Below are 57,013 nucleotides of genomic sequence, written 5' to 3'. Positions count from 1 at the left end.
ACGCCGCTCGAGCCCGGCGAGTACGAGCTGCTGCTCGACCCGAAGGAGGGCGTCGCGTGCGAGCCGCTCCCCGGCAACGACGCGATCGCCGTGCTCGACCTCGCGCTCACCGACGCGCTCGTCGACGAGGGCCGCGCGCGCGACCTCGTGCGCGTCGTGCAGCAGGCGCGCAAGGAGGCCGGCCTCCACGTGGCCGACCGCATCGCGCTCGCGGTGCGCGTGCCCGAGGCGTGGCGCGCGTCGATCGACGCCTTCGCGGGCTACGTGAAGGAGCAGACGCTCGCGGTCTCGCTCGCGCACGGCGACGGCGCCGAAGGCGACTTCGCGCACGCCGCCGGGAGCGGCGACGAGGCGCTCCGCGTGGCGCTCCGCCGCGTGTAGATTCCCTCGGAGTTCCGGTAGCTTCCGGGGTCCACGGAGGACCCCCGGTGAAGCTTCGCGTGCTCGGCTCGAGCGCCGGCGGCGGCCTCCCGCAGTGGAACTGCGGCGGCCCCTACTCGATGCGCGCGCGGCGCGGCGACGCGGACTGCCCGCCGCGCACGCAGCCCTCGCTCGCCGTCTCGGCCGACGGGCGCCGCTGGTCGCTCGTCAACGCGAGCCCCGACGTGCGCGACCAGCTCGCGCGCTTCCCCGGGCTGTGGCCGCGCGAGGGCACGCGCGACATCCCGCTCGACACCGTCGTCGTCACGAACGCCGACCTCGACCACACGCTCGGCCTGCTCGTGATGCGCGAGTCGCTCCCGTACCGCATCGCGACGACGCCGTGGGTGCGCGACGCCGTGCTCGCGAACAACGCGGCCTTCCGCCTGCTCGAGCCCGCGTGGGGCACGGCGAAGCTCGACCAGGAGTTCGCGCTCGACGGCGCGGGCGCACTCGTCGCGCGCTTCTTCCCCGTGCCGGGCAAGGTGCCGACCTATCTCGCCGCGCTCGCGACGAACCATCCCGAGGCGACGGTCGGCCTGCGCATCACCGACGCGCGAACGGGGAGGCGGGTCGTGTACGCCGCCGGCATCAAGGCGCTCGACGACGCCACGCTCGCCGAGCTCGCGGCCGCCGACGTGCGCTTCGTCGACGGCACGTTCTGGAGCGCGAACGAGCTGCTGGCGCTGCGCCCGGGCGCACCCGACGCGCACGCGATGGGCCACCTCCCGATCGGCGGGCCGGACGGCAGCCTCGCGCGCCTCGCGGCGCTCCCCGGGCGCACGATCTACACGCACGTCAACAACACGAACCCCATCCTCGACGCGCGCTCGCCGGAGGCGCGCGCCGTGCGCGACGCCGGCGTCGAGATCGCCGCGGACGGCATGGAGCTCGAGACGTGACGCGCGCGCTGCTGTCGCCCGACGAGCTCGAGGCGCGCCTGCGCGCGATCGGCGACGCGCGCTACCACGACAAACATCCGTTCAACGTGCGCATGCACGAAGGCACGCTGACGCGCCGCGAGCTCGGGACGTGGGCGAGCAACCGCTACTACTACCAGACGCGCATCCCTCTCAAGGACTCCCTGATCGTCGCGAAGGCGGACGCGCCGGGCTTCCGGCGCGAGTGGGTGCAGCGCATCCACGACCACGACGGCGCGCGCGAGGGCGACGGCGGCCTCGCGATGTGGCTGCGCCTCGCGGAGGCCTGTGGCTGCGACCCGCGCGAGGTCGAGGCGCAGGAGCACGTGCTGCCCGGCGTGCGGCGCGCGTGCGACGCCTACGTGGAGCTCGTGCAGTCGAGCGACCTCCTGACGGCCGTCGCGGCGTCGCTCACCGAGCTCTTCGCGGGCGGCATCATGCACACGCGCATCGCGGCGTTCGAGAAGCACTACCCGTGGGTCGACGCCGACGGCCTCGCCTACTTCCGCTCGCGCACGCACCAGGCGCCGCGCGACGCCGCGTTCGGCCTCGCCTGGGTGCGCGAGCACGCCCGCACGCCCGAGGCACAAGCGCGTTGCATCGCGGCGCTCGAGCGCAAGTGCGACATCCTGTGGAGCCTGCTCGACGCCATCGAGCGCCACGGCCGCACGCCGGTGCTCGCGCCGCACGCGCTCGTGCGCTTCGACGAGGCCGAGCGCGCCTGGCTCGTCGTGCTCCCGGAGCGCGCGCTCAAGCTCACGGGCAGCGGACATCGCGTGCTCGCGCTCTGCGACGGCGCGCGCACGGGCGGCGAGGTCGCGGCCGAAGTCGCGAGGCTCGAGGGCGCGGGCGAGGCGAGCGCCGCGGAGGTCGACGACTTCCTCGCCGCGATGGAGCGCGCGGGCGCCATCGCGTTCGGGCCCGCGCCGCCCGACTCGGACGAGGGGTCCGAGACGGCCGCGACGAAGGCGCGAGGCGCGGCGCCCGGCGGGCCGGCCGCGTGAGCGCGCCGCGCCCGTTCAACCTCGTCGCCGAGCTCACGTACCGCTGTCCGCTCCGCTGCCCGTACTGCTCGAACCCGCTCGACTACGAGGGAGTGCGCGACGCGCTCTCGGCCGAAGACTGGGGCCGCGTGTTCGACGAGGCCTCCGCGCTCGGCGTCGTCCACGTCGGCCTCACGGGCGGGGAGCCGAGCGCGCGCCCGGACCTCGAGGCGATCGTCGCGCGCGCCGCGGGCGCGGGGCTCTTCGCGCACCTCGTGACGTCGGGGCGGCCGCTCACGCCGGCGCGGCTCGGCCTGCTGCGGGACGCCGGGCTGCGCAGCGTCCAGCTCTCGATCCAGGACGTCGATCGCGCCGCGGCGGACCGCGTCGCGGGCACCGCCGCGTTCGATGCGAAGCTCGCGATCGCGCGCGCGACGCGCGCACTCGGGCTGCCACTCGTCCTGAACGTCGTGCTCCACCGCGGCAACGTCGCGCGCGTGGGCGCGGTGATCGAGCTCGCGCGCGAGCTCGACGCCGAGCGCCTCGAGCTCGCCAACGTCCAGATGCACGGCTGGGCGCGCCACAACCGGGACGCCCTGCTGCCCTCGCGCGAGCAGATCGAGGCGGCCGCGCGGGAGGTCGCCACGGCGCGGGACGGGCGCGCGCGGCCCGAGATCGTCTTCGTGCTGCCCGACCACTGGGCCGACCGCCCGAAGCCCTGCATGGGCGGGTGGGGCCGCAAGACGATCGTCGTCGCGCCCGACGGGGCCGTCCTCCCCTGTCACGAGGCGCGCGCGATCGCCGGGCTCGAGTTCTGGCGCGCCGCCGGGGACGGCGCGCGCCCGCTCGCCGCGTGCTGGGCCGACGCGCCCGGGATGAACGCGTTCCGCGGCGAGGCGTGGATGGAGGAGCCCTGCCGCAGCTGCGAGCGCCGCGCGACCGACTTCGGCGGCTGCCGCTGCCAGGCGTTCGCGCTCGTCGGCCGCGCGTCCGCGACCGACCCGGCGTGCGCGCTCGCCCCCGACCGCGCCGCGATTCTCGCCGCGCGCGAGGCCGCGGCCCGTGGCGGCGCCGCTCGAGGCGGACGGTGCCAAGACGGCGAAGGGACGGGCGCGAACGCAGCGGCCGGACCGCCGCAGGACGAGGCCGCCTGGAGCTACCGGGGCGAGCGGCCGCGCGCGCCGCGGGCGCGCTCTTCGAGCTAGGCGCCGGCGCCCACTTCGAGCTGCGCGCGGTGCGCGCGGTGCGCGGGTGCGCGCGGGGGTCGCGGGCTCGCTGCCCGCGCGGGCCGGCGGCGCGCTCCGCGCCTCTGGCTACGGGAGCTTCGCGAGCGCGCTCTGCGCGACGCGCGCGACCTCGGGCTGGTCGCTCTTCGCCATGCGCTCGAGCGCCGGACGCACGCGCGCGTCCTGCGGGTAGTGCGCGAGGGAGCGGATCGCCGAGCGGACGATCGCCGTCTCCGGCAGGTCGAGCGCCTCGATCAGCGGCCCGACGGCTTCCGTGTTGTCGACGAGGCCGAGCTGCTCGACGGCCCACGCCTTCATCTCGACGGGAATCGTGTCCTTGGCGAGCGTGTCGATGAAGGGCGAGAAGTCCTCGCCGCGCGCGACGGACGCGTTCGGGCCGCCGATGCGCGAGCCCGCCGGCGCGGCGAGCGCCGGAGCGAGCCGCCGCTCGGCGACCGGTGCGGGCCGCGGAGATGGCGCGGCCGCCCCGTGCTCCGAGCCGCTCTCGCCCTCGCTTCCGGCGTCGCGGAAGGCCACCCAGGCGCGATCGCGCGGGTAGGCGAGCCGCCACGCCGCGCCCGTCTGCGTGTCGAGCCGCACGAACGTGAGCGGGATCGAGGCGGCCTGGGCGAAGTCGACGTCGAAGCGCCCGGGCGCACCGGAGGCTGCGGCCGGCTCGCCGAGCGCGAGCCAGCTGCGCGCGCCGACGAGCGGCGCGCGCTCGAGCGCGCCCGTGGCCGTGTCGAAGCGGAAGACCGTCGGCCCCTCGTTCGTCTGCAGCGAGTAGATCTCGAAGCGCGCTCCCCCGCCCTGCGCCGCAGGCGGAGGCGGACAGCCGAGCGCGCCGAGGCCGAAGGCAGCAGAGACGATCGCGGCCCAACGCTTCGAGACTCGCACGAGCAGCCCTCCTCGGATCGGCGGCGCACCATACCCGCGATCGACGCGCCCGGGAAGAAGCCGTGCGAGTCGATCGGAGGTCAGCCGCATCTCCGCGTTCCGACCTGCAGCGCCCGCGCGCGGTTCCCCGAAAAGCAAGAACGCCCCGGATCCGAAGATCCGGGGCGCCTTGTTCGGTTGCCCCTTCCGGTGAGCCGCAGGCTCACCGGGGCGACCACAGCGTCCGACTAGCGGGCGCTGCGGCGGCCGGCGTAGCCGAGGCCGAGGAGGCCGCCGACCACGAGGAGAGCCGTCGTCGGCTCCGGAACCGCGCCCGTCACCGCGCCACTCCCGTAGTTCATCGGGATGTCGCTGCCGTCGCCGGCGAACGTGCCGTCGAGGCCGACCGAGAACTCGCCGAGGCGAATGTCGCGGTCCGTGCCGTCGTTGGCCGCGTTCGACACGTGGAACTTCACCGTGCCGAGCGTGATGACGCAGCCCGCGGTGCAGCCCGTCAGGTTCGTGAACTGGCCCTGGAAGTCCCAGTTCACCGTACCGGCGATCGTGTCGACCTGGACGCCCGGCGTGATCGGACCGATCGAGTTCGCCTGCATGGGCGGCCCGATCTGGGTCGTCAGCTCCGTGCCCTGCACGAAGTCGAGCTCGGCCGTGTCGTACTGCATCGTGAAGACGATCAGCCAGGCGCCGGGAGCGTCACCCGTGAGGACGAGCGCACCCGTGATCGTCGAGGAAGCCGCCGGCGACGTCACCGTCGGCGTGCCCGAGTTCAGCCACACGAAGTCGACGGACGAGACCGCCTGTGCGCTGCCCGCGGCGAGCGTGATTCCGGCGGCCGCCGCAACGAGTGCGAAAGTCCGCTTCATCTTGTTCATGTTCAACTCCTCAGTTCCTTCCCAGAAACTCGAAACAGGAATGGTTTACGAAAGAGCGACGCCTCTCGAGCCTCCCGCAGGAGACTAGAAGGGCAGCGCCGGGGCCGGGCACTCGGCGCCCGTGGTGTTGCCGCAGCCGCGGCCCTCGGGACCGGGAACTCCGGCGAACTGCGAGAGCAGGCACGCGAAGTCGGGAGCACCGACCACGCCATCGTCGTTGCAGTCGACGGCGGGCACGTAGCCGACGGCACCCTCGGACTTCGTGAAGGTCGACAGCAGGACGGCGAAGTCGGGGGCGCCGACCGTACCGTCGTTCGTGAAGTCGGCATCGCAGGCGTTGCCGTAGCCGTCGTGGTCCGTGTCCGTCTGCGACGCGTTGGCCTTCGCGCTGCAGTTGTCGATGTTGTCCTGGACGCCATCACCGTCCGTGTCCGCGTCCGGGCCTGCCCCGGACGTCCCGACGACGAACATGAAGGCGAACGTCGCGACGAATGCGAGCGGCATCGTCATCCAGCCGGCTTTCATATCCTTCTCCTCATTCCTTCCAACATTGCATCAGGCAGGGACCGAGACCCGTCGGAGAACCTGCGTCTGAGTGCGATCTACTCCCAACCAAATCAGCGAGCAAGCAAACAGCGAAGCAGCAAGTAGCTCGTTCGATCACTCCGCGACCGCGTGTCGCCGGGTCCGCATGCCTTTCGCCAACCTGGCCATACACCACCGAGGCCCCAGAGAAACCTCACCGGACGCAATGCGCCGGACACGGGTCCGATGTGCAATCACTATGCCTAGCCCCAACGTGCTCGTAACTGCCCGTTTCTGAACGGTTTCCCTCCGGGGTCCAAAGGGCCCGCGTGGAAAACATTTTCTCACATTGGGCAATCCAGAAGCGGGGTTCCGGCTCACGAGCGGGCCGCCTTGGCGCGCAGCTCGGCGAGCGCCGGCGCCACCGCGGCCTCGAACCGGTCGAGGCGCTCGCGAGCCCGGTCGAGCGCCGACGCCGAGGCCCCGACGACGTCGGTCGAGATCCGCACGGCGATCGGGTCGCTCGCGCGGTGCCAGGGCGAGGCGTCGAGGGCGAGGAGCCCGCGCGCCGTCTCGTCCGCGAGCCCGGCCGTCCCCTCGTACCAGTGCCGGATCAGCACGCGCCGGGTGCCCGAGCGCATCACCAGCCAGCGCGCGTCGAGCGCGCCTTCGCGCTCGAGCGCGCCCTCCTGCTCGACGATCCAGCCACTCCCGGGCGGCACGGTCTTCGGCGAGATCGGGCTGCGGTAGTGCTGCCCGATGTCGCCGACCGCGACGAACAGCTCGACCGGCGTCGCGTCGGTCGCGCCCTCCTCCACGAACCCGCGCTCGACGAGCGCGCGATGGCCGATCGTGCCGAGGAAGGAGCGGTCGGGCGCCTCCTCCGCGCCGGCGCTGCGCGACCAGCCGTCGAGCGAGGTCGCGAACTCGGTCTCCGAGATCTCGCCGGCCGCGCGCGACACCGGCCACGGCGCGATGGCGAGGGACATCGCGGCGGCGGCCGCGAGCGCTCCGCTCACCGCGGCGACGCGCGCGCGCGGCGCGCGGGCGGGCAGCGACGCCTGCGGCACCGGCTCCGCGTCGCCGTCGCCGAGCAGCCGCTCGAGCCCGCCATCGACGGCGTAGAGGATCGCGAGCCCGCCGAGCAGGATCGCGACGCCCTGCAGGTTGTGGATCGCGACCACCTCGGAGTGCGGGTTCAGGATCAGGGCGAGCACGCGGAAGCCGTTCAGCGCGAACGCCACGAGCGGCGCGAGCACGAGGATGGCGAGCGCGTGCAGTCCGCGGCGCCCGAAGAGCTCGACGAGGAGCAGCGCCACCATCGTCAGCGTCTGCACCGAGCGAAGCCCGCTGCAGCCCTCGATCACCGCGAAGTGGTCGCCCGCGAGCAGGATCTGGTCGCCCGACACGTAGGCCGACCGGCCGAGCGCGAACAGCAGCCATCCCGCGTAGTCGGCCGTCCAGAGCTGGAAGCGGTAGACGACCTCGGCGAGCAGCGGCGCGGGGATCGGGATGGCGAAGACGAGCAGCAGCGCCGGCAGCGCGACGAGCCGCGCCCCCTTCGTGCCGCAGTGCACGGCGGCCGCACCCACTCCTACGCACGCGAGCGACACCGCGAGCAGGTGCGGCGTCGCCGTCCGCATCGCCCACGCGAAGGCGACGAGGCCGGCGCCGAGCAGCGCGATGCCCGCCGGCCAGGCGGCCGGCTCGGCCATCGCCGCGACGAGCCGCTCGCGCCGGCGATAGACGAGCCAGGCGGCGAGCAGCACCACGACGAGCGGCGACGTCTCCGTCGGGATGAAGAACCACTCCTCGAGCTCGCGCGACAGGCCGGCCTGCGAGCTCGAGACGAGGAGCGCGCGGTACGCGAACGCGGCGAGAGCGAGGTAGGCGAGCTGCGCGAGCTGCAAGAGGGGCGGAGCCTCCCGCGGTGTTCCGTTTCCGTGACCGGCGCGATCGCGGCGATCGGAGGGGGCCGTCCGCACCGCGCGCGGCGCGCGATGATATGGCCCCGCCGAGCGCGCGCGACCCCGCGCGCGACCCGCGCAGCTAGACCGCGGGCTCGCCCGGCGGCGACGACGCTGCGGAGGGAGTGGCCGCCCGCCCGCGCGGGGTGACGAGCCGCTCGAGTGCGGCCGCGGCCGGCAGCATGAGCAGGGGCATCAGCGGAATGCGGAAGCGCGTCAGGCCGAACGCGAGCGCGGAGACCGCGCTCAGGTAGCCGACGAACGCCAGCACGAGCCACATGCGGCGGTCGTGCAGCCCTGCGGCAAGCCCGACGACCGCGAGCAGCGCGACCGCGAGATAGGAGACCACGGCGGCCGCCGACGCCGCCATCCGCACCGCGGGCGACACCGGCCCGTACGCGCCGAGCTCGAAGTGGCGCAGCAGGAACGAGGTCGGGTTCCACATGTCGACGAGCTTCTGCCACGCGTTCGCGAGCGCGCGGTCGGGGCGCCCGCGGATCTGCGCCCACGCGACCTCGCTCGCGTAGCGCGTCAGCGCGAGATCGGTCGGCATCGGGTCGTCGGGATGCGCCTGGCGGTACTTGGCCACCAGGACGGGCCCGTTCAGGTTGGCGACCGGGTGCATGACGATGCGCTGGAACGGCCAGCCGTAGCGCGGCGCCTGCGGCTGCGACGCCATCAGCATCGCGCCGGGCGCGTTGCCCCTCCACAGGTTGTACGGGGCGTTGGTGTCGATCAGCACGAAGCCGTCGTGGACGAGCCAGTTGCGGATCGTCCACGGCGCGATCAGTGCGAGCGCGACGCCGATCATCGCGCCGCCGCGCGCGAGCGCGGGTCGCCAGCGGACCGCGCCGAGCCGCGGCCAGCCCGTCGCGCCCTCGTCGAGCAGCGCCATGAAGAGCACGAGCACCGGCGCGAACCACAGCAGCGTCGAGCGCGTCAGCGCGCCGACCGCGAGCACGACGCCGGCCGCCGCCGCCCGCCGCATCGACACGAGCCCGCCGCCGCCCGCGAAGAGCACTGCGAAGAGCGCGAGCAGGACGAAGGTGAAGAACGTCTCCGTCCAGAAGTAGTGCGAGAACGCGATCAGGTTCGGGTAGACCGCCGCCGTCCATCCCGCGACGCGCGCAGCGCGCGCGCCGACCCACGCGCGGCCGAGCGCGAGCAGCAGCACGCACGTCGCCGCGGACAGCGCGCACTGCACGACCTGCACGGCCTGCGTGCTCCGGCCCGTCGCCGCGAGAACCGCCGCGAGGAACGTCGGATACGCGGGCGGCTGGAAGGCGCCCGGATACTGCGGGCGCTCCGAGAGGGGCGCCGGATCGTGCCGCACCCACGACTGGTACGAGCCCAGGTAGCCCTCGCCGTCGAGCAGCGCGTTCGCGCGCTGGACGTAGTTGATCTCGTCCTTCACGAGCTCGCCGGCGTCGCCCGACGCCCAGAGCGCGAGCAGGCGGATCGCGAACGCGGCGCCGAACAGCACCCATGCGCTCCGCCGGAACGACGCGCTCGCCGGCGCGCGCGGGCTCGGGGCTGCTTGCTGCGACACGGTGGATCCTCGACGATGTCGCGCTCGCGCGAACGCCGCGCGCACCGGAGCGGCGACGGCCCGGCACGGAACGGGCGGGCAGGGAGGGCGGCGCAGTGTATCCCAGGCGACGACGCGCGCGGTCGGGCGGGCGCGCGCACCGCGCCGCGCCGCGCGCGCGCCGCGGCACCGCGCGACGCGCTTCCGCCGTCGTGGCCGCGCTCGCCGCCGTCGCCGCGCTCGCGTGCTCGCCGGGCGACGCGGGAGACGGCGCAGACGCGGCCGCGCTCGGCGAGCGGCCGAACATCCTGTTCGTCGTCTGGGACACGGTCCGCGCCGACCACATGAGCCTCTACGGCTACGAGCGCGCGACGACGCCCGCACTCGACGCCTGGGCGAAGGGCGCGCTCGTCTTCGACGACGTCGTGTCGGCGGCGCCGTACACCGTGCCCTCCCACGCCTCGATGTTCACGGGGCTCGCGCCGAGCGACCACTGCGCGAACAGCCAGCAGACGCAGCTCGACGCGCGCTTCACGACGCTCGCCGAGCTCCTGCGCGCGAGCGGCTACGCGACCTTCCTCTACAGCGAGAACCCGCACGTGTCGGAGAAGAGCGGCTTCGCGCAGGGCTTCGACACGGCGCTGCACCCGTGGAGCGACGCCTACGCGGAGCGCGCGCTCGCGATCGTGAGCGCCAAGGTCGAGGGCGACGCCTCGAGCGAGCTCGCCGCGCGGCTCGCGAGCACGCGCCGCGGCGAGGCCGCGCTCACCGCGTGGAACGTGAAGGCCGCGGGCGAGCTCGCGCAGGAGGCGCTGCTCGCGTTCCTCGACGCGCGCACCGACCGCGACGCGCCGTGGTTCGCCTTCGTGAACTACATGGAGGCGCACCGGCCGACCATCCCGCCGCGTCGCTTCCGCGAGCGCTTCCTCGACCCGGCGTCGGTCGACGCGTCGTATCGCGTCGACCGCTCGTGGGACACGCTGTGGCGCTACACGTTCCGGCGGCGCGAGCTCGGCGCGCGCGAGATCGAGCTCACGCGCGCGACCTACGACGCCGCGCTCCTCGAGCTCGACGAGCTGTTCGCGAACCTGCTGCGCGCGCTCGAGCGCGGCGGCCACCTGCGCGACACCGTCGTCGTGCTCACCGCCGACCACGGCGAGCACCTCGGCGAGCACCACATGCTCGACCACCAGTCGACGATGTACGAGCCCGTGCTGCGCGTGCCGCTCGTGCTCCACCACCCCGCGCGCATCGGCGCCGGGCGACGCTCCGACCCCGCGATGAACGCCGACCTCTTCCCGACGCTGCTCGCGCTCGCGAAGGCCTCGCCGCCCGACGGGCTCGCGACGTCGGCGCGCGACCTGCTCGCGGACGGAGCGGCGACCGCGGACGGCGCCGCGCCGAGAGCGCGACTCGCCGAGGAGACGGCCGAGGAGAGCACGGGCGTCGTCGCGATGCGCCGCCTCGACCCGGCGTGGGACGCGACGCCGTGGCTGCGCTCGCAGCGCGCGCTCTATCTCGGACGCTACAAGTGGATCGAGTCGTCGAACGGCGAGCGCGAGCTCTACGACGTCGAGGCCGACCCGCAGGAGTCGCGCGACCTCGCGGAGCTGCGCGCGATCGACGCGGCGCGCATGCGCGACGCACTCGCGACCGCGACGCGCGGGCTCGGCGCGTGCGCCGACCGCCCGCCGCTCGAGCTCGACCCGGACGAGCGCGCGCTGCTCGAATCGCTGGGCTACGCGCAGCCCGGCGCGACCGACGCCAGCGAGCCCGCGCCGTAGCGCGGAGCGCACCGCCGCGGCGCGACGCGCGCACGCCCGCGCCGCTCACTCGCCGCTCGCGCTCTCCTCACCCGCACCCGCACCCGCGCTCTCGCCGTCGCCCTTCGCGCGGTCCGCGCAGCGCTCGGCCTCGATGTACCCGAGCGCGCAGAGCTCCGAGAGGAGCTTCTCGTCGACGGCGCCCGCCTCCGTTCGCGGTGCGTCGCCGCGCAGCTGCTTCGCGCGCTCGAGCCGCGTGGCGATCTCGGCGAGCGTCCGCTCGCGCATGCGCGCGAGCACCTCGTCGAAGGTCGACGACACGTCGCGCAGCTCGAACGGGTCGACGCCCAGGTCGTAGAGGCGCTCCTCGACGCGACCGTCGTCGTACTCGATGCGGAAGTACTTGAAGCCGTCGTGCGTGAGTGCGTACTTGAACGGGACCTCGCGCGAGCGCCCCGTGTCCTGGCTCAGCACGGGCGGAGACGCGCCCTGTGCCGCGAGCGCGTCGTGGCCGAGCGCCGCCGCGAGGTAGGCGTCGAAGGCGTCGGTGCCGAGGCGCGGGAGCAGCGTCGTGAGGATGTCCGACGACGTGAGCAGCGCGCTCTCGCGCCGCGGCGACTCGCCGGGAATGCGCATCGCGAGCGGCGCGTGCAGCTGCTCGGCCCACGTGCTCCCGTGCGCGGCCTCGCCGTGCTGGCACAGTCCTTCCCCGTGGTCGCCGGTGACGACCACGGCCGCCGCGCGCCGGCCGCCGCGCCCGCTCGCGCCGCGCACCGCGTCGAGGACGCGGCCGAGCTGCACGTCCTGGAACGCGACGGCCCGGTCGTACTCGTTGGCGACGACGCGCGCGTCGTCGACCTGGCCGACGAGCGGCCGCGTCGCCGTCGGGTGGATCGCGCGCTCGCGGATGAAGTGGTCGAGGTCGGCGTCGCTGTGGAAGCGCGTCGCGAACGAATCGGGCACGTCGAACGGATAGTGCGCGTCGTAGAAGTGCACCCACAGGAAGTACGGCTTCGCGTCGTCGAGCGACGCGAGCCACGCGATCGCCGCGTCGGCCGTGCCGTCGCCGCGGCGCGACTTGTCCTCGGGCTGGTCGAAGACGTCGAACCCTTCCTCGATGCCCGTGCCGCGCTTCAGCACGGCCGCGCTCACGAAGCCGCCCGTCGCATAGCCCGCGGCGCGCGCCGCCACCGCGAAGGACTCGAGGCCGGGCGCCGGGACGAAGCGCTCGCCGCCCTGTGTCGTGTTGGCGAGCACGCCGTGCACGAGCGGATGGCTCGACGTCAGGATGGACAGGTGGGAAGGCAGCGTCGTCGCCATGGGGACGACGAGCTGGTCGAACACGATCGACTCCGCCGCGAAGGCGTCGAAGCGCGGCGACGTCGGGCGGAAGTAGCCGTAGGCGCCGAGATGGTCGGCGCGTGTCGTGTCGAGGGTGACGAGGACGATGTCCGGCAGCGCGGCGGAGGCGTCGCCGGGCGGCGACGCCGCATCGCCGCATGCGATCGCGAGGGTCGCGGCCGCGATCGCGCCGAGGGCGGCGCGCGAGCCGGAGCGAGCGGAGGCGGCGATCCGGGAGCGGGGACGTGCGGCGTTCATCGACGTGTGGCGGCCTCGGAGTGCGCGGGGGCGTAGCACACGGCTCGTCAGTATCCCACGCGTCGGCGCGGCAGGCGGACGACGAGCTCGTCCGGACGCGGCGCGCCGCTCGCGCCGTCGACGGGCGGGAGCACGCCCCCGTCGATGCCGCCGACGCGGATGCGGCGTTCGCCGTGCGCGAGGTCGGCCCACGCCTGCACCGAGTAGTCGGACAGGATCGCCGCGCCGAGCACGCCGTCGTCGCCCGGGCGCGGCGCAGCCCACATCGGGAGCGGCGGCGCGTCGACGACCCGACCGTCGGCGCTCGCGCGCACGCGCGAGTCGAGCTCGCCGAGGAACTCGCGCGCCACGTCGGTCGCGCGTTCCCACTCCGAATAACGTCGCACGAGCGGCGACTGCTGCGCCTGGAGGGCGAGCGCGCCCGCGAGCGCGGCGAGGGCGAGCGCGGCGGCCATGCGGAGCGCGCCGGCGGCCCGCACGCCCGCTTCGGGGCGCGCGTCCCGCTCGACGCCGGAGCCGTCCGCGGCGACGGAGCCCACGCCGCCGCCGGAGCCCTCCTCGGCGCGCGAGCCTTCGTCGGCGCGCGAGCGCGCGAGCGCGACGTCGAGCGCCGCACACGCGAGCCCGCTCGCGACGAGCGACGCGCCGACCGCCGGGATCATCCGATACCACGCGCCGATCCAGCCGCCGCTCGCGTACGTGAGCGCGAGCACCGCGATCCAGAGGCCGCCGAAGACCGCGACGCGCACGCCATCGGCCCGCACGGCGCGGCGGCTGCGCGCCGCGACGAGCGCGGCGGCGAGCGCGAGCGCGCCGCCGCCGAGCGCGAGCGACCACGCCGCCGCACCCTGCGCGGCGGGGGCGAGCACCACGTCGCGCGCGAGCGCGAACGCCATGGCGGGTGCGCGCGCGATCGCCGCGACGACCGACAGGTCGGCGCGATGGCCGCCGACGCCGCCGAGCACCGCGATGCGGACGCCGAGCAGCACGGCCGCGACCGAGAACGACGGAATGCTCTCGAGCGCGGCGCGCAGCCGCGACGCGGGCGGCCGAGCCGGGGCGAGCGCGAGCGCGGCCGCGACGAGGACGGGAGCCGCGAAGCCCGTCTCCTTGGAAAGGATGGCGCCCGCGCAGGCCGCGGCCGCGAGCCACGCGCGGCCGTGCAGCGCCGCGGCGACGGCCGCGGCGCAGAAGGCCGCGCAGAGCAGGTCGCCGACGCGCGCCGGCACGGGAACGATCTCGATGTAGCTCGGCGAGAGCGCGAAGCAGAGCGGCAGGAGCACGGGGAGCGCGCGCAGCGCGGAGACCTCGCTCGCGCGGCGCGCGAGCGCGCCGCCCATCGCCGCGAGCGCGAGCAGCACGCACGCGAAGGCCGCGGCGCCGACGCCCTGGTATCCGCGCGGCTCGAGCCCGAACAGCGCGTACTCGGCGGCGAAGAGCGCGCTCACGAGCGGGCGGTACATCGGGCTCGGGTAGCGGCCGCCCATCAGCGGCTCGCTCGCGAGGTGCGCGAGGTCGGCCGGGCCCGCGACGCGGGCGCTCGCGATCAGGGGATAGGTGTCGAAGCCGAGCAGCCCGTAGTCCCGCGTCTGCGCGAACAGCGCCGCGGCCGCCCCGAGCGCGACGGCGACCGCGAGCGAACGCACGGCGAGCGCGGACATCGGGCGCGAGCATAGGCCCGCGCCCGCGAATCCTCGACCGCGCGAGCGCACCGCGCGCGCGGCCGCGGCGAGCGAGTACCCTGCGCGCGCCCGCAACCGCGCGGACGGCGAGCGGACCGCGACGCGACGGCGGACCAGGACGACGGGAGTGCGATGGCCGCAGCGAGCGCAGCGACGGGGAGATCGGGCCGCGCGCGCGCCGCTGCGGCCGCCGCGCTCGTCCTCTGCGCATTCGTCCACTTTCCGTTCGCGCGGGTCGACCCGCGCGACGGCCGCGCGCACTTCGACTTCGTCTACGACGACGCGGACTTCGTCACGACGAACGCGAGCATCCGGTCGATCCCGCGCGCGCTCGAGGCCTTCGCGCAGCCGTTCCCGCCCGACCAGCCCGAGCGCGGCCTGTACCGACCGCTCACCAACCTCTCCTACGCGATCGACTGGGCGGCGTTCGGCGAGAGCGCGCGCGGGTGGCACGTCGTGCAGACGGTGCTCTACGCGGCGGTCGTGCTGCTCGCGTGGGCGCTCGCGCGCGCGTGGTTCCCGGGCGAGCTCGCGCCGTTCGCGGCGGCGCTCGTCTTCGCCGCCCACCCCGTGCACGCCGAGGCCGTCGACAGCCTCGCCGCGCGCTCGGAGCTGCTCGCGCTCGGCTTCGCACTCGCGTCGTGGCGGCTCTTCGACGCGAGCACGCGGCCCGGCGCACCGCGCGCGCGCGCGCTCGGCGCGCTGTCGGCGCTCGCCTACGGCGCCGCGTGCCTGTCGAAGGAGACGGGCGCGCTGCTCCCCGCCGTGCTCGTGCTCGCGCTGCTCGCGCGCGACGGCGCGGCGGGAGGCGCGGCGCGCTTCGCGCGCCGCGCGTTCGACGCCGTCTCGCTCCACGTCGCCGTCCTGCTCCTCTACCTCGCCGCGCGCCTCCACGTGCTGGGCGGCCTCGGACCGGCCGCGCCCGTGCTCGCCGGCATCGACCTCCACACGCGCATCGTCACGATCGGCGCGGTGTTCGCCGAGTACGCGCGCCTGCTGCTCGCGCCCACGACGCTGCAGCTCGACTTCTACTACCAGCAGACGATCGGCGTCCCCGACGCGTGGTCGCTGCGCGCGGCGGCGGGCTGGGCGGCGATCGCGCTCGGCCTCGGGACCTTCGGGCTCGCGGCGACGCGCGCGCTCCGCGGCGCGCCCACCGCGCTCGACACGCCGCGCGGTGCGGCGATCGCCGGGCTCGGCGCGTTCTTCGTGTTCCTCGCGCCCGTCTCCCACGTCGTCGGCATCGGCGCGCTGATGGCCGAGCGCTTCCTCTTCGCACCGTCGCTCGGCCTCGCGTTCTTCGCAGTCGCGGTCGCCCGCGCGGCCGGGCGGCGCTGGATCGGCGACGAACGCGCGCGGCGCGCGGCGGCGGCCGCGGCGCTCGCACTCGTCGCGGTGCTCGGCGGGGCGCGCAGCGCGGCGCGCGCGGCGGAGTGGCGCGACGGCGTCGCGCTCTGGGAGTCGGCCGCGCGCGCGACGCCGGGGGACTACCGCTCCTACGTGAACGTCGCCACGCACTGGATCGCGCGCGGCGAGCTCGACCGCGCCGAAGTGGCGCTCGTCCGCGCGCTCGAGCTCGCGCCGGGCGACCGCGCCGTGCTCGCGAACCTCGCGGTCGTGCACCTCGAGCGCGGCCGGCTCGACGCCGCCGAGGCGATCCAGCGCGAGCTGCTCGCCGCCGACCCGACGAGCTTCCTCGCCGTCTACAACCTCGGGCAGATCGCGCTGCGCCGCTTCGACGACACGCGCGCGCTCGAGCTCTTCGAGCGCGCGCGCGCGCTCAATCCGAACTTCGCGCAGGCCGAGCAGCTGATCGGCGAGGTGGAGGAGCGGATCGCGAAGGCGCGCCGCTTCGTCGCCGAGAACGAGCGCGCGGCCGAGCGCGGCGACGACGCGCAGCTGCTCGCCACCTACGCGCGCGCGTGTCGCATCATCGGCGACGTCGCGTGCGCGGAGACGTACGAGGCGCGCGCGCGCGGGCTTCAGAGGTAGCCGAGCTCGCGCAGCCGCTGCTCGTCCTCGGGATCGAGCTGCGCGTCGCTGCCCGCCGCGAAGCGCGCGGCGACCTCCCGCGCGGCGGCCTGCTGCGCGTCGAGCGCGCGCCCGAGCGCGGCGACGCTCGCCGCGTGCGACGGGTCCGACGCGAGGTCGCGCGTCTCGCGCGGGTCGGCGGCGACGTCGTAGAGCTCGCGCCGCGGCCTCCCGAGCCGCGGCTCGTGCACGACGAGCTTCTCGTCGCCGCGCATCGCCGCCCAGAAGCGCTCGACGTCGACGTCGACCCGGCTCCCGCGCTGCAGGTACCAGGTGGAGAGCAGCTCGAGGAAGATCGGGCGCGCGGGGTCGGGCGGCGCGAGCAGCGAGCGCCCGTCGAGCGGCACGTCCGGGCGAAGCGCGCGCGGGACGCCCGCGACGTCGAGCACCGTCGGCGCGACGTCGACCAGGCTCGCGAGCCTCGCGTCGCGCGTGCCGGCGGCGGGCCCCGTCCCGCGCGGGTACTTCACGAAGAGCGGCACGTGCACGGTCTCGGCGTAGAGGTTGTTCTTGTGGCCCTTCTGGCCGTGATCGAAGAACTCCTCGCCGTGGTCGGCGGTGACGATCACGAGCGCGTCGTCCCACAGCCCGCGCGCGCGCAGCAGGGAGAAGAAGCGCCCGAGCAGCTCGTCGGTCGCGCGGATCTCGCCGTCGTACTGCGACAGCACGAAGTCGAGCTCGGCCTCCGAGATGCCGGGGTGGATGGTGTCGCTCGTGTCGAAGTCGTGGACGTCGATCCGCTCGACCCCGTCGTCGACGAACATCGCGTCGTAGGGCGCGGGCGGGAGGAAGTCGAAGTGCGGGTCCCAGAAGTAGGCGAAGAGGAAGAACGGGCGCTCGGCGTCGCGGCGCAGCTCGACGAACTCGATCAGGCCGCGCTCCATCGCGGGATTCGTGACGTCGGAGTGCGCGCGCGCCGGGACGACGCCGGCGGGCGCCTCGTCGAGCCACTCGATGCCCTGCACGAGGCCGTGCATGCGCCGCAGGTACGGCCCGCTCACGACGCCCGCCGTCTGGTAGCCCGCGCGCGCGAGCACCTCCGCCAGCGTGTCGTAGCCCTCGCCGAGCGAGCCGCGCGGGCGCTGCGTCTGGTGCGCGGCGGGATACAGGCCCGTGAAGAGGCTCGCGTGCGACGCGAGCGTCCAGCTCGTGACGGAGTGCGCGCGCTCGTACGTCACGGCCTCGGCCGCGAGCGCGTCGAGCGTCGGCGTGATCGCGACGTCGGGGCGCGTCGCGCTCCGGCCGCCGTAGGCGCCGACGTGGTCGGTGCGCAGCGACTCGATCGTCACGAGCACGACGGACGGCGGGCGCGCAGGCGCGCGATCGGTACCGCGATCGGCGTCGCCACAGCCGGCGGCCGCGAACGAGAGCGCGACGGCCGCGACGCGCGCGAACGCGCGAGCGCGCCTCACATCAGCACCCAGCCGAACGCGGCGCGCAGCACGGGACCGAAGAGGCCCGGGAGCACGAGGAACACGAAGAGCATTCCCAGCATCGAGAGGCCGGGGCGTCGCATCGCCTCCTGCAGCCGGCGCCCGGTGTCCTCGTCGACGAACAGCGCCAGGACGCCACTGCCGTCGAACGGCGGCACGGGGACGAGGTTCAGCACGAGCAGCAGCAGGTTCATCGCGAAGAGCGCGCTCAGGAAGAGCGCCAGCGTCTCGACGAAGGGCGCCGCGCCGACGGCCGGCAGCACGCCGTAGTAGAGGCTCGGGCCGCCGCGCTCGAACGCGCCGAGCAGCAGGCCCGTGCGCATCGCGACGCCGCCGACGACGGCGAGCGCGAGGTTCGAGGCGGGCCCGGCGAGCGCCATCCAGCCCGCGCGCTTCGGAAACGCGTAGGCCCAGCCCGGGTCGTAGGGCGTGCTCGCCCACCCGAACGGGAAGCCGCTCATCAGCAGGCCGATCCACGGGATGACGACCATGCCGAGCGGCTCGCGACGGATGTGCGGACGCGGATCGAGCGTCACCTGACCGCCGCGGTACGCGGTCGCATCGCCGCCGACGACCGCGGCCCACGCGTGCGCCGACTCGTGCAGCGTGACCGAGAAGAGGAAGACCGCGTACACGACGATCCAGTGCAACAGATCCTGCACGAAGCCTCCCGACGCGACGTGGCGCGCTGCGTTCCGCACGGCCCGCCGCGCGCGGCCGCAGAGTAGGCCCGGCCCCGCAGCGACGCGATAGACTCGCGGCGCGCCGCAGCGCGCGGATGCGGAGGTGCCGTGGCCACGATCGAAGGCGAGCGCGAACGCCCGATCGTCGTCGCGAGCAACCGGCTGCCGTTCACGCTCGAGCGCGACGCCGCCGGCGCGCTCGTGTCGCGCACGTCGGCCGGCGGGCTCGTGGCGGCGCTCGAGCCCGTGCTGCGTCGCCGCGGCGGAACGTGGGTCGGCTGGCCCGGCCTCGCACTCGGCCCCGACGAGAAGATCCCGCTCGGCGAGCGCCCGTTCCGCATCGAGCCCGTGGCGCTCGACCCCGACGTGGCGGACGGCTACTACCACGGCTTCTCGAACGGAACGATCTGGCCGCTCTTCCACTCGATGCCGCAGCGCGCCGTCTTCGAGCCGGCCGACTTCTCCGCGTACGCGACCGCCAACGAGCACTTCGCGAGCGCGATCGCCGCCGAGCTCGGCCGCGCGGGCGAGACGGAGCTCGTGTGGATCCACGACTACCATCTGATGGTGGTGGGCGAGCCGCTGCGCCAGCTCGTCCCCGACGCGCACCTCGCGTTCTTCCTCCACATCCCGTTCCCGCCCTACGACGTGTTCCGCCTGCTGCCCTGGGACCGCGAGGTCCTGCGCGGCCTGCTCGCGTGCGACGTGATCGGCTTCCACGTCGAGGGCTACGCGGCGAACTTCCTCGATTGCGTCGAGCGGCTCGCCGGCGCGCGCGTCGACCGCGCGAACCTGGTCGTGCACCACGGCGACCGAGCGGTGCAGGTCGGCGTGTTCCCGATCGGGATCGACTTCGACGACTTCGAGGCGCGCGCGCGGGCGGCGCCCACAGCGCCCGAGTCCGGACGCGAGCGGCTCGTGCTCGGCGTCGACCGCCTCGACTACACCAAGGGCATTCCCGAGCGCATCCGCGCCTTCGAGCGCTTCCTCGAGCTGCACCCCGAGCACCACGAGCGCGTCGCGCTGCTGCAGCTCGCGGTGCCGAGCCGCAGCGAGGTGCAGGAGTACCAGGCGCTCAAGCGCGAGATCGACGAGCTCGTCGGCAAGGTGAACGGGCGCTTCGCGACCGCGCGCTGGTCGCCCATCCGCTATCTGCACCGCTCGGTTCCGAAGGATCGCCTCGCCGGGCTCTATCGCGACGCCGACGTCGCGCTCGTCACGCCGCTGCGCGACGGCATGAACCTCGTCGCGAAGGAGTACGTGGCGTCGCAGGTCGCGGACCCGGGCGTGCTCGTGCTGTCGAGGCTCGCCGGCGCGGCCGAGACGATGCGCGAGGCGCTGACGGTCAACCCGTACCACGTCGACGAGGTCGCGGAGACGATCGCCACCGCGCTCGCCATGGACGTCGACGCGCGCGCCGAGCGCATGAAGGGCCTCCGGCAGCGCGAGCGGCGCGAGGACGTGCACGCCTGGGTCGGGAGCTTCCTGGCCGCGGCGGGCCGCGAGCGGGCGCGCGCCGCGCCGCTCTCCGACGACGACATCGACCACTGGCTCGGCGCGTTCCTGCGGCGCCGCAGCCGGCTCGCGCTCTTCCTCGACTACGACGGCACGCTGACGCCGCTGCGCGCGCACCCGAGCGAGGCCGTCATGGACGCGCGCATGCGCGCCGCGTTCGAGGGCTGCGCGTCGCACCCGAACATCGACGTCGCGATCGTGTCGGGCCGCGCGCTCGCGGACGTGCGCGCGATGGTCGCGAACGAGCGCGTCACCTACGCGGGCAACCACGGTCTCGAGATCGAGGGCCCGGGCCTCGCGCCGTTCCGCCACGAGGACCTCGTCCACTACGAGGAGCGCATCGCCGCGCTCGCGACCGAGCTCGAATCGATCGCGCGCGACGGCGCGTGGACGGAGGCGAAGGGGCCGACGCTCACCTTCCACGTGCGCCGCGTTCCGCTCGAGCGGCGCGGCTCGCTCGTCGCGAAGGCGCGCGCGCTGATCACCGCGGCCGGGTTCCAGGCGCGCGACGCGCACGCTGCGCTCGAGGGCCGCCCGCCGATCGGCTGGGACAAGGGGCGCGCGGTGCTGCACGTGCTGCGCGCGCGCTACGGGCCGGGCTGGAGCGAGCGCGTGCGCGTCGTGTACGTCGGCGACGACCAGACGGACGAGGACGCGTTCCGCTTCCTGCAGGGCCTCGCGCGCACGTTCCGCGTCGGCGCGACGGACACGGCGACGGCCGCGCAGCACCGGCTCTCGGACACGAACGCCGTCTGCGCGCTCGTCGACTGGATCTCGCGCCGCCCCGCCTGGAGCTGACGCGGGCGCGATCGCGGAGAGCACGGGAGACGCTTGGAGACGGGAGACGCCCTCGCGCTCGGCGCGTTCTTCGGAGGCCTCGCGCCGCCCGTCGTCGCGCTGCTCTTCGCCGCCGCGTTCGCGACGGCGATCCTGTCCGCGACGATCGGCGTCGCGGGCGGCATCACGCTGCTCGCGGTGATGCTGCTCTTCCTCGATCCGCTGGTCGCGATCCCGCTGCACGGCGTCGTGCAGCTCGTCTCCAACTCGTCGCGCGCGTGGATGCTGCGGCCGCACGTGCGGCTCGACGTCGTGGGGCGCTACTCGATCCTGCTGCTGCCGTTCGGAGCGCTCGGCATCGGGCTCGCGCAGAGCCTCTCGCCGCACGTGCTGCGCGCCGCGATCGGCGTCTTCGTGCTGCTCGCGACGTGGCGGCCGCAGTGGCTCCTGCTCGGCGCGCGTCCCGAGAACGTCGACCCGCACCGGCGCTTCTTCGTGCTCGGCGGCGTGATCGGCTTCGTGAACGTGTCGATCGGCGCGACGGGCCCGCTGCTCGCGCCGTTCTTCCTGAACCTCGGACTCACGCGCTTCGCGATCATCGGCACGCAGGCGGCCTGTCAGATGCTCGGCCACCTCTCGAAGATCGTCGTGTTCGGCGCGGCGGGCTTCGCGTTCCGGGAGTGGCTGGGGCTGCTCGGGCTGCTCTCGATCGCGGCCGTCGCGGGGACGCGCGTCGGCGGCCTGCTGCTCGAGCGCGTGAACGAGCGCGTCTTCCGCGCGCTCTACAAGGGCGTGCTCACGCTGATCGCACTGCGGCTCGTGGCGGCCGAGCTGCTCGCGTGAGAGGCGCGTCGCGCCGCGCTGCCGGTCGACGCGCTACCGCAGGTCGATCACGCTGCGGATGACCTCGCCGCGGTGCATCAGCTCGAACGCCTCGTCGATGCGGTCGAGGGGCAGGACGCGGCTCACCATCTCGTCGATCTTGATGCGCCCGCGCATGTAGCGATCGACGAAGGTCGGGAGCTGCGTGCGCCCCTTCGTGCCGCCGAACGCGGTGCCGCGCCACGAGCGCCCCGTGACGAGCAGGAACGGGCGCGCGTGGATCTCCTTGCCCGCGCCCGCGACCCCGATGATGACGCACTCGCCCCAGCCCTTGTGCGTCGAGCGCAGCGCCTGCGCCATCACGTCGACGTTGCCCGTGCAGTCGAACGCGTAGTCGACGCCGCCGCCCGTCGCCTCCACGATCGCGTCCTCGACCGGGCCCGCGAGCGAGCGCGGGTCGATGCAGTCCGTCGCGCCGAACTGCATCGCCTGCTCGAACTTCTTCGGGTTCACGTCGACGCCGATCACGCGGTCGCAGCCCGCCATCGTCGCGCCCTGGATCACCGAGAGCCCGATGCCGCCGAGCCCGAACACGGCGACGGTCGAGCCGGGCTCGCACTTCGCGGTGTGGAGCACGGCGCCGATGCCCGTCGTGATGCCGCAGCCGAGCAGGCACACCTTGTCGAGCGGCGCGTCCCGTCGGATCTTCGCGAGCGCGATCTCGGGAACGACCGTGTACTGCGCGAACGTCGACGTCCCCATGTAGTGGTGGATCTTCGAGCCGCGCCACGAGATGCGACTCGTGCCGTCGGGCATGAGCCCCTTGCCCTGCGTCTCGCGGATCGCGCCGCACAGGTTCGTCTTGCCCGACAGGCAGAACTTGCACTGCCGACACTCGGGCGTGTACAGCGGGATGACGTGGTCGCCCGGTGCGAGCGACGCGACCCCGGGCCCGACCTCCTCGACGACGCCCGCGCCCTCGTGCCCGAGCACGGCCGGGAACAGGCCCTCCGGATCCTCGCCCGAGAGCGTGTACGCGTCCGTGTGGCAGACGCCCGTCGCCGCGAGCCGCACGAGGCACTCGCCCGCCTTCGGGCCTTCGAGGTCGATCTCGTCGATCGCGAGCGGCTCCCCCGCCGCGACCGCGATCGCCGCCTTCACCTTCATCGTGCTCTCCCGGGAGGCGCGCGCCTCAGCCCTTGATCGCGGCGAAGCCCGCCTTCTCTTCCTCGATCAGCTTCTTGAAGCTCGGCCGCGCGTGCACGCGCGCCACCCACGCCGCGAGCCGCGGCCAGCGCGCCGCGTCGATCGTCTCGCCCGCGTGCTCGAAGTTCACGATCGGCGACGCCACTGCGATGTCGGCGATGCCGAAGCGCCCCTCGATCGCACCGTCGCCGTCGGGCGCGCGCCGCTCGAGGTAGTCGAAGACGGGCGGAATGCGCTCCGTGAGCGCGCTGCGCACGATCTCCTCGTTCGGCTCGATCTTCATGATCATCTTGTTGATGACGCGCTGCACGAAGACGGGCGCCGTCACCTCGATCAGCTTCGTGTCCGCGTACTCCTCGAGGAAGAGCGCGTGCGCGAACGCCTCGTCGTTCGCCGGGTAGAGCGCGGGCTTCGGGTGCTTGCGCTCGAGGTACTGCGCGATCACCGACGAGTCGGGCACGCTGAACGAGCCGTCCTGGTAGACGGGGATCTTCCCGAGCGGCGACATCGCGAGGAACTCCGCGCTCGGCCCGAAGGGCATGACCGGGTTCAGCTCGTAGGCGACGCCCTTCTCCTCGAGGACGGCGCGCACCTTGCGGACGAACGGGGAAGCGTTGACACCGTGGATCGTGGGCATGGAATCGGAAACCTCCAGCGGGCCGGCGAGGGCCCGTCGCGGGCGCGGTGCGCGCGTCAGCCGCCCGTGCAGGCGCGGACGATCGCGAAGACGATCAGGAGCAGGACGAGTGGCGAGCGGAGCACCCAGCGGACGACCGGGCTCGTGCTCGCGCTCTCGGCCTCGGGCACGTCGTCGACGACGACGTCCATCGGCGCGTCCGACCTCATGCCGATCGCGAAGCGGCGGCCGACCGGACCGCCGCAGTGGACGCACGTCCGCGTCTCCGGCGGGAACGTCGTCCGACAGCGCGGACACGTCACTTCGTACTCGGTCGACGGATGCGGGCTCGCGATGACGGACCTCGGCGCGGGCGGTGGGCGCGACCGGGGAGTCTACATCGGACGGGGAGTGGGGCGCGGGGGAACCCCGCGGCTGCGTCGCAGCTCGCGCGGCGCTAGTGGACGCCGCTCGTCGGAACGAGCGTCGCCGGATCGATGCCGAGCGAGCGCACGACGTGGCTCCACATGGCTTCGGGCTCGACCGCGAAGACGACGTCCGCGGAGGCCGGCGCGAGCAGCCACGCGCCGGCGGCGATCTCGCTCTCGAGCTGGCCGGGGCCCCAGCCCGCGTAGCCGAGGAACAGGCACACGTCGTCGGGCGGTCGCTGCGCGACCTCCTCGAGCACCGCGAGCGAGCCCGCGAAGCTGATGCCCGGGATGACCCGCTGCGCGACCTGGCTCGACACGTCGAGACCGACGTCGTCGCCGAACAGCACCCATCCTGTATTGCCCTGCACGGGCCCGCCCCAGCGGACGCGCACGTCCGCCTCGCCCTGCCAATCGAGCTCGAGGCTCTCGCACAGGTCGCTCGCCGTGAGGTCGACCTCGCGGTTCAACACGAGCCCGAACGAGCCCTGGTCGCCGTGGTCGATGAGCTGCACGACGGCGCGCCGGAAGTTCGGATCCTGGAGCTGGGGCATCGCGACGAGGAGCGCGCGCGTGATGTCGGTTTCGATCACGCGCGCAGCGTAGCAGCGGGCCGCGGGCGCACGAGCGAGCGCGGACGTCACGCTTGCGGCGTCGTGCCGCCCGACGCGTGGGCGCACCGCGCCGCGCCGGTGCGCCCGGAGAACGCCCGGGCGTCGCGTAGGATCGCGGCATGGACGACCCGCACAGCAGCGAAGAGGACGGCGCGGCGACGCGCGCACGCGCTCCGATCGCGCGCTCGCTCGCGGCGTTCGCCGCCGGCGTCGCAGCGGCCGTCGCGCTCGCGGGCGCGCGCGACGTCGCGAACCGCGAAGCATTCGGGTCCGACACGGTCGCGGCCGTCGGCGCGCTCGTCGCCGCGGCCATCGGCGCCGTCGCACTCTCGGGCGCGCTGCTGCGGAGCGTGCCCGTGCGCGAGGCGCTCGCCCTGCGCCGCCCGCGGCTCGGCACCGCGCGACTCGCGCTCGTCGTCGCCGGCGTGTTCGGCGTGAGCACGCTCGCGCGACTCGCGGTGGAGCTGCTCGGCGGCACGGGCGGCAGCGGTCTCGAGCAGCTCGAGAGCGAGATCGAGACCGCGATCGACGGCGCGCGCGCGCCGAGCGTCGCGTGGATCGCCGTCGGCGTCGCGATCGGCCCCGGCGTCGCGGAGGAGCTGCTGTTCCGCGGACTCTTGCTAGGCGCGCTGCTCCCGCGCATCGGCGCAGCGCGAGCGGCCCTGCTCTCGACCGTCGCGTTCGCCGCCGCGCACATCGACCCCCTGCACGCACTCGCGGTCGTTCCGCTCGGGCTCTACCTCGCGGCGGTACGCCTCGCGACCGGCAGCACCATCGCCGCGATCGCGTGCCACGTCGCCAACAATGCACTCGCGCTCGCACTCGCGGCGGCATCGCCGGAAGCGCGCGCCGCCGGCGTCGCCGCGAGCGTCGTCGCGCTTCCCGCGGCGTGCCGCGTGCTCGCCGGGCTGGGCCGCGCGCGGCGCGAACGGGCCGGGCCCGCCTGACTAACGAGCCCGCGGCGCGCCGCGGCGCGAGCGCGCCGATCGCATGGCCGCCGGGCTCGCCGGCCGCGTGCGGGCGCGCGTGCGCGCCCGCGGGACGCCCTGTCGCTGCCTCCCGTCAGCCGGGCGCGCGCGGAAGCACCGCGCGGTCGTGAAGAGCCGCTTAAGGCACGCGCCCGCGCGCGCTCCCGAGGTGCTCAGAGGATGGGCGCCCCTGCACGTCGCGCGGGCGCGCTCTCCGTGCGGGGGTCGCGTGAAGGGGCTACACAACCGTGCGACCTCGCCGGGCCTCGGGGACGAAGGCAAGCCACCACGCGGCGGCTCGCGACCTGCTCGAAACCGGTGTGCGCCACGCGCGCGTCTCCCGTCCTCGTCACGCCCGCCTCGCTCGACGTCACCCCCACCGACGCTGCGAGGATCGATCGCGCTTCGCACGTCCCGAATCGCGCGCGGAGCGCGCGCATCGCGGCGCCGGAGCGCGACACATCGGTGGGGGCGAGAGGTCGCGTCGACCGGCGATGCGAAGCCCCGAAGCCCACTGCACGGACCGCGCTCGCCGCAGTCGCGGAGGAGCGCGTCTGCGCGGCGCGTCCGCGTCGGCGCTCGCGATGCTGGTCGCCGCGGGCCTCGACGCACGCGCCGCCGCACAGGTCGAGCCGGCCGAGCCCGCACCGACGGCGGAAAGCGCTCCCGCTGCGGACCCGACGCTCGCACCCGACCCGACGACGCCCTTCTCCGACACCGCGCCCGCGCACGTCGCGCACCCGCTCGATCGGCCCGTCTCGATCTGGGAGTCGCAGGTGCGCGAGGAGCTGCAGCGCGACATCGAGGCGCGAGAGCGCGCGGCGTGGGAGAAGCTAGGCGAGGCTCCGCGACCGCCGTCGCGCACCGCGCGGCCGTCGGCGGCCGCACCCGCGCGCGACCCCGGCTCGACCGATCGGAGCTCGTTCGCGCCGATCGCCGACGCGCACGCGCGCGCGATCGCTCGCGCCGCCATCGACGGCGGCGTCGCGTTCGAGCTCGCGGCGCAGCGCGACCTGCTGGCCGCGCTCGGCCTGCACGAAGCATCGCGCGCCGCCGCGCGCACGGCGGCCGCACTCGCACCCGACGACGCCGGCGCGTGGACGGCGCTCGCCGCCCTCGAGCTCGCGGGCGCGGGCGGCGACGAGGACGAGGCGCGCGCGGCGCTCGACCGCGCGAGCGCGCTCGGCGTGCGCCCGCTCGCCCTCGCCGCGCGGCTCGCTCCCGCGCCGCCGCCGCCGCCCGCGCGCGCCGCGCGCGCGACCCGCCCGCACCGCTGCGCGCGCCGTCGGCGCTCGACCCCGTGCGCGATCTCGCGCGCTCGCTCGCAGCCTCCGCGCGCGCGCGCGGCGCCGCCGCACTCGACGCCGTGGCGCCCGCGCGCGACGCCGCCGCGCGGGCCCTCTCGAACGCGGGGGCGCTCCGCGCGGCGCTCGCGAGCCTCGCCGCGCTCGCGCTCGTCGCGCTGCTCGCGCGCGTGCTGCGGCGGCGCGGCGATCTCGTCGTCCACCTCACGTATCCCGCCGAGCTCCGCGCGACCTTCCGCGTGCGCATCGATCGCCATCGGCGCAGCTGGAAGCGGCGCATGCCCGAATCCGACGCCGAGATCCTGAAGGGCGGCGTCGCGAGCGCGCGCGAGCACCATCTCGTCGCGCGCGAGACGCCCTTCCGCCGGCTGCCGTGCCGGCGGTACTTCGTGACCGTCGACGGCGTGCTCCAGGATCCGCACACGGGCGAGGTGCTCGAGCATCCCTTCGCGCAGACGACGGCGAACGTGCTGCACCGGCGCACGGTGCGTTGCGATCTCGACGTGACGCCCGCCGCCGCGCCGGTCGACGTGGTCATCGCATGGGACGGCCAGGCGCCGCGCGAGGCGATCGTCGCGGCGCGCGGGCACGCGAAGGGGCCGGTCGAGGTCGAGGGCGGGCGCGTGCGGCTGCGTCTTCCGCTCGGCACGCACGCGATCGTCGTCGGAAGCGGCGACCGCGTCGCCGAGCGCAGGGTCGCGGTGCGATCGCACCTGCCGAGCGCCGTCGACGTCGAGCTCGGCCAGGGCGGCGCGGTCGTGTTCAAGGCGTGCCCGCCCGCCGTCGAGCCCTACGTCGCCGGGCGCATCGAGGCGGCTGCGCAGGCGCTCGCGCGCGACGGCCAGAGCGGCGCCGCGCACCGCCTGCTCGCGCGCCGCAACGCCGAGCTCGGCCGCACGGCCGAGGCGGCGCTCCACCACGAGGCGGCGGGCGACTTCCTCGAGGCCGCCGAGCTGCACGCACAGCTGCGCAACTACGCCCACGCGGGCGAGCTCTTCGGTCGCGCCGACGACCCGGTGTCGGCCGCCGAGATGTTCCAGATCGCGGGCGACCCGGTGCGGGCGGGCCGCGCGTTCGAGCAGGCGCGCGACTTCGACAGCGCCATCGCCTGCTACCGCGAGGCGGGCGACGCGGCGAGCTGGGTCGAGGCGCTCGAGCGGCGGGGCGACGTGTTCGAGGCCGCGCGCACGGCGCTCGAGCACGACCTCCCCACGCGCGGCATCCGGCTGCTCCAGCGCGTCGCGCCCGACGATCCGAACTACGCGGACGCGTGCCTTCTGCTCACCGACACGTTCGAGCGCGAGCGCCACTTCGACCTCGCGGCGCGCAAGCTGTCCGACTACTTCGCGGTGACGAAGCCCGGCGGCGCACCGGCCGAGCTCTATGCCCGCCTCGCCGACCTGCACGAGCGCGCGGGCGACATCGAGAGCGCGCTCGACGTGCTCGAGACGCTGCGCCTGCAGGATCCGAGCTACCCGAACCTCGCGACGCGCACCGAGCAGCTGCGCAAGGCGCGCAGCGCGAAGCGCCACGTCCCGATCGCGCTGCTCGGCGACGACGCCGGCCTCGCTCCCACCATCCTGCTCGCCGACCAGCGCTACGAGCTGATCGAGGAGATCGGGCGCGGCGGGATGGGCGTCGTGTGGCGCGCGCGCGACCGGCGCCTCGGGCGCGTCGTCGCGCTGAAGCGGCTCTCCGACTCGCTGCGCGACCATCCGCGCGCGGTCGAGCTCTTCCTGCGCGAGGCGCGCGCCGCGGCTTCGCTCAACCACCCGAACATCGTCACCGTCTTCGACGCCGACCAGGAGGACGGCACGCTGTTCATCACGATGGAGCTGCTCGACGGCCAGCCGCTCCACCAGCTGCTGCGCCGGCGAGGTCGCCTCGCTTCGAGCGAGATCGCGCACATCGGATGGCAGGTGTGCGCGGGCCTGCAGTACGCGCACGAGCGCGGCATCGTCCACCGCGACGTGAAGACGGCGAACCTGTTCGTGTCCCCCGACCAGCGCGTCAAGATCATGGACTTCGGGCTCGCGAAGGTGGCGGAAGAGGTGCGCCGCAGCGCGAGCCTGATCGGCGGCACGCCCTACTACATGGCTCCCGAGCAGACGCTCGGCGGCGAGATCGACGCGCGCGCCGACCTGTACGGCCTCGGCGTCACGCTGTTCGAGCTCGCGACCGGTCGGGTTCCGTTCCCGGACGGCGACCCGCAGCACCACAGCCGCCACACCGCGCCGCCCGACCCGCGCGAGCTCGCGCCCGACGTCGACGACACGCTCGCCGCACTCGTGCTCGAGCTGCTCGCGAAGGATCCGGACGCGCGGCCGGCGTCGGCCGCGGAGGTCGCGCGCCGACTCGCGCCGCTCGACCCGCTACGCCCCGCGGAGCGCACGGCGCCGAGCGCGTCGAACTAACGAAGATCGGGCGGAGACGAGGCGACGTCGACGCCGGCGAGCGCGTCGACCGCGCCGCCCGCACCCGCGCTCTCGAGGAAGATGGCCTCGCCGAGCGGCGAGAACGACACGACGCCGAGGCCGATCGGCGTCTCGACCTCGATCGTGCCCACCGCGTTCACGTACCCGCGCGACGCGTCGAACGGCACCGCGGCGACGCCGCGGCACGCCTCGCCACCCGGCTCGACGCGCGGGTCGCAGTGGCGGAAGAGCCGCTTGCCGAAGAGCTCGCGCGGCGCGCGGAAGCCCGCCGGCTCGAGCGTGCTCATGCGGACGCGGACGCGGGCCTCGGTCACGGTCGTGGCGAAGCCCCACGCGACCTCCTGCTCGATCACGCCGTCGACGCCGGCTTCGACGACGTCGCCGGTCGCAGGATCGAGCAGCCACACGAAGTCGGCGAAGCTCTCGGGCCGCGCGCGCTCGCCCTCGAAGAGGTGGGCCGCGACGAGGCGCCCCGCGATCGCGATTCGCACGAGCCCGTCGGCGCGCCGCTCGAGGTGCGCGGGGAGCGGGTCGCCCCAGCTCGCGTCGAGCGTCGACGGATCGGTGCGCGGCGAGCGCTCGAAGCGCACGGCGACGTCGCGCGCGCGCGCGTCGCGGAGGTCGAGCGGCTGCGCGCCCGCCGCGCGCGGCGCGCTCACGCCCGCCAGCACGGCGAGCGCGGGAAGGACCAGAGCGGCGTGTGCGAGCGGCGATCGCATCGTTCGACTCCCGACGGCCGAGCCTCCCTTCGCATCCCGGGGCGACACGCGTCAGTGCAAGTGCGGTACCGCGCCGCACCGCGTCGAAGCGAGCTGTGCAACTCTCGTGCAGCCGGCGGCGCAAGCGCGGGGATGCGCGCGTCGCGCGCCGCGCCGCGAGCGGCGTGACGCGGCCGCGGTTGCCGCGGCGGCGCCGGCAGCGCGCGGCAACGCACTTCCGCGGGGCCGGCGCGAAAGGGAACCGCGCTTCCGCGGGACCCGCACGATCGGGAACCGCGCTTCCGCGGGGCCCGCACAGAGCGGGGAACCGCGCTTCCGCGCGACCCGCACAGAGCGGGGAACCGCGCTTCCGCGCGCGATCGGCGCGCGCTTCCTCGGAGGCCTGCGATGGCGAGTGCGACGAGCCCGGCGGAGTCGGTGAGCGCGAAGCTGCGCGAGCTGTACGGCGAGGATCCTGCGCGCGACGAAGGCGTGCTCCACGTCGTCGCCGCGTGGCAGGCGCCCGACGGCCGCCTTCCCGTGCTCGCGATCGGGCCGTCGTCGCCCGCGAGTCCGCGCGACGCGTTCGCGCTGCGGGCCGCGCGCATGCGCGCCGACGCGATCGTCACGACGGGCCGCATCCTCCGCGACGAGCCCGACGTGACGCACGCCGAGCGCGACGCCGCGCTGCTCGCGTGGCGGCGCGAGCGCGTCGGGCGGGCCGAGCCTCCGCGCAGCGTCGTGCTGACGACGGGCGCTGCGCTCGACGCGCGACACCCGCTCCTGCGCGCCGATCCGCCGCCCTGGCTCGCGACGGGTCGCGCGCACGCGCGCGCGCTCCGCGCCGCCGCGCCCGGGCTCGAGACGATCGAGCTCGAGCCACCGAGCCTCCGGGCGCTCCTCGATGCGCTCGCGCGGCGCGGTGCGCGGACGACGCTCGTCGAGGCGGGCCCGTCGACGGCGCGCGCTCTCTACGATGCGCCGGTCGCGGTCGACGAGCTGCTGCTGTCGATCCTGGAGGAGCCGGCCGCGGACGACCCGCGCGCGGGCGGCCGGAGCGCGGCGCCCGCGCTCGCGGGCGAGCTGCCCGCGCCGGCCGCGCTCGACGCGGCGCTCGGTGCGCCACGCCACGCGAGCCGCTGGCGCGAGCCGAGCGGCGGGTGGCGCTTCGAGCGCCGCCGCCGCGACACTCGTTAGCGCGACGCCGAGAGGGCGCGCGTCCGCGCGAGGCGACGACGTCGCCGCACTAGCGCGACGCGACGACCTCGCGCGCGAGCGGCGGTGTCGACGCGACGGCGCCGAGGTCGCCGGTGAAGCGCGCGACGCGGTCGCCGCTGCACTGGCGGCCTTCGCAGAAGAGCTCGGCGAAGACCTCCGCGGCGACCTGCGACGACGTCGCCCACCAGCGGTTGCCGTGCGCCTGCACGACCGCGACGGCGACGCGCGGCGCTTCCGCCGGCGCCACGCCCGCGAACCATTCGTAGCGCGCTCGCGGGTGCGTTCCGGAGAGGTTGCCCGTCTTCCCGGCGACGCGGACGTCGCCGAGGCGCGGCCCGCGCCGCGTGCGGAACGCGCGCCGCGCGGTCCCGTTCGTCGTCGTCCGCACGAGCATGCTCCGCACCTCGCGCGCGGTGGCCGCCTGCATCGCGCGCGCCGGCGCCGCGCGCTCGGGCAGCGCGAGCGCGCGGCCGTTCGCGTCGACGACGCGATCGATCCACCACGGCTCGACGAGCAGGCCCTGGTCGAGCGTCGCGGCGAGCTGCGCGGCGTGCAGGACGGTGATGCGCGTCGGCGCGAGGCCCGAGCCGAGCTTCCCGAGTCCGTAGTCGCCCTCGCCGCGCTCGATGTGCGCCGACTCCTGTCCGGGCGCCGCCGACACCGTCCAGCCGAACCGCTCGAACGCGTCGACGAGCGGGCGCTCGCCGAGCGCGTGCACGGCGAGCTGCGCGAAGCACTGGTTGTACGAGCCGGCGATCGACTTCTCGAGCGACGCCTCGGTGCCGCCGCGCGCGGGGTGCACGCGCGCGGCGGTGAGGCGGTACGGGCTCCCCTGGAACCGGCACGGCACGAGCGCGCGCCGGCGATCGTTCTCGAGCGCGGCGGCGGCCGTCACGACCTTCGCGAGCGAAGCGGCGGGATAGGCGCGCTCGGGCGGGAGCGCCTTCGGGTCGGTCGACGCGAACGCGAGCACGCGCCCCGTCTCGACGTCGAGCACGACGACGTGGCCGCGCTCGACGCGCACGCGATCGAGCACGCGGAAGACGCGGCGCGTGAGCTCGGCGTCGAGCGTGTACTCGATGCGCAGCGGCCCGGAGGCGCCGCGCGGGTCGGCGACCTGCTCGACGAGGCGCGCCGGGAGGCCGTCGGCGAAGGCGGCGGCGACGGCGGTGCCGCCGACGTCTGCGGTGGAGGCGAGCTCGAGGGCGCGGCGCGAGGCGGGGAGGCGCGCGAGCAGCTCGGGCGGCGCGCTCGCGGGCCCGCCGAGGCGCGCGGCGACGACGGGCGGCGCGGACACCGCGGCCGGCGCGCGGTCCGTGTCGCTGCGAGCGCGGCGCGGCGCGGGAGCGGCGGCGGCCGGCTGGATCAGGGTCGCGGCCGCGACCTGTGCGGGCGGCGTCTCCGGGAACACCGCGGCGAGATCGACGGGCTCGCGTTGGTCGCGCGCGCCCGAGGGCACCGCGAGGCTCCCGAGTGCACCGAGCGAGGCGGCGAGCGCGAGGAGTGTCGCGCGCCCGCGCGCCGTGAGGATGCGACCGCGGCCGAGTGCGCGATCGGAGCGTCCGAGCAGGTCGATCTGCCGGCGGCGGCGCTGTGCGCGCCGCGCGCGGCTCCCGCGCGGCGTCAGCCCGAGCCGCGCGCGCGATTCGTCGTCGCGCGGCCATCCGTCCCGCCAACCGTTGCGACCGAGCGACCAGCGACCCAAGGCGTCCTCCACGCGCCTCGACGCGCAGCGTGCGCGCCGACGCGCGGCGTCGCGCGGCGGCGCTCTCGGGCCGTCCGCGCGTTCGGCGGGGGGTGGCGCGGCCCGCCCGGCCGGGCCGAGCGCACGCCGCGATTGCGATGGGGGGCTGTATCGGTCGGCCGGGCCAGGGGGTTGGCACCGGCATCTGCGCCGCGTGCGGCCGGCGCGCAGGGGGCGCGTCGTCGGCAGCGCGTCGGCGTTCGAGGGGGAGCTTAGACCGCCACGACCTCCTCGACCTCGGGAATCTGCTCCTTCAATCGCGCCTCGATTCCCATCTTGAGAGTGATCGTCGAGCTCGGGCAGCCGGAGCACGCGCCCTGGAGCACGAGCTCGACGACGCCGTCGCGAAAGCCCGCGAAGCCGATCTCGCCGCCGTCCTGGGCCACGAAGGGCCGGATGTCGCGGTCGAGGACCTCGAGGATGCGAGCCACCACGCCGCCTTCGTCCGCGGCGGCGGGCGGAATCCAGCCGGGCCCGAGCGCCGGCTCCCCGGTCGCGGCCCACGCCTTGATCGCGTCGACCACGGGCTGGGCGAGATCGGTCCACTCGCTCTCCGCGCCCTTCGTGATCGTCACGAAGCTCGGCCCGAGGAAGACGCCGACCACGCCTTCGACCTCGAACAGCGCGGCCGCGAGCGGCGACGCGTCGGGCGCGGGTGCCTCGCCGAAGTGCGCGCCCGCGGCGGCGGCGGCGACGGGCTGGCTCAGCACCCACTTGATGCTGTCGGGGTTCGGCGTGCGCTCGGCGTGCATGCGGAAGCCGATGTCCATGGGTCGCTCGCACCTTCCGGTCGGACGCCCGCGCGCGCGGGGGACGCGCGCGCGAGGAGCGGGCAGGGTAGGGCGGAAGCCGGTGCCGGCCAAGCGCGCGGACGCGCGTGCGACGGCGCGCAGCAGGCAGCGGGCAGCGCTCAGCCGAAGAGCGCAGCCTCCGCGCCCGCGAGGTCGCAGACCGCGAAGCCGAGCGCGCGGGCGCGGGCGCGCTCGCGCTCCGAGTTGTACCCCCACGCCGCGAGCGCGCAGCGGACGCCGAGCGGCGCGACGTCCTCGAGGTGATTCACCTTGTCGTCGACGAACGTGACGTCGGAGAACGCCGCACCGGTGCGCTCGCGGAGCGCCGCGAGGTGCGCGCGCTTGCTGCGCCCGGCCTCCTTGTCGAGCACGAGCGCGGGCGGGAAGAGGTCGGCGATCCCGTAGGCCGCGAGCAGGCGCTCGACCGCGGGGCGATCCTTCGCCGTGGCGATCGCCAGCGTGCGCGCGCCGGCGCGCCGCCGCAGGAGTGCGACGAGCTCGGGATACGGGCCTAACAATCCCACCCACCCGTCGGGGTCGGCGGCCGCGAGCGCGTCGCGCTCGGCGTAGAAGCGCCCGTGGAAGCGCTCGGCAAAGGACGGGTCCTCGTCCGCGAGCGCTCGGGCATGCGCGTCGTACGCCTCCTGGCTCGGGAGCGCGAGCCCGCGATCGAAGGCCGCGAGCTCGACGCCGAAGTCCTCGGCGCGGTTGCCGAGCGGCATCGCATCGACGAACGCGCCGTACAGCTCGCTCGCCGCGACGCGGGCGCGCGCCGCGCGCCCGCCCTCCGCCCACGCCGCCTCGACGCCGGCGAGGGTCTCGCGCAGCGACGCCGACGCGCCCGGGCGCAGCGCGACGTAGGTTCGCAGCGCGACGAAGAAGGCCTCCGTCGCGCTGTCCGAGATCACACCGTCGAAGTCGAGCGCGAGCACCGGCACGGCGCGGCAGGCTACCCGCCCGTCGATGGGTGCGGAAGCCCCGCGCGACGGCGCGGTCGGCGGCGACATCGTTATGCGACTCGCCGCGTGATCCGCGCGCGGCACGGCGCGAACGTGCGAGCGCGCGCCGCGCTTGCGCGGCGCGGCCCCGGGCTATGCTGCGCGGCGTGAACGTCGACGCGCGCAACCTCCTCCGCAGGCTCGTCCCGTGGGCCATCTCCGCGGTCGCGCTCGGCTACGTGTTCGGCTTCGCGATCGACTGGAAATCGATCCCCGAGGTCACGGCGCGCGCCAATCTGCCGCTCTTCCTCGCGGTCACGGTCGCGGACAAGCTGCTGTTCTTCCTCGTCTGGGGCTTCATCCAGGCGATCGCGATCCGGCGGCTCGTCGAGCCCGTCGCGATCCGCCGGGTGCTCGCCGTGAAGGCGGGCGCCGAGCTCGTGCGCACCGTGAACAACTCGCTCGGCGACGCCGCGTTCTTCTACGGCGTCTCCCAGCTCGTGCGCGGGCGGCTCGCGGCGGTGGTGGCGGTCGCGGGAGTGCCGTTCGGCTGCCACTTCGGCGTGCTGCTGCTCCAGGCGACGGCGTCGCTCGTGTTCCTCGACGGCGGAGCGGCCGCCCACCGCGAGGTCGTCGCCGCGGTCGCGTTCGGCTGGACGGTGGCGGGCGCGATCCTCGTGGCCTCGCGGTTCGGCGTCTGGGAGCGGCTCCTCGAACGCCTCGGACTCGGCAAGTGGTGGTCGGGCTTCGCGGCGCGCGACCTCGTCCCCTTCGTCGGGATGTTCGTCGTCTTCGCCGCGCTCGACGTGCTCGTGCAGGGCCTCGCGACGCGCGCCTTCGGCGTGCCGATCCCGTGGTCGGCCCTGATGGCGCGCATCCCCATCCTCTATCTCGCGATCTCGATCCCGTCGCTCGGGAACTTCGGGGTGCGCGAGATCGCGTGGTCGAACCTGTTCGCCGACTACGGGACGCGCGAGGAGCTGATCGCGTTCGCGCTGTGGACGAACACGATCTTCCTGCTGATGCACGTCGGCATCGGTGTGCTCTTCGTCGCCCGCGCCATCGAGCTCGCGCGCGGGGTACGCGAGGCGCGCCGCGAGGGCGACGCCGTGCCCGAGCCGCTGCTCCACGAGGCGGCCGACCGCTGACGCGTTAGCGCTCGCGGCGGTCCGCCTCGTCGGCCGCCTTCGCGTCGGCGCGGTACGCCGCCGCCGCGGGCGCGCGGCGCACCACCACGACCTCCTCCGATCGCGCACGCACGCCCACGCCGTCGCAGACGCGCTCGAGCAGCGCGACGACGTCGCCGTGCAGCTCGTCGCGCCGCATCGCGCGCGCGATCCCGGCGGGCGAGATCGCGCGGCCGAGCTCGCGCGCGAGCGGGCCGCGCGGGGCGAGCAGGCGCTTCGCGTCGACGCCCCCCGAGCGCGTGCGGAAGCGCGACCCGCGGCCGAGCTCGTCGATCATCCTCGCGATCTCGTCCGAGCCGTCCTCGCAGCGCGCGTGGCGGACGATGGCGTCCGGAACGAGCAGGTAGCTCTCGATGTGGCGCTCGGGCCAGGTGAAGAACTCGAGCCCGGGCTCCTCGTCGGGAATCGCGTGCGCCTCGTCGTCGCGGTCGAGCACGCAGAGGCCGCGCAGCGCGGGACGCGCCGCCCGCTCCCGACGGAAGTGCTCGAGTGCGCGCGCCGGCCGGCGCCCGCCGAGGATCACGGCGGCGGCCTCGATGGCGCGGTCGAGGTCGCGCGCGTAGCGGCGCGCCCAGCTGCGCAGGATGTCGCTGTCGCCCGGGCCCTCGACGTAGAGCACGAAGGGGCGGCGGGCTCGCCTAACATCGTCGCCCGCCCGCGCCTCGCGGCGCCGTCCGTCGCGCGGGCCACGGGACCGCGCCGCGCCGTTCGCCTCGGCGACGGCGCACCCGCCCGCGAGCCGGATTGCTGCGTCCTGCATCATGTCGGCTCCGCTTCCGTATCGGGACGGAGTAGGCCTCCCCCTCCCATTCGGGGTTTCCCGTAGGTCGCGACGCAGATCGCGCCGTGAAAACCCGGTCGCCCGATCGACGCACCCACGTGTACCCTAGGAAGGTGACGCGCGTAATCATCGCCGACGATCACGGCATCGTCCGCGAGGGGCTGCGGAGGCTCCTCGAATCCGAGATGGGACTCGAGGTCTGTGCCGAGGCGAGCGACGGGCGCGAGGTGCTCGAGCAGACCGAGAGGCACGAGCCCGACGTGGTCGTCCTCGACATCACGATGCCCCGGCTCGGCGGGCTCGAGACCCTCGAGCGGCTGCGAGCCCGACACCCGAAGATCAAGGTCATCCTGCTCTCGGTCCACAGCGACCCGCCGTTCATCCAGAGCGCGATCGCGCTCGGCGCCGACGCCTACGTGCTCAAGAACGGGCGCGCCGCCGAGATCGTCACCGCCGTGCGGGCGGTGACGAAGGGCGGGAGCTACTTCAGCCCCGCGGTCGCGCGCGAGATCGTCGAGCAGCTGCGCTCGCCGGGCGGCGGCCCGGCCGAGCCGTTCACGCTGCTGTCGACGCGCGAGCGCGAGGTGCTGCACCTGATCGCGGAGGGGCTGTCGGCGAAGGAGATCGCCGCGGACCTGAAGATCAGCACGAAGACGGTCGAGGCCCACCGCACGAGTCTCATGCGCAAGGTAGGCGTGCGCAAGGCGACCGAGCTCGTTCGCTATGCGCTGCGCCACGGCCTGATCGAGCCCTAGCCGCCGTCGCGTCGCGGAGCCGCACCCGGCGCCTCGCGCTCGAACAGCGCGAGCGCCTCGACGTGCGCGGTCTGCGGGAACAGATCGAAGCCTTCGAGCGCCGCCAGCCGGTAGCCGCGGGGAACGATCTCCGCGGCGTCGCGCGCGAGCGTCGCCGGGTCGCACGACACGTAGACGATGCGCGGCGCGCCGCACGCGGCGAGCGCGGCGGCGAGCCCGCGGTCGAGTCCGTCGCGCGGCGGGTCGAGCACGACGACGTCCGGCGCCGCCCGTTCGACGCGCACGAGCGCGCGATCGGCGCGGCGCGTGACGACCTCGACGTTCGCGCGCCCGGCGCGCGAGAGGTTGAACACGAGGTCGTCCGTCGCGCGCGCGCTCACCTCGACGGCGAGCACGCGCTCGAAGGCGCGCGAAAGGCCCAACGTGAAGAGGCCCGCGCCCGCGAACAGCTCGACCGCCGCGGCGCCGCGACCCGCGCGCGCGAGCACGCGCTCGACGAGCCGATCGACGAGGCTCGCGTTCGCCTGCGCGAAGACGCCCGGCGAGATGCGGAGCCGGTCGCCCCGCACGACGGTCTCGATCGCTTCCGGCGCGGCGTCGCCGTCGCGCGGGCTGCCGAGCTCGTGCACGCGGACGGAGCCGTCTGCAGCGAGCGCGAGCTCGACCTCGCCCTCCGCGCCCTCGGCGCGCGAGATCGCGTCGGAGAGCGCGGGCTCGAGCACCGGGCACCAGTCGATCGCGCATACCTCGTGCGAGCCGCGCCGCCGGAACCCGGCGACGCCGCCGCCCGCGACGAGCCGCGCGCGCTGCCGGTATCCGTACGGCTTCGGCGACGCGTGGAAGGCGACTTCGCCGGGGAGCGCGAGGCGGGCGATGCGCTCGATCGCGTCGTGCAGCAGTGCGCGCTTCGCGTCGACCTGCGCGGCATAGTCGACGTGCTGCCAGTCGCAGCCGCCGCACTCGCCGAACCACCCGCAGCGCGGCGCGACGCGCTGCGGGCCCGGCGTCTCGATCTCGACGAGCTCGGCGCGCGCGAACCGCGCGCGCAGCTCCGTGATGCGGATGCGCGCGACGTCGCCGGGCGCGGTCAAGGGAACGAAGACGGCGCGGCCGTCCGCGAGGCGGCCGACGCCGCCGCCGCCCGCGGCGAGCCGCTCGATCGCGACGGTCTCCTCGCTCCCGGTCGCTACGGCGCGTCCTCCCCGGCCGCGCCCTCGGAGGGCACGAGCCGCACGGCGACCGCGCTCGACCGGTCCGCGACCAGCGACCAGAGCCGGTCGGCGAGCCCGTACTTGCGGGCGAACGCCTCGTTCACGGCGGCGCGCACGTCCGGCGCGTCGGCGACGACGGCCTCGAAGCGCTCGCGCTCCGCCTCGGGAAGCGCGTGGCGGCTGCGCGAGAGCTCGACGCGCGGACGCGCGCGGAGCCGCTCGAGCCAGTGGTTGTCCGGGCTCGACGCGCGCAGGTAGTCGTCACCTGCGACGCGCGCGATCCAGAGCTGCGTCTCGAACTCGCCGCCCGCCGCGTCGCGCGTGTGGAGCGTGACGACCTCGCCTTCGGGAACGAGCAGCGCGCTCGTCGTCAGCACGGCCGCGACGGCGGCGAGTCCAAGCATCATCCGGCGCATGCGAAGCCGATGCACTCGTCGCTCCGAGCCTCGTGCCGCGGCACGTCCCGCCGCGCGGATCCCGCGCCGCTCCCGCCGGCCCGCGCGACACCGCGCCGCGCCCGCGCTCACGCTCACGCTCACGCTCACGGCGGACCATGATTACCGGAGGGCGCCGCGCCGAGCCACGCGCGCGCGGTCAGCCGTCGGCGTCCTCGCGCCCCTCGTCGATCTCGTGCACGCGCACGCGCGCGATGCGGCTGCCCGACACGTCGACGACCGTGAACTCGTAGCGGCCGACGCGCACGCGCTCGCTGCGGCGCGGCGCGTGGCCGAGCGTGTTGAAGACGAGCCCGCCGAGCGTGTCGCCGCGCTCGGCCTCGATGCTCCAGCCGCTCTCGCGGTTGAAGTCGAGCACGGTCACCGAGCCCAGGGCCTCGAAGCCGCCCTCGGGCAGCCGCCGGATCGTCAGGAGCTCCTCGGTGTCGAACTCGTCGCGGATCTCGCCGACGATCTCCTCGAGGATGTCCTCCTGCGTCAGCAGGCCCTGCGTGACGCCGAACTCGTCCTTCACGACCGCCATGTGGCAGAGCGAGCGCTGCATGTCGGTGAGCAGCGGCAGGATGAGCTTGCGCGCGGGCACGCGCAGGACGGGCTTCAGGATTCCCTCGACCGAGGTCCCGCCGGCGCGCACGAGCGAGACGAGATCCTTCAGGTGCACGAGCCCCTGGATGTCGTCGATCGAGCCCTTGTAGATCAGCGCGCGCGTGAAGCGCTCCTCGAGCAGGTCCTCGAGCAGCTGGGCCGCCGGCTCGTCGAGCGAGTACGCCGTGATCTCGGTGCGCGGCACCATGATCTCCTCGACCGTCATGTCCGCGGCCGCCGAGGTCGCGCCGATGATGGCGAGCGGCGTGCTCGTCTCCATGCCGTCGCTCACGGCCTGGCGGGCGAGCCGCAGCACGTCCTCGGGCGACAGGGCCTCCTCGCCCTCCGCGCCGCCGGTGATGCGCCGCACGAGCGGCTCGACGATGCGGTCGAAGAGGAAGTGCACGGGCCGCAGGAGCTGGTGCAGCAGGTAGAGCGGCAGGCCGATCGAGAAGGCGATGCGACGCGGGTGGCGCGCGGCGACCGCCTTCGGGATCACCTCGCAGAAGACCAGCACCGCGACCGTCATGAAGAACGTCGAGACGGGAATGCCGAGCTCGGGGCCGAGCAGGCGGATCGCGAGCGCCGCGGCGACCGACGCGCCGAGGATGTTGACGACGTTGTTGCCGAGCAGGATCGTGACGAGGAGGCGCGAGGTCGAGCCGAGCAGGTCGCGCACCGCGACCGCACCCGGGCCCTTCGATTTCTCGAGCTCCTCCTCGAGGTCGTGGCTGCGCAGGCGGAAGAGCGCCGTCTCGCTGCTCGAGAAGAACGCCGACCCGGCCAGGCAGGCCGCGATCACGAGCGCGTAACCTATGAGATCCAAATGACTTCCTCGCTTCCGGGCCAGCGGGCCGGGCGGGCCGCGGCGAGCGGGGCGGGGCGTGCGGGCGCGCGGCCTTCGGCGCGCTCGGTGGCGGGCGGCGACGAGCCGCGGTTCACTGGCGCGGCCCCGGCGCACCCGGCGGTGCGAGCCTGCAGCGGATGTGGGCGCACGCGACCGCGAGTGCAGCGTCGAGGGATCGCGGCCGAGCGGACGTCGGCCCGAGCCGAGCGAGACGGATCGCGGAGCATCGCTGGGAATCGGCTCGCCGCATGCAGGGCTCTTGGCGAGCGAGGCATCGAGCGAGCTGGAAGGCTGCGGTCCATCGTCGGGCGGAGCCTATCGCGCGGCCCCTCGAGGGGCAATCGGCGCGAGGAGACCACCGAGTGAGCGAGCGAGTCCACGCGCGACGACGCGCGCGCACGAGGCCCGTCGCGATCGTCGCGCTGGTCGCGGGCGCGCTGCTCGCGGGCCCGCCGACGGCGCGCGCGGGCGAGCGCGCCGTCGTCGTCACCGCGTCGGCCTACAACTCGGTGCCGCAGCAGACGAGCGGCGACCCGTGGACCGGCGCGTGGGGCGACCGGCTCGAGCACGGCATGCGCGCGCTCGCCGTCTCGCGCGACCTGCTCGCGCTCGGAGTCGAGCGCGGCACGGTCGTCGAGGTCGAGGGCCTCGGCCCCGGGCTCGACGGCAAGTACGTCGTGCTCGACAAGATGGCGCGCCGCTGGCGGCACAAGATCGACCTCTACATGGGCCGGGATGTGCCCGCGGCGCGCCGCTTCGGGCGGCGCAAGGCCACGATCACCTTCCACGTGCCGCCGACGCGCGCGGCGCAGGCCGCGACCGCCGTCGCGAACGCCGAGGCCGCTCAGCCGCTCGCCGAATCCGAGGCCGGTCAGTAGGCGCGCGCGCGGCCGCCGTCAGCGGTCGCCGACGGGCGGCGGAAGCGGGCCCTGCAGCGGCGCGCGCGGCGGCGCGGGCGCCTCGTCGCGCCGCGCCGGCACGTACCGCTCGCGCCGCGCGATCTTCACGAGCTGCCCGGCCTCGAGTGCGTCGCCGACGAACATCGCGTTCGCGACCGCGAGCTCGTTCAGGTTCCACGCGTTGCCCTCGCGCTCGGAGAGCGCGGCGAGCGTGTCGCCCTCCTTCGCCTCGACGATGCGCAGACGCAGCTCGTCGATCTGCGCGAGGTCGGCTTCGCGCAGCGGGCGGAAGCCGCGCGCGAACGAGCGGAGGATGCCCTCGTACTTCGGGAACGCGCCGGCCGGCGTGCCGGCGGTGAGCAGGTAGATCTGGCCGTCGTACGCCACCCACGTCAGCAGCGCGTCGACGAAGCCATTGCCGGTGCGCACGGTCGAGCGCGCGCGGAACGCGTGGAGATCGCCGATGCGGATCGGCGCGGCGTCGTCGAGGCCGAGCTGGTTCGCGCGCGCGTAGGCGGCGGCGGCGGCGCGCGGGTCGTCGCCTGCCCCGGCGAGCTCGAGCGCCGTGATCGCATCGCCGCCCGGCGAGACGGCGACGACGCGGTCGCGCAGGTTCAGCTGGCGCCAGCCGTGCGGGAAGCGGAGCGCGAACCGCATGTCGGCGTGCAGGAAGATGTTCTCGCGGAACACGCCCTCCTTCGCCGCGGGGCCGACGACGATGCCGTCGATCCGCTCGAGGAACTCGCGCCGGCTCTTCGCGATCGAGAACCCGGGCGACCAGCGTTCGACCTGCGCGCGCGTCGTCGCCTCGGCGAAGCGCTCGGGCGTCGCGGGATGCGAGTCGAAGAAGCCGGGCGCGCGGCTCGCGCCCGTCTGCAGGCGCGTCGCGTTGTCGAGCTGCTTCAGGAAGCGCGCCATGCCACCGGGGTCGATGCCCGCCTTCGCGGTGAGCTCGATCGCGACGCGATCCGCCTGCCGCTCCTGCTCGCGCGAGTACGAGGCGACGATCCCCGCGCCGAGATACTGCGACGCGAGCACGGCGCGGCCGTCGCCCGACGTCGCGACCGCCGCGGCCATGCCCAGGATGGAGAGGATGGTGGCGGCCTTCTGCACGGTGTCGCGCTGCGCGGCGTGGCGCGCCGCGACGTGGCCGATCTCGTGGCCGATCACGTTCGCGAGCTCGGCCTCGGAGTTCGCGAGGGCGAGCAGGCCGCGCGAGACGTAGACGTAGCCGCCGGGCAGCGCGAACGCGTTGGGCTCCTCCATCTCGACGACCTCGAACTCGTACTCGACGTCGCTGCGCGGCGACAGCGAGGCGAGCTCCTGGCCGATCGCATTCACGTACTCGTGGAGCTTCGGGTCGTCGACGATGCCGAGCTGCGCGGCCACCTCCACCGCGGCCTGCTTGCCGATCTCGTCCTCGCGCTCCTCGGACATCAGGACGATCTCTTCGCGCCCCGTCACCGGGTTCGTGCTGCAGCCCGCGAACGAGCCCGACAGCACGACGAGCGTTGCTAGTCCGAGCGCGGCGGCGCGCGCGAAGGCGGGGGAGAAGCGATCTCGCATGGCGATCAGCATAGGCGGGGGGAGGGGCGGGCGCCCCGTCAGCCCGGGTAGTAGCGGCGCAGCGCAGGAACCTGCCAGAGGCGATCGTCGGGCGCGTCGAACGGCGCGCGCGCACCTTCGGGCGACGCCTCGGGGAGCCAGGCGGTGAGGAAGCCGTCGTGGTCGCGGCCATGGTGCACGCATCCCGTGTCGAGGCCGCGGAGGCCCGGCGCGACGTGCAGGCCCTGCAGCGCCCAGTGGCCGTAGACGACGCCGTAGTCGTGACCGCGTTGGCTCCACCGGGCGTGCCATGCGTCGGCCGCCGCGTCGGGCAGCGCGTCGGACCAGGCGCCGTCGGCGCCGACCGAACGACAGCGCGTGATGCGGTCGAGCACGTCGCGATCGGTGTCGCGCGACGGACCGTCGGCCGACAGGAAGCGCGCGAGCTCTTCGGGGCCCTCGCGGCGCAGCCGCTCGCTCGCGCGGTGCGCGCGCTCCGCGAGCTCGTCGAGCGTCCAGTCGGGGTGCGCGGCGGCGTGCACCATCGCGAAGCGCTGGCCGGCGATGTCTCCCGTCTCGCACAACGGGAGGCCGCGCAGCCAGTCGAGCCACTCCTGCGCGTCGCGCGCCCCGAGCACGTCGTCGATCGTGTCGGACGCGCTCCGCGCGCGCAGGCCGAGCGCCTTCATCAGGAGCCCGGTCTCGTGGTTGCCGAGCACGACGCGCGCGCGACCCGCGTCGCGCAGCGCGCGAACGCGGCGCAGCACACCGAGGTTGTCGGGCCCGCGGTTGACGAGGTCGCCGACCAGCCAGAGCTCGAAGTCACCGCCGAACTCGACGTGTGCGCGCTCGATCAGCAGGTCGAGCTCGTCGACGCAGCCCTGGACGTCTCCGACGAAGATGCGTTGCACGCGGTCGTTAGTCCCCGCTCCCGGTGTCGGCGTTCGCGGCGAGAGGACGCAGCCACGCGATCGTCGCGCCCCAGCCTCCGCGGTCGGCGGGAGCGTCGCCGAAGCGCTCGACGCGCGGGTCGGCGGCGAGCATGCGCCGCACCTGGGCGCGCTGCACGCCCTTCCCGCGTCCGTGGACGAGCCGCACCTCGACGAGCCCGAGCTCGCGCGCCGCGTCGAGGTAGGCATCGACCGCCGCGAGCACGTCGCGCGGCGCGAACGAATGGAGGTCGAAGGCCGACCCGATCGGCACCACCCACGGCTCGTCGCCGGCGTCGCCCTCGGCGCTCGCCGCAACGCGCGCTCCCACCGGGGCCGCCGCGTCGGCGGTGGTGTCGCCGGGAGACCGCGCCGGCTGCGGCGCGCCCAGGCCCGCCGGCGCGCCGCGGTCCCGCTCGTCGCCGCGCTTCTCCCGCATGTCGGAAGGGTACCTGCACACCGTCTGCGCACCCGTGCCGCGCGGAGCGCGCCGATCGCGTCGACGCGAGGGGCGATCTCGCTAGACTGCGCGCCGAGCTGGCTCAGCGCGGCGGCACGCCGCGCCTCTCCTTCCCGAGCCGCGAGCCCGCGCCGCGAGCCCGAGCTGCGAGCCTGCCTCCCATCGCCGACCTGCTGGGGGTCACGTGCGCCGCATCATCGTCTGTGACGGAGCGGACATCGCCCGGTTCTGGAGCCGCATCGGTGCGGCGCAGGACGAGGAGCTCACGTGGGTGCCGCGCGAGGACGAGTCGCGCGCGCGACCGCCGGGGTTCCGCGCGCTGCAGGGCGGCCTCACGGCCGACGCGATCTCGAAGCTCGAGCCGCGCGCGGGCGACCGCTACGCGATCGCGAGCGACGAAGCGCCGTGGATCCGCAACGCGATCCGCGCGATCGACGAGGCCGCGCCCGGTGCCCCCATCCTCGTGCTCTCCGACAAGCTCGCCGACGACGACCTGCCCGACCGCCCGCGGCTGCGTCGCAGTGGCCTCACGTCGCTGCTGCGCGACGACGTGGACGAGCAGTTCGACCACCTCGAGAACCTGCAGCGCGTGACCGAGCTGCGCGAGCTGCTCGACCCGCGCGAGAAGGTCGGCATCCTGCTCCAGCCCGACCCCGATCCCGACGGCATCGCCTGTGGCTATGCGTTGCGGATCCTGCTCGGACGCAAGCGCGCGAGCGCTCCGCTGATCTCGTTCGGCGAGGTGAAGCGCCCGGAGAACCTCGCGCTCGTCGAGGCCCTCGGCATCGACGTCCGCACCGTCGCGCCCGAGGAGCTCGAGGAGTTCGACGGGCTCGTGCTGGTCGACGTCCAGCCGAACGTGTTCGGCGACCCGCCGCCGCAGCGCGTGCTCTCGGTGGACGCCGTGATCGACCACCACCCCGAGCGCACGGGCTACGAGGCGAAGCTCAAGGACATCCGCGTCTCCTACGGCGCGACGGCGACGATCGTCACGGAGTACCTGCGCGCCGCGAAGGTCGAGCTCAACTCGAAGCTCGCGACCGGCCTCCTCTACGGGATCAAGAGCGACACGCAGCTGCTCGGCCGCGACACGACGAGCCGCGACATGAAGTCGTTCGCGCACCTGCACGCCGCGCACAGCCCGGCGCTGCTGCGCCGCATCGAGCGGCCGGCCCTCCCGCTCGACGGCATGCGCGCACTCGGGCGCGCGCTCTCGCGTTCGCAGGTGCGGGACGGCGTCCACCTGCTCGCACTCGGGCGCGTGCGCGAGGACGTCATCCCGCAGGTCGCCGACATGGCGCTGCAGGCGGAGGGCGCGGAGTGGTCGGTCGCCGCCGGCGTCGTCGGCAGCGACATCGTCTTCTCGGTGCGCAACGTGGGCTACGTGCGCGCCGCGGGCGAGGTGGTGCGCAGCGTCGTCGAGGGGCTCGGCGTCGGCGGCGGTCATCGCTCGATGGCGAAGGGCATCATCCCGGTGAAGGCCTTCCGCGAGCGCTATGGCAAGGTCACGCGCGAGCAGGTCGAGAGCGTGCTGTTCGACGCGTTCATGCGCGCCATCCACGACGGGCGCGAGTAGCGCCGTGTCGCGCCCCCCCGCACTCGACGAGGACGGCATCGAGCGCGCACTGCGCGAGCTTCCGTCGTGGCGCATCGAGCGCGGCCGACTCCACCGCGAGTTCCGCTTCCGCGACTTCGTCGAGGCCTTCGGCTTCATGACGAGTGCCGCGCTCGTGGCCGAGCGGATGGACCACCACCCCGAGTGGTCGAACGTGTGGGCGACGGTGCGCGTCGATCTCGTCACGCACGACGCGGGTGCCGTCACCGAGCTCGACGTCGCGCTCGCGCGCGCGATGGACACGATCGCCGAGGGCACGGCCGCGGAGGAGCGATGATCCGGGTGCATCATCTCGAGCGGTCGCGGTCGCAGCGCGTGCTGTGGCTGCTCGAGGAGCTCGGCGTCGACTACGAGGTCGTCCGCCACGCGCGAGATCCCGTGACGCAGCGCGCGCCCGACGCGCTGCGCGCCGTGCACCCGCTCGGGAAGTCGCCCGTCATCGTGGACGGCGACGTCGTGCTCGCCGAGTCCGGTGCGATCGTCGACTACCTCGTCGTCCGCCACGGCCGCGGTGCGCTCGCGCCACATCACGACGACGCCGACTTTCCCCGCTACCTCTACTGGCTCCACTTCGCGGAAGGCTCGGGGATGTTCCCGCTGCTCCTCGATCTCTTCCTCGGGATGGCGGGCGACGGCGCGGCGCCGCTGCGCGACGCGGTCGGCGCCGAGATCGACGCGCTGCTCGCGTTTCTCGAGCGCGAGCTCGAAGGGCGCGAGTGGCTGCTCGGCGCGCGCTTCTCCGCCGTCGACCCGCTGGTGTCGTTCGTCGCCGAGTTCGCGTCGACGCGCCGCGACCTCGCGGCCCACCCGAACGTGCGCGCGTGGCTCGAGCGCGCGCACGCGCGCCCCGCCTACCAGCGCGCACTCGCGCGCGGCGCGTGAGCGGCGCGCGCCGCCGGGCCCTCGCGGGCGCGAACTAACGAAGCACCTCTCGACGCACGAGCGCGACGCGCTCGCCGGGCGGCGCGACGCGCGCGTCGTCCACCACGGCGCCGATGCCGGCGGCATGCGCGCTCGCGACCTCGCGCGCGCTCGCACAGCGAAGCCACAGCGGAGGCCCCCCGCGGCGCGCGGGCGCCGGATGCACCTCGACCTCCGCGCCCGACTCCCCCTCGCGCGCCGCGACGGGCTCGCCCGCCCACGCGGCGCGCAGCCGCGCGACGAGCGAAGCGCCGTCGCGCGGCAACGAGCGGAAGGCGAGCTCGAGCCGGCCGCCCGCGATGGCGTCGGCCGTGGCGACGTCCTCCGCGAGCCGCAGCCACGCGGCACCCTCGCCGTCCGGAGCCGCGACGTCCGCGGCGACGACGCGGAGCCCCGGCTCGCGCGCGAGCACGCCGGTCGCGATGCGCAGCGCCTCGCGCGGCGCGTGCGCGGAGCCGAGCGCCGGCGCGATCCACAGCCGCGGCAGCCCGCCCGCGGCCGCGCGCGCGGCCCGCGCGGCCCGCGCGAAGAGCGCGTCGACCTGCTCCGCCTCGCCGCGCGCGCTCTCCGCGGGGGCGATCTCGATCCACGGCTCGGCGTCGCTCGCGGTGCCCACGCGCCGAGCATCGCGCAGCGACGCCCGAGCGCTCAACCCGGTCGCCCCGCCTGCCGTTAGCATGCGGCGATGCCGGAGCCCGCCCTGCGCCGCGTGCGCGCACGCTTCTACGACGCCGAGCCGGTGGACGGCCCGGGCGGCACGGGCGTGTGGCTCCGCTTCCGCCCCGAGCGCTCGCGCATCGTCACCGAGCCGATCGAGCACTTCGCCGATCTCGGCCCCGAGTGGTGCATCCCGGCGGTCGGCGGCGCGGGCGCCGTGCTCCGCGTGCTCCGCGCCGCGCGCGTCGCCGCGCCCGCCGATCCGAAGGATCTCGTCGCCGACGCGGAGCGCTGCGGCGCGCTGCTGCAGCGCGCGATCCCGTCGGACGTCGTGCTCTCGCTGCGACCGCGCAGCAACGTGCGCTTCACCGCGTGGACGGACGACGGCGTCGAGGTGGTCGAGCACGTGCGGCACGTGCTCGAGACGGAACGCGCGTGGATCGTCGTGCGCGCGCCGGGCCTCGCGCCCGTGCTCGTCGAGCGCGAACGCGTCGTGCGCCAGCAGACCGAGTGCGATCGCTTCTGGGAAGTCGTCGACATCGAGCGCGCGCCGTAGGCTAACGTCGGCGCCATGCCCGATCCGATCCGCATCCCGAGCGTCGCCGCGCTGAAGGACTTCGTCGGCAAGCCGATGGGCCCGTGCGAGTGGGTCACGGTGAGCCAGGAGCGCATCGACGCCTTCGCCGCCGCGACCGGCGACCACCAGTGGATCCACACCGACCCCGATCGCGCGCGCACGCAGTCGCCGTTCGGCGGCACGATCGCGCACGGCTACCTGACGCTCGCGCTCGCACCTCCGCTCATGGACCAGCTCTTCCTCGTCGAGGGCTGCTCGATGGCGGTGAACTCGGGCATCGAGCGCATGAAGCTGCAGGAGCCCGTGCCGGCCGGAGCGCGCCTGCGCGTCACGATGGAGATCACGAACGTGCGCATGCTGCCGAACGGCGGTGCGCGCACGACCATCCACTGCGTCTTCGAGGTGGAGGGCGGACGACGCCCGGCGTGCATCGTCGACGCCGTGCTCGTCTACTTCCCCTGAACGCGACGCGCCGCGCGCCTCACTCGGCGAGGAAGTCCTCGACCGCCGCGACGAAGCCGTCGAATGCGTCGTGGTGCACCCAGTGGCCGGCGCCGGCGACCTCGACGCTGCGCGCGTTCGGGAAGGCGCGGAAGCGCGGGTCGGCGTCGGGCCGCGCCGCCCAGCTGTCGCTCCCGCGCACGAGCAGCGTCGGGCAGGTGACCCGTGCCCACAGCTCGACGATCGCGTTCGGCGACCACGCGCGCGGCGGGAACGAGCGGAAGTAGTTGTCGAACTTCCAGCTGTAGGTCCCGTCCTCGTTGCGCGCGACTCCGTGCACCGTGAGGTGCTCGGCCTGCGCCTCCGAGAGCGACGGGTTCTCCTGCTCCATGCGCTTCGCGGCGTCCTCGATCGACGCATAGCGACGCGGCGCGCGCGCCGCGAGGCCGCGCATCTGCTCGATCCACGTGCGCATCTGCTCGTGCATCGGCGTCGACGCCATGCGGTCGGCGAGGCCGGGGGGCGGCCCGAAGCCCTCCGCGTTCACGAGCTTCGCGAACCGGTCGGGAAAGCTCGCTGCGTAGGTCGTGAGGATGGCGCCGCCGAACGAGTGACCGACCGCCGTCACCGGGCCGCCGTCGGGCGCCACGACGTCGACGAGCTGCGCGAGGTCGTAGACGAACTCGTGGATCGCGTAGTTGCTCCCGACGGCCCAGGCGCTGTCGCCGTGTCCGCGCAGGTCGGGCGCGACGACGTGGTAGCGATCGCGCAGTGCGAGTGCGACGCGGTCCCAACTGCGCGCGTGGTCGCGCCCGCCGTGCACGAGCAGAAGCGGCGGCGCCTTCGCGTTCCCCCAGTCGACGTAGTGGAGGCGGAGACGCTGCGAGACGTAGTAGCAGGAGGCGGGACCGACGACTTCCATCGGCCGCGCAGCGTAGCAACGCGGGCGCCGACGCCCGCGCGGCATCGGGCGCTCCCCGCGGCCGCCGCCTACTCTCCGGCGCCATGCGAATCGCGATCGCCCAGGTGAACCCGATCGTCGGCGACCTCGCCGGCAACCGCGCGCTCGTCGAGGACGCCGCCGCGCGCGCGGCCGACGCGGGTGCCGAGCTCGTCGTGCTGCCCGAGCTCGTGCTCACCGGCTACCCGCCGATGGACCTCCTCGAGCGCCGCGGCTTCGTGCGCGACCAGCTCGCGCAGCTCGACGCGCTGCGGCCCGCGTCGCAGCGCGTCGCGATCGCGCTCGGCGCGGTGATCCCCGCGTCCGGCGGTCGACGGGCGGGCGCCGACGAGCCGTTCGACGCGCTGTGGAACGCGGCCGTCGTGCTGGCGCGCGGCGAGATCGTCGCCGTGCGCGCGAAGACGCTGCTCCCGACCTACGACGTCTTCGACGAGAAGCGCTACTTCGAGCCCGCCTCGGTCCGCGAGCCGTTCCGCCTGCCCGCGAGCGACACGACGCTCGGCGTCGCGATCTGCGAGGACAGCTGGGCCGAGGAGATGGAGTACGACGTCGACCCCGTCTCCGAGCTGCAGTGGGGCGGCGCGCGCATCGTGCTCAACCCGTCGGCCTCGCCGTGGCACGTCGGCAAGCCGGCCGAGCGGCGCGCGATGCTCGCGCGGCTCGCGCAGCGCTGCGGCCTCGCGATCGTCTTCGCGAACCAGGTCGGCGGCAACGACGAGCTCGTCTTCGACGGCGGCTCGTTCGTCGTCGACGCGCAGGGCCAGGTGCGCGCGCAGCTCCCGCTCTTCGAGCCCGCGTTCGCGGTCGTCGACGTTCCGGGCGAGGGAGCGGGCACGCCGCTCGCCGAGGTCGCCGACCCGAGCGGCGTCGAGCAGCTCGAGTCCGGGCTCGTGCTCGGCATCCGCGACTACTTCGAGAAGCAGAAGCTCCCGCCCGGCGCGGTGATCGGCCTGTCGGGCGGCATCGACTCCGCGGTCACCGCGCACCTCGCGGCGCTCGCGCTCGGGCCGGAGCGCGTGCTCGGCATCGCGATGCCCGGGCCGTTCTCGTCGGAGCACAGCATCGCGGACGCGCACGAGCTCGGGCGGCTGCTCGGCATCGAGGTGCGCACGGTCGACATCACGCCCGTCTTCGACGCCTACCGTCTGCTCTTCGCGCAGCTCTTCGGCGAGCGCGCCGACTACGGGCTCACGCAGCAGAACATCCAGTCGCGCATCCGCGGCGCGACGCTCATGGCCGTGTCGAACGAGGAGAGCCGGCTCGTGCTCGCGACCGGCAACAAGAGCGAGCTGTCGGTCGGCTACTGCACGCTCTACGGCGACACGGTCGGCGGCATCGCCGTGCTCGGCGACGTCTACAAGCGCGACGTCTACGCGCTCGCGCACCACGCGAACCGCGCCGCGCCGCGGATTCCGAAGGGATCGATCGAGAAGCCGCCCTCCGCCGAGCTCGCACCGAACCAGCTCGACACCGACGACCTCCCGCCGTACGACGTGCTCGACGCCGTGCTCGCACAGGCGATCGAGGGCGAGCTCGGGCGCGAGTCCATCGTCGCGCCGCCGGGCGCGACGGCGGAGGCGGCGCGCGCGATCGTGCGGCGGCTCGACCGCAACGAGTACAAGCGGCGCCAGACGCCGCTCGTCCTGCGCACGTCGCGCAAGGCGTTCGGCTCGGGCCGACGCCTCCCGATCGTGCATCGCTACGAGGGGTGAGCGCGCGCCGGGCCGCGCGCGCAGCGACTAGCCCGCAGCGACCGCCGCCGGCTTCACGTTCTCGGCGCGCGCGCCGCGCGGCCCTTCCTGGACCACGTACTCGACGGCGTCGCCCTCGCTCAGGTTGTCGTACTCGGCGGCGTTCAGGCCGGAGCGGTGGAAGAACACCTCCTTGCCGTCGTCGCCGCGGATGAACCCGAAGCCGCGGTCGCGCACCATCTTCTTGACCTTGCCGCGGCACTTCGGGCCCGTCGGCACGGCCGGCTGCGACGACCCGCCCGTGCGCTTGCCGCGCCCGCCCGAGCGGCGCGCGCCGCGCGGCCCGCGGTAGCGATCGGTCGACACGAACTCCTCGCGGAAGAGCTGGATCGGGACCTCGAGGTCCTGGAGGTCGGCCTGCTCGGGCGAGAGCAGCACCTCTTCCTCGCCGATGTCGACGACGCTGTAGCGGAGCCCCGTGTTGCGGTGCGTCACGAGGAGTCCGGATTCGATTTCGTCCATATGCAGCATGGGCGCTCCTCGCGGGCGATGGAGGTGGAACCGGATCACTGCGACGGAAGCGGGCTGCCGAGGCGGCGCGGCTCCACGCCTGGGGCAGTGGGCGCGGGAACATAGGCGAGACGGGCGGACGCGGCAATTTCGCGCGACAGGCCGGGAACTTGCGCCGTCGTCGATAGAATTCGCCGGGCATGCCGCGCGCGTCGCTCCACGCCGTCCCGCCCGCGAGCGGGCGCCTCACGCGCGCGGCGCGCTCGCGCCGCGCGCGGCGCTTCGCCGGGCAGCGCGCCGCCACGTCGCTCGCCGCCACGTCGCTCGCCGCCGCGCTGATCGCCGCGCTGCTCGCGGCGCTCCTGGCCGCGTGCGCGCGGGACGCCGCGCGCGACGGCGCGGTGGAAGGCGCGGCGGAGCGCGCGCGCGACGCCGCGAGCGCGGCGCGCGAGCCACTGCGCGTCGGTACGAGCGTCGACTACGCGCCGGTCAGCGCGCGCGCGCGCGAACGCGGCGGCGGAGGCGAAGACGGTCCGGACGAGGGCTTCGACCTCGACGTCGCGCGCGCCTTCGCGGCCTCCGCGGCCGGTCGCGCGCTCGTGCTCGTCCCGTTCCGGTGGAGCGACCTCGAACGCGAGCTCGCCGCGGGGCGCTTCGACGTCGCGATGAGCGGCGTGACCGTCCGCCCCGAGCGCTCGCTCGTCGGGCGCTTCACGGTCCCGGTCGCGCGCACGGGCGCGGTGGTCATCGCGCGCGCCGGCGCGTTCCGCGACGCGGACGACGCACTCGCGCGCGCAGCGACGGTCGCGGTGAATCGCGGCGGGCACCTCGAGCGCGTGACGCGCGCGCGCTTCGCGCGCGCGCGCGTCATCGCCGTCTCGCCCAACGATCGCGTACTCGACGAGCTCCTGGCCGGCCGCGCCGACGCCGTCGTCTCCGACACGCTCGAAGCGCCGCGCTGGCTCGCGCGCGCGAACGGGCTCGTCGCGCTCGGTCCGTTCACGCGCGACGACAAAGCCTATCTCGTGCGCGCCGAGCGCCCGGAGCTCGCTCGCGAGCTCGACGCGTGGCTGCTCGCGCGCGAGCGCGACGGCACGCTCGACCGGCTGCGACGCCGCCACTTCGGCGCGCCCGCGCGCGCCGACGCCGAGCTCGACGCGCGCGCGTCGTGGCCGCGCACGGCGACCGTCGCCGCCGCGCTCGACGCGGCCGTCGAGGAGCGCCTCGCGCTGATGCCGCTCGTCGCCGCGGCGAAGCGGGCCACGGGCGCGCCCGTCGAGGACGCGGCGCGCGAGGCGCGCGTGCTCGACGCCGGCGTCGCCTCGGTCGCGCGCGCCGCGCGCGAGCGCGGAATCGCCCCTCCGCCGGAGGCGACGACGCGCGCCTTCTTCCGGGCGCAGATCGAGCGCGCGAAGGACGTGCAGCGGCGCGCGCTCGCGGCGGCCGCGGAGGGCGACGAGACCGGGGCCGCGCCGCCCGACCTCGAGGACGCGCTCCGGCCCGCCCTGCTCCGCATCGGCGATCGGATCGCCTTCCTTCTCGTGGAGCGCGCGCGCGAGGACGCGCGCGCGCACGACTGACGACGCCTGCCCGCGCCGGCCTAACGAGCGCCGAGGGCAGCGCGCGTCGCGAGCCCGGCGAGCGGCGGGAGCGCGAGGCACACACCCCAGCGCACGAGCGCCATCCGCGTCCCGAGGAACGGCAGCTCCCAGATGAAGAAGCGGTGCGCCGCGAGCAGCATCCACGCGGCGACGTAGGTGACGACCGCGGCCGGGCTCGCACCCGCGCCGAGCAGCGCCTTCGCGAGCGGGAACGAGATGAACGGGCCCGACGGCGTGAGGATGCCGGCACTCGTCGCGAGCAGGAGGCCGCGCCAGCCCGAGCCCTCGCCGAGCGCGCGGCGCACCCACGCGTGCGGGACGAGCTTCTCCGCGAGCCCCGCGACGAGGAACGCGACCGCGAAGAGCAGTGCATAGCGCGCGAGCAGCGCGGCGCCGCCGCCGAGCCCCTCGTCGACGAGCTCGCGCCCGCCTCGCGCCCACGCGATCGCGACGAGCGCCGCGAGCACGACGACCATCCCGAGGAGCGTTCCGTCCACGCCTAGCCTCCCGGCGAGCGTGGCCGTGCGAGGGCCGCGCGCGCGCATCAGTAGTAGACCGAGCGCGCGCGGTGTCGCGGGCGCGCCTTGATCGCCGGATCCTGTCCGCTCGTCCACAGCCGCCCGTCGAGCGCGCGTGCGGTCGCCACGACGCCGCGCGCGCGGAGCGCGGCGACGAGCCCTTCGACGGCGTGCAGCCCGACCGCGCGGATCTCGACCTCCTCGCCCGCGCCCGCCTCGAGCAGGTCGCCCGCGTCGATGCGCCGCGCGAGGGCCGCGTCGTAGGCGAGCACGCCGCGGCAGCGCAGCACGTGCGGAACGAGGTTGTCCGCGAACATGGTGAGCGCGTCGAGGTCGCGGAACGCGCCCGGCCCGCGCCCGTCGAACGCGGCGGCGAGGTCCGACACCGTGATCTGCGCGCGCTTGTAGAGCGGAACGTCGAAGCTCGCACCATCGCGGCCCGCGTAGCGCGAGACGTCGCGGTAGAGCGGCATCGCGGCGAGCCGCCGCACGAGCGACTCGGCGCACCCGTCCGCCTCCTCGACCGCCGCGAGCGCACTGCCCGCGAAGTGGCGGTCGAGCCACTCGCCGAGGTCGCGGAGCGCGCGCGCGTAGAGCGCCATCAGCTCCATCGCGTCGGGGTGGGCGCCGTCGCGCGCGAGCTGGCCCAGCATCGCGCCGACGTCCTCGGCGCCGAGCGCGCGCAGCTCGCGCGCCGAGAACGCGCCCGCCCGCTCGAAGCGCTCGCGCAGCGCGGACGCGATCGTGAGATAGCCGGACAGGCCGTCGCGCTTCGCGAGCAGCGGGAACCAGCCCGAGCCGAAGTTGATCGCGTCGATCGCGAAGACGAACGCCGCGGTCGTCGCGTCGTCGCCGAGGAAATGGTGCGCGGGGTCGAGCGCGGGCGCGACGAGCCCCGCGGCATCGGCCGCGAGCGCGTCGGCGAAGCGCTCGAGCGCGGCGTCGTCGATGCGGACCTGCCGCGCCTCGCGCGCGACGCGCGCGGCGGCGCGGCGGACCTCGTCGAAGAGCGACGGCTCGCTCACGGCGACGGCCGGCGGCGGGGTTCCGGGGCGAGGAAGCGCAGTGCACCCGGCAGGACCTCGGCGCGGAGGGGCGTCGCACCGAGCGTCTCGCCGTCCGCTTCGAGGCGGACCGGCCCGCGCAGCGCCTCGACTGCGACGCGCCTTCCGCGCACGACCGCGACACCCGGGTGCTCGACGTGCCGACCGGTGTAGATCGACGGCAGCAGACGCGCGACGAGCTCGGCCTTGCCGAGCTCGCCGCCGACGACGACGTCGAAGGCGCCGTCGTCGAGCCGCGCGTCCGGCGCGATGCGCATCGCACCGCCGAAATAACGTCCGTTCGCGATGGCGACGAGCGTGGCGTCGCCCTCGTGCACGACCGCTTCGTCGACCCGCACGCGCACGGCCGCGGGCCGGAAGGCCGCGATCGTGCGCACGGCGGCCTGCGCGAAGGCCGCGACGCCGCCGAGGCGCTTGCTCGCGCGGCTCACGCGGTGCGCGACCTCGGCCGACAGGCCGAGGCTCGCCTCGTTCGCGAACCAGCCTTCGCGCGCGCGCCCCTCGTCGTCGACGTACTCGACGCGCCCCGCGTCGACGCGCCGCTCGTTGCCGCGCGCGATCACGTCGACCGCGTGCTCCGCGTCGGTGATGCCGAGCGTGCGCGGATAGTCGCCACCCGTCCCGAGCGGAACGAGGCCCAGGGCGACGGTCTCGGCCGCTCCCGCGGCGAGCACGCCCGCGACCACCTCGGAGAGCGTGCCGTCGCCACCGGCGGCGAGCACGGCGACGGCGCCGCCGAGCGCGGCCTCGCGAGCAGCGCGCGTCGCGTCGCGCGGCCCGCGCGTCGCGACGACCTCGAGCTCGCCGCGCGCGGCGAGCGCCTCGCGCAGCTTCCCCTCGATCACCGGCCAGCGGCGCGCGCCGCGCCCGCTGCCGCTCTCGGGGTTCACGATGGCGACGAACAGGTCCGGCACGCCCGACACGCTAACGCGGAACCGCGCGCGCGAGCACCCGCGCGCGCGGCGCCGCCGCGGCCCCGGTCGCTAGGCCCCGTCGGCCTGTCGCAGCAGGTTGAGCGCCGCCCCCGCCTTGAACCACTCGATCTGCTCGGCGTTGAGCGTGTGCGCCACCTCGAACGCGTCCTCGGAGCCGTCGGCGTGGTGCAGCGTCACGCGCAGGTGGCGCTCCGGGGCGAGGTCGGCGAGGCCGTGGATCGACACGCGATCCATCTCCTGCACGTCGTCGTAGTCCGCCGGGTCGACGAACGTGAGCGGCAGGACGCCCTGCTTCTTCAGGTTGCTCTGGTGGATGCGGGCGAAGCTCCGCACGATGACGGCGGCCGCGCCGAGGTGGCGCGGCGACATCGCCGCGTGCTCGCGCGAGCTCCCCTCGCCGTAGTTCTCGTCGCCCACGGCGACCCAGCGGAGCCCCTCCGCCTTGTAGTGGCGCGCGACCTTCGAGAACTCGAGCCCGCGCTCGCCCGAGAGCTGGTCGATGCCGCTTCCCGCCTCGTCGGTGAACGCGTTGATCGCGCCGCTGAACATGTTGTCGCTGATGTTGTCGAGGTGGCCGCGGAAGCGGAGCCACGGGCCGGCGGGCGAGATGTGGTCGGTCGTGCACTTGCCCTTCGCCTTGAGCAGCAGCGGGAGCTTCTCGTAGTCGCGCCCGTCCCACGCGTCGAAGGGCGCGAGCAGCTGCAGCCGCTTGCTGTCCGGCGCCACCTCGATCTCGACCTTCGTCGGGTTCGCCGGCGGCTCGACGTACCCGGCGCGCGAGAACTGGAAGCCGTTGGTCGGCACCTCGGGCGCGGGCGCCGGCGCGTCGAGCTTGAAGCGCGTCCCGTCGGGCGCCTCGATCTCGTCGGTCAGCGGGTTGAAGTCGAGCCGGCCGGCGAGGGCGTAGGCCGTCACGATCTCGGGCGAGCCGATGAACGCGTTCGTGTCGGCCGAGCCGTCCGCGCGCTTCTTGAAGTTGCGGTTGAACGACGTGAGGATCGACGTCTGCTGGCCGGGGACGAGGTCGTCGCGCTGCCACTGCCCGATGCAGGGCCCGCACGCGTTCGCGAGCACGATCGCGCCGACCGACTGCAGCGTCTCCATCTGTCCGTCGCGCCGGATCGTCTGGTGGATCTGCTCGCTGCCGGGCGAGACCCAGAAGGTGGACTTCGCCTTCGCGCCGCGCTTCGCGGCCTGCTCGGCCACGTCCGCCGCACGCGACATGTCCTCGTAGGACGAATTCGTGCAGCTCCCGATCAGGCAGT

At 74.9% G+C, this 57,013-nt stretch carries 52 protein-coding genes (2 of these 52 cut by a window edge); 21 read left to right on the top strand and 31 right to left on the bottom strand.

Features of this window, described 5'->3' with window-relative positions; all coding sequences use genetic code 11:
* The 4 genes in view from ileS to pqqE are tightly spaced (at most 47 nt apart) and all read left to right on the top strand, a layout consistent with a single transcriptional unit that may run on beyond the window.
* Positions 1–381: the 3' portion of an isoleucine--tRNA ligase gene (ileS, locus tag R3E88_00795; GenBank protein MEZ4214989.1), read on the top strand. Its footprint begins 2,820 nt before the window's first position; the window shows 381 of its 3,201 coding nt (coding positions 2,821–3,201); its start codon lies off the left edge, out of view; it ends in the stop codon at positions 379–381.
* Positions 382–428: 47 nt separating this feature from the next.
* The gene (pqqB, locus tag R3E88_00790; GenBank protein MEZ4214988.1) at positions 429–1,322 is read left to right on the top strand and encodes a pyrroloquinoline quinone biosynthesis protein PqqB; all 894 of its coding nucleotides are present in this window, start codon (positions 429–431) and stop codon (positions 1,320–1,322) included.
* Entirely contained in the window at positions 1,319–2,344 is a 1,026-nt protein-coding gene (gene pqqC, locus R3E88_00785) for a pyrroloquinoline-quinone synthase PqqC (GenBank protein MEZ4214987.1), read from the top strand. Before pqqB ends, pqqC begins: the two co-directional genes overlap by 4 nt.
* The gene (gene pqqE, locus R3E88_00780; GenBank protein ID MEZ4214986.1) at positions 2,341–3,528 is read left to right on the top strand and encodes a pyrroloquinoline quinone biosynthesis protein PqqE; all 1,188 of its coding nucleotides are present in this window, start codon (positions 2,341–2,343) and stop codon (positions 3,526–3,528) included. The genes pqqC and pqqE overlap by 4 nt, the downstream gene beginning before the upstream one ends.
* Positions 3,529–3,636: 108 nt before the next feature.
* Here the strand turns inward: pqqE and R3E88_00775 are convergent, their stop codons facing one another.
* From R3E88_00775 to R3E88_00755, 5 genes are all read right to left on the bottom strand, one after another.
* The gene (locus tag R3E88_00775) at positions 3,637–4,446 is read right to left on the bottom strand and encodes a HEAT repeat domain-containing protein (GenBank protein ID MEZ4214985.1); all 810 of its coding nucleotides are present in this window, start codon (positions 4,444–4,446) and stop codon (positions 3,637–3,639) included.
* A gap of 227 nt (positions 4,447–4,673) precedes the next feature.
* Positions 4,674–5,318 carry a PEP-CTERM sorting domain-containing protein gene (locus tag R3E88_00770; protein ID MEZ4214984.1) on the bottom strand — a complete coding sequence of 215 codons (645 nt, stop codon included), beginning with the start codon at positions 5,316–5,318 and terminating at the stop codon, positions 4,674–4,676.
* Positions 5,319–5,402: 84 nt separating this feature from the next.
* Positions 5,403–5,843, bottom strand: coding sequence for a thrombospondin type 3 repeat-containing protein (locus R3E88_00765; protein ID MEZ4214983.1), 441 nt, complete (start codon positions 5,841–5,843; stop codon positions 5,403–5,405).
* Positions 5,844–6,220: 377 nt separating this feature from the next.
* The gene (locus R3E88_00760; protein ID MEZ4214982.1) at positions 6,221–7,753 is read right to left on the bottom strand and encodes an exosortase/archaeosortase family protein; all 1,533 of its coding nucleotides are present in this window, start codon (positions 7,751–7,753) and stop codon (positions 6,221–6,223) included.
* Positions 7,754–7,892: 139 nt separating this feature from the next.
* On the bottom strand, positions 7,893–9,359 hold the full coding sequence (locus R3E88_00755; protein MEZ4214981.1) for a glycosyltransferase family 39 protein: 1,467 nt from the start codon (positions 9,357–9,359) through the stop codon (positions 7,893–7,895).
* 191 nt (positions 9,360–9,550) lie between these two features.
* Here R3E88_00755 and R3E88_00750 point away from each other — a divergent pair, with 191 nt between their 5' ends.
* Positions 9,551–11,122 (top strand): sulfatase, encoded by a 1,572-nt coding sequence (locus R3E88_00750; protein ID MEZ4214980.1) that lies wholly within the window; start codon positions 9,551–9,553, stop codon positions 11,120–11,122.
* A 45-nt stretch (positions 11,123–11,167) separates the two neighbouring features.
* Here the strand turns inward: R3E88_00750 and R3E88_00745 are convergent, their stop codons facing one another.
* Both R3E88_00745 and R3E88_00740 read right to left on the bottom strand, forming a co-directional pair.
* The gene (locus R3E88_00745) at positions 11,168–12,700 is read right to left on the bottom strand and encodes a sulfatase-like hydrolase/transferase (GenBank protein MEZ4214979.1); all 1,533 of its coding nucleotides are present in this window, start codon (positions 12,698–12,700) and stop codon (positions 11,168–11,170) included.
* A gap of 47 nt (positions 12,701–12,747) precedes the next feature.
* Positions 12,748–14,361, bottom strand: a complete 1,614-nt coding sequence (locus R3E88_00740) for a hypothetical protein (protein MEZ4214978.1) — start codon at positions 14,359–14,361, stop codon at positions 12,748–12,750.
* Positions 14,362–14,514: 153 nt separating this feature from the next.
* Here R3E88_00740 and R3E88_00735 point away from each other — a divergent pair, with 153 nt between their 5' ends.
* Positions 14,515–16,374: a tetratricopeptide repeat protein gene (locus R3E88_00735; protein MEZ4214977.1), complete on the top strand. Its 1,860-nt coding sequence runs from the start codon at positions 14,515–14,517 to the stop codon at positions 16,372–16,374.
* Here R3E88_00735 and R3E88_00730 read toward each other — a convergent pair.
* Entirely contained in the window at positions 16,365–17,825 is a 1,461-nt protein-coding gene (locus R3E88_00730) for a sulfatase (GenBank protein MEZ4214976.1), read from the bottom strand. The genes R3E88_00735 and R3E88_00730 overlap by 10 nt on opposite strands.
* Positions 17,822–18,508 (bottom strand): site-2 protease family protein, encoded by a 687-nt coding sequence (locus tag R3E88_00725; GenBank protein MEZ4214975.1) that lies wholly within the window; start codon positions 18,506–18,508, stop codon positions 17,822–17,824. Before R3E88_00725 ends, R3E88_00730 begins: the two co-directional genes overlap by 4 nt.
* A gap of 129 nt (positions 18,509–18,637) precedes the next feature.
* Here R3E88_00725 and R3E88_00720 point away from each other — a divergent pair, with 129 nt between their 5' ends.
* Positions 18,638–20,842, top strand: coding sequence for a bifunctional alpha,alpha-trehalose-phosphate synthase (UDP-forming)/trehalose-phosphatase (locus R3E88_00720; protein MEZ4214974.1), 2,205 nt, complete (start codon positions 18,638–18,640; stop codon positions 20,840–20,842).
* 33 nt (positions 20,843–20,875) lie between these two features.
* The gene (locus R3E88_00715) at positions 20,876–21,664 is read left to right on the top strand and encodes a sulfite exporter TauE/SafE family protein (protein MEZ4214973.1); all 789 of its coding nucleotides are present in this window, start codon (positions 20,876–20,878) and stop codon (positions 21,662–21,664) included.
* 33 nt (positions 21,665–21,697) lie between these two features.
* Here R3E88_00715 and R3E88_00710 read toward each other — a convergent pair whose 3' ends face one another.
* The 4 genes from R3E88_00710 to R3E88_00695 all read right to left on the bottom strand — a co-directional run bounded on the left by R3E88_00710 (position 21,698) and on the right by R3E88_00695 (position 24,486).
* Positions 21,698–22,810: an S-(hydroxymethyl)glutathione dehydrogenase/class III alcohol dehydrogenase gene (locus R3E88_00710; GenBank protein ID MEZ4214972.1), complete on the bottom strand. Its 1,113-nt coding sequence runs from the start codon at positions 22,808–22,810 to the stop codon at positions 21,698–21,700.
* 25 nt (positions 22,811–22,835) lie between these two features.
* On the bottom strand, positions 22,836–23,486 hold the full coding sequence (locus R3E88_00705) for a glutathione S-transferase family protein (GenBank protein MEZ4214971.1): 651 nt from the start codon (positions 23,484–23,486) through the stop codon (positions 22,836–22,838).
* Between the two features lie 56 nt (positions 23,487–23,542).
* A complete protein-coding gene (locus R3E88_00700; protein ID MEZ4214970.1) occupies positions 23,543–23,695 on the bottom strand; it encodes a hypothetical protein in 153 nt (50 codons plus the stop codon).
* 227 nt (positions 23,696–23,922) lie between these two features.
* Positions 23,923–24,486, bottom strand: coding sequence for a YqgE/AlgH family protein (locus R3E88_00695; GenBank protein MEZ4214969.1), 564 nt, complete (start codon positions 24,484–24,486; stop codon positions 23,923–23,925).
* A 140-nt stretch (positions 24,487–24,626) separates the two neighbouring features.
* Here R3E88_00695 and R3E88_00690 point away from each other — a divergent pair, with 140 nt between their 5' ends.
* Together R3E88_00690 and R3E88_00685 are read left to right on the top strand one after the other, a co-directional pair.
* Positions 24,627–25,454 (top strand): CPBP family intramembrane glutamic endopeptidase, encoded by an 828-nt coding sequence (locus R3E88_00690; GenBank protein ID MEZ4214968.1) that lies wholly within the window; start codon positions 24,627–24,629, stop codon positions 25,452–25,454.
* Positions 25,455–26,775: 1,321 nt separating this feature from the next.
* The gene (locus R3E88_00685) at positions 26,776–29,193 is read left to right on the top strand and encodes a protein kinase (GenBank protein ID MEZ4214967.1); all 2,418 of its coding nucleotides are present in this window, start codon (positions 26,776–26,778) and stop codon (positions 29,191–29,193) included.
* Here R3E88_00685 and R3E88_00680 read toward each other — a convergent pair.
* Positions 29,190–29,933: a hypothetical protein gene (locus R3E88_00680; GenBank protein ID MEZ4214966.1), complete on the bottom strand. Its 744-nt coding sequence runs from the start codon at positions 29,931–29,933 to the stop codon at positions 29,190–29,192. The two genes, R3E88_00685 and R3E88_00680, sit on opposite strands and share 4 nt — an antisense overlap.
* A gap of 387 nt (positions 29,934–30,320) precedes the next feature.
* On the opposite strand from R3E88_00680, the gene R3E88_00675 reads away from it, so the two are divergent.
* On the top strand, positions 30,321–31,109 hold the full coding sequence (locus R3E88_00675) for a dihydrofolate reductase family protein (protein ID MEZ4214965.1): 789 nt from the start codon (positions 30,321–30,323) through the stop codon (positions 31,107–31,109).
* Between the two features lie 49 nt (positions 31,110–31,158).
* Here R3E88_00675 and R3E88_00670 read toward each other — a convergent pair whose 3' ends face one another.
* The 3 genes from R3E88_00670 to R3E88_00660 form a co-directional block, all read right to left on the bottom strand.
* The gene (locus R3E88_00670) at positions 31,159–32,835 is read right to left on the bottom strand and encodes a penicillin-binding transpeptidase domain-containing protein (protein MEZ4214964.1); all 1,677 of its coding nucleotides are present in this window, start codon (positions 32,833–32,835) and stop codon (positions 31,159–31,161) included.
* 251 nt (positions 32,836–33,086) lie between these two features.
* A complete protein-coding gene (locus R3E88_00665) occupies positions 33,087–33,644 on the bottom strand; it encodes a NifU family protein (protein ID MEZ4214963.1) in 558 nt (185 codons plus the stop codon).
* 140 nt (positions 33,645–33,784) lie between these two features.
* On the bottom strand, positions 33,785–34,603 hold the full coding sequence (locus R3E88_00660) for a hypothetical protein (GenBank protein MEZ4214962.1): 819 nt from the start codon (positions 34,601–34,603) through the stop codon (positions 33,785–33,787).
* A gap of 167 nt (positions 34,604–34,770) precedes the next feature.
* Here R3E88_00660 and R3E88_00655 point away from each other — a divergent pair, with 167 nt between their 5' ends.
* A complete protein-coding gene (locus tag R3E88_00655; GenBank protein ID MEZ4214961.1) occupies positions 34,771–35,751 on the top strand; it encodes a hypothetical protein in 981 nt (326 codons plus the stop codon).
* A 4-nt stretch (positions 35,752–35,755) separates the two neighbouring features.
* On the opposite strand, the gene R3E88_00650 is transcribed toward R3E88_00655, so the two are convergent.
* Positions 35,756–36,550, bottom strand: coding sequence for a hypothetical protein (locus tag R3E88_00650; protein ID MEZ4214960.1), 795 nt, complete (start codon positions 36,548–36,550; stop codon positions 35,756–35,758).
* Positions 36,551–36,684: 134 nt separating this feature from the next.
* Here R3E88_00650 and R3E88_00645 point away from each other — a divergent pair, with 134 nt between their 5' ends.
* A complete protein-coding gene (locus tag R3E88_00645) occupies positions 36,685–37,326 on the top strand; it encodes a response regulator transcription factor (GenBank protein ID MEZ4214959.1) in 642 nt (213 codons plus the stop codon).
* Here R3E88_00645 and R3E88_00640 read toward each other — a convergent pair.
* The 3 genes from R3E88_00640 to R3E88_00630 all read right to left on the bottom strand — a co-directional run bounded on the left by R3E88_00640 (position 37,323) and on the right by R3E88_00630 (position 40,403).
* On the bottom strand, positions 37,323–38,597 hold the full coding sequence (locus R3E88_00640) for a class I SAM-dependent RNA methyltransferase (protein MEZ4214958.1): 1,275 nt from the start codon (positions 38,595–38,597) through the stop codon (positions 37,323–37,325). The genes R3E88_00645 and R3E88_00640 overlap by 4 nt on opposite strands.
* Positions 38,513–38,944, bottom strand: coding sequence for a hypothetical protein (locus R3E88_00635; protein ID MEZ4214957.1), 432 nt, complete (start codon positions 38,942–38,944; stop codon positions 38,513–38,515). The genes R3E88_00640 and R3E88_00635 overlap by 85 nt, the downstream gene beginning before the upstream one ends.
* A gap of 187 nt (positions 38,945–39,131) precedes the next feature.
* Positions 39,132–40,403 carry a hemolysin family protein gene (locus tag R3E88_00630; GenBank protein MEZ4214956.1) on the bottom strand — a complete coding sequence of 424 codons (1,272 nt, stop codon included), beginning with the start codon at positions 40,401–40,403 and terminating at the stop codon, positions 39,132–39,134.
* A gap of 383 nt (positions 40,404–40,786) precedes the next feature.
* Between R3E88_00630 and R3E88_00625 the strand changes: the two genes are divergently transcribed.
* Positions 40,787–41,302, top strand: coding sequence for a hypothetical protein (locus R3E88_00625; protein MEZ4214955.1), 516 nt, complete (start codon positions 40,787–40,789; stop codon positions 41,300–41,302).
* Positions 41,303–41,320: 18 nt separating this feature from the next.
* Here R3E88_00625 and R3E88_00620 read toward each other — a convergent pair whose 3' ends face one another.
* Genes R3E88_00620 through R3E88_00610 form a run of 3 tightly spaced genes read right to left on the bottom strand, consistent with a single transcriptional unit; the run spans position 41,321 to position 44,128 of the window.
* Positions 41,321–42,889, bottom strand: coding sequence for a M48 family metalloprotease (locus R3E88_00620; GenBank protein MEZ4214954.1), 1,569 nt, complete (start codon positions 42,887–42,889; stop codon positions 41,321–41,323).
* A gap of 38 nt (positions 42,890–42,927) precedes the next feature.
* Positions 42,928–43,779 (bottom strand): metallophosphoesterase, encoded by an 852-nt coding sequence (locus tag R3E88_00615; protein MEZ4214953.1) that lies wholly within the window; start codon positions 43,777–43,779, stop codon positions 42,928–42,930.
* 7 nt (positions 43,780–43,786) lie between these two features.
* Positions 43,787–44,128, bottom strand: coding sequence for a Smr/MutS family protein (locus R3E88_00610; protein MEZ4214952.1), 342 nt, complete (start codon positions 44,126–44,128; stop codon positions 43,787–43,789).
* Positions 44,129–44,441: 313 nt separating this feature from the next.
* Between R3E88_00610 and R3E88_00605 the strand changes: the two genes are divergently transcribed.
* Genes R3E88_00605 through R3E88_00595 form a run of 3 tightly spaced genes read left to right on the top strand, consistent with a single transcriptional unit; the run spans position 44,442 to position 46,754 of the window.
* Complete coding sequence (locus tag R3E88_00605) at positions 44,442–45,833, top strand: DHH family phosphoesterase (GenBank protein ID MEZ4214951.1); 1,392 nt, start codon at positions 44,442–44,444, stop codon at positions 45,831–45,833.
* A 4-nt stretch (positions 45,834–45,837) separates the two neighbouring features.
* Complete coding sequence (locus R3E88_00600) at positions 45,838–46,149, top strand: 4a-hydroxytetrahydrobiopterin dehydratase (protein ID MEZ4214950.1); 312 nt, start codon at positions 45,838–45,840, stop codon at positions 46,147–46,149.
* Positions 46,146–46,754, top strand: a complete 609-nt coding sequence (locus R3E88_00595; GenBank protein MEZ4214949.1) for a glutathione S-transferase family protein — start codon at positions 46,146–46,148, stop codon at positions 46,752–46,754. Before R3E88_00600 ends, R3E88_00595 begins: the two co-directional genes overlap by 4 nt.
* 34 nt (positions 46,755–46,788) lie before the next feature.
* Here R3E88_00595 and R3E88_00590 read toward each other — a convergent pair whose 3' ends face one another.
* A complete protein-coding gene (locus R3E88_00590) occupies positions 46,789–47,409 on the bottom strand; it encodes a hypothetical protein (GenBank protein MEZ4214948.1) in 621 nt (206 codons plus the stop codon).
* Positions 47,410–47,478: 69 nt separating this feature from the next.
* Here R3E88_00590 and R3E88_00585 point away from each other — a divergent pair, with 69 nt between their 5' ends.
* Together R3E88_00585 and R3E88_00580 are read left to right on the top strand one after the other, a co-directional pair.
* The gene (locus R3E88_00585; protein ID MEZ4214947.1) at positions 47,479–48,006 is read left to right on the top strand and encodes a hypothetical protein; all 528 of its coding nucleotides are present in this window, start codon (positions 47,479–47,481) and stop codon (positions 48,004–48,006) included.
* 15 nt (positions 48,007–48,021) lie between these two features.
* Positions 48,022–48,489: a MaoC family dehydratase gene (locus tag R3E88_00580; protein MEZ4214946.1), complete on the top strand. Its 468-nt coding sequence runs from the start codon at positions 48,022–48,024 to the stop codon at positions 48,487–48,489.
* A gap of 19 nt (positions 48,490–48,508) precedes the next feature.
* Here the strand turns inward: R3E88_00580 and R3E88_00575 are convergent, their stop codons facing one another.
* Positions 48,509–49,390: an alpha/beta hydrolase gene (locus R3E88_00575; GenBank protein MEZ4214945.1), complete on the bottom strand. Its 882-nt coding sequence runs from the start codon at positions 49,388–49,390 to the stop codon at positions 48,509–48,511.
* Between the two features lie 83 nt (positions 49,391–49,473).
* Between R3E88_00575 and R3E88_00570 the strand changes: the two genes are divergently transcribed.
* On the top strand, positions 49,474–51,141 hold the full coding sequence (locus R3E88_00570) for an NAD+ synthase (GenBank protein MEZ4214944.1): 1,668 nt from the start codon (positions 49,474–49,476) through the stop codon (positions 51,139–51,141).
* Between the two features lie 27 nt (positions 51,142–51,168).
* Here R3E88_00570 and R3E88_00565 read toward each other — a convergent pair whose 3' ends face one another.
* Positions 51,169–51,651, bottom strand: a complete 483-nt coding sequence (locus R3E88_00565) for a cold shock domain-containing protein (GenBank protein ID MEZ4214943.1) — start codon at positions 51,649–51,651, stop codon at positions 51,169–51,171.
* Positions 51,652–51,830: 179 nt separating this feature from the next.
* Between R3E88_00565 and R3E88_00560 the strand changes: the two genes are divergently transcribed.
* The gene (locus R3E88_00560) at positions 51,831–53,210 is read left to right on the top strand and encodes a transporter substrate-binding domain-containing protein (protein ID MEZ4214942.1); all 1,380 of its coding nucleotides are present in this window, start codon (positions 51,831–51,833) and stop codon (positions 53,208–53,210) included.
* Positions 53,211–53,230: 20 nt separating this feature from the next.
* Here R3E88_00560 and R3E88_00555 read toward each other — a convergent pair whose 3' ends face one another.
* The 4 genes from R3E88_00555 to R3E88_00540 all read right to left on the bottom strand — a co-directional run.
* Positions 53,231–53,728 (bottom strand): hypothetical protein, encoded by a 498-nt coding sequence (locus R3E88_00555; protein MEZ4214941.1) that lies wholly within the window; start codon positions 53,726–53,728, stop codon positions 53,231–53,233.
* A 47-nt stretch (positions 53,729–53,775) separates the two neighbouring features.
* Positions 53,776–54,774 carry a queuosine salvage family protein gene (locus R3E88_00550; protein MEZ4214940.1) on the bottom strand — a complete coding sequence of 333 codons (999 nt, stop codon included), beginning with the start codon at positions 54,772–54,774 and terminating at the stop codon, positions 53,776–53,778.
* Positions 54,771–55,727: a diacylglycerol kinase family lipid kinase gene (locus R3E88_00545; GenBank protein ID MEZ4214939.1), complete on the bottom strand. Its 957-nt coding sequence runs from the start codon at positions 55,725–55,727 to the stop codon at positions 54,771–54,773. Before R3E88_00545 ends, R3E88_00550 begins: the two co-directional genes overlap by 4 nt.
* Positions 55,728–55,796: 69 nt before the next feature.
* Positions 55,797–57,013, bottom strand: partial view of an aconitate hydratase gene (locus R3E88_00540; protein MEZ4214938.1) — the 3' portion only. The gene runs 1,060 nt beyond the window's last position; 1,217 of the gene's 2,277 nt are visible here — the last part of the coding sequence; its start codon lies beyond the right edge, outside the window — the gene reads right to left on this strand; its stop codon occupies positions 55,797–55,799.

This window comes from Myxococcota bacterium, assembly GCA_041389495.1.
Taxonomy (GTDB): Bacteria; Myxococcota_A; UBA9160; order UBA9160; family UBA4427; genus JAWKRT01.
Note: the sequence above shows the minus strand (reverse complement) of the source record. Positions and strands in the feature narration are given on the sequence as shown.

Bases quoted from the DNA above. Each gene is read 5' to 3' on its own strand.
- R3E88_00770 (MEZ4214984.1), bottom strand. From the start codon at position 5,318: ATGAACAAGATGAAGCGGACTTTCGCACTCGTTGCGGCGGCCGCCGGA.
- R3E88_00765 (MEZ4214983.1), bottom strand. From the start codon at position 5,843: ATGAAAGCCGGCTGGATGACGATGCCGCTCGCATTCGTCGCGACGTTC.
- R3E88_00745 (MEZ4214979.1), bottom strand. From the start codon at position 12,700: ATGAACGCCGCACGTCCCCGCTCCCGGATCGCCGCCTCCGCTCGCTCC.
- R3E88_00740 (MEZ4214978.1), bottom strand. From the start codon at position 14,361: ATGTCCGCGCTCGCCGTGCGTTCGCTCGCGGTCGCCGTCGCGCTCGGG.
- R3E88_00735 (MEZ4214977.1), top strand. From the start codon at position 14,515: ATGGCCGCAGCGAGCGCAGCGACGGGGAGATCGGGCCGCGCGCGCGCC.
- R3E88_00710 (MEZ4214972.1), bottom strand. From the start codon at position 22,810: ATGAAGGTGAAGGCGGCGATCGCGGTCGCGGCGGGGGAGCCGCTCGCG.
- R3E88_00705 (MEZ4214971.1), bottom strand. From the start codon at position 23,486: ATGCCCACGATCCACGGTGTCAACGCTTCCCCGTTCGTCCGCAAGGTG.
- R3E88_00700 (MEZ4214970.1), bottom strand. From the start codon at position 23,695: ATGAGGTCGGACGCGCCGATGGACGTCGTCGTCGACGACGTGCCCGAG.
- R3E88_00690 (MEZ4214968.1), top strand. From the start codon at position 24,627: ATGGACGACCCGCACAGCAGCGAAGAGGACGGCGCGGCGACGCGCGCA.
- R3E88_00680 (MEZ4214966.1), bottom strand. From the start codon at position 29,933: ATGCGATCGCCGCTCGCACACGCCGCTCTGGTCCTTCCCGCGCTCGCC.
- R3E88_00675 (MEZ4214965.1), top strand. From the start codon at position 30,321: ATGGCGAGTGCGACGAGCCCGGCGGAGTCGGTGAGCGCGAAGCTGCGC.
- R3E88_00665 (MEZ4214963.1), bottom strand. From the start codon at position 33,644: ATGGACATCGGCTTCCGCATGCACGCCGAGCGCACGCCGAACCCCGAC.
- R3E88_00650 (MEZ4214960.1), bottom strand. From the start codon at position 36,550: ATGCAGGACGCAGCAATCCGGCTCGCGGGCGGGTGCGCCGTCGCCGAG.
- R3E88_00635 (MEZ4214957.1), bottom strand. From the start codon at position 38,944: ATGATGCTTGGACTCGCCGCCGTCGCGGCCGTGCTGACGACGAGCGCG.
- R3E88_00620 (MEZ4214954.1), bottom strand. From the start codon at position 42,889: ATGCGAGATCGCTTCTCCCCCGCCTTCGCGCGCGCCGCCGCGCTCGGA.
- R3E88_00595 (MEZ4214949.1), top strand. From the start codon at position 46,146: ATGATCCGGGTGCATCATCTCGAGCGGTCGCGGTCGCAGCGCGTGCTG.
- R3E88_00585 (MEZ4214947.1), top strand. From the start codon at position 47,479: ATGCCGGAGCCCGCCCTGCGCCGCGTGCGCGCACGCTTCTACGACGCC.
- R3E88_00580 (MEZ4214946.1), top strand. From the start codon at position 48,022: ATGCCCGATCCGATCCGCATCCCGAGCGTCGCCGCGCTGAAGGACTTC.
- R3E88_00575 (MEZ4214945.1), bottom strand. From the start codon at position 49,390: ATGGAAGTCGTCGGTCCCGCCTCCTGCTACTACGTCTCGCAGCGTCTC.
- R3E88_00570 (MEZ4214944.1), top strand. From the start codon at position 49,474: ATGCGAATCGCGATCGCCCAGGTGAACCCGATCGTCGGCGACCTCGCC.
- R3E88_00565 (MEZ4214943.1), bottom strand. From the start codon at position 51,651: ATGCTGCATATGGACGAAATCGAATCCGGACTCCTCGTGACGCACCGC.
- R3E88_00560 (MEZ4214942.1), top strand. From the start codon at position 51,831: ATGCCGCGCGCGTCGCTCCACGCCGTCCCGCCCGCGAGCGGGCGCCTC.